Annotated in this window: 57 protein-coding genes (2 of these 57 only partly in view); 33 read left to right on the forward strand and 24 right to left on the reverse strand. The window is 67.8% G+C overall.

All coding sequences use genetic code 11. The features are described from left to right. Both glnT and ACFTWF_RS28930 read right to left on the reverse strand, forming a co-directional pair. Positions 1-576, reverse strand: partial view of a type III glutamate--ammonia ligase gene (glnT, locus tag ACFTWF_RS28925; RefSeq protein ID WP_378464559.1) — the 5' portion only. 786 nt of this gene lie to the left of the window's left edge; the window shows 576 of its 1,362 coding nt (coding positions 1-576); the start codon lies at positions 574-576; its stop codon lies beyond the left edge, outside the window. A 45-nt stretch (positions 577-621) separates the two neighbouring features. Continuing rightward, the gene (locus ACFTWF_RS28930) at positions 622-1,815 is read right to left on the reverse strand and encodes an NAD(P)/FAD-dependent oxidoreductase (RefSeq protein ID WP_378464560.1); all 1,194 of its coding nucleotides are present in this window, start codon (positions 1,813-1,815) and stop codon (positions 622-624) included. A gap of 327 nt (positions 1,816-2,142) precedes the next feature. Between ACFTWF_RS28930 and ACFTWF_RS28935 the strand changes: the two genes are divergently transcribed. From ACFTWF_RS28935 to ACFTWF_RS28970, 8 genes are all read left to right on the forward strand, one after another. After that, entirely contained in the window at positions 2,143-2,526 is a 384-nt protein-coding gene (locus ACFTWF_RS28935; RefSeq protein ID WP_073367719.1) for an ethanolamine utilization protein, read from the forward strand. An 18-nt stretch (positions 2,527-2,544) separates the two neighbouring features. Further along, positions 2,545-3,066, forward strand: coding sequence for a dimethylamine monooxygenase subunit DmmA family protein (locus tag ACFTWF_RS28940; protein WP_378464561.1), 522 nt, complete (start codon positions 2,545-2,547; stop codon positions 3,064-3,066). Beyond that, entirely contained in the window at positions 3,063-4,040 is a 978-nt protein-coding gene (locus tag ACFTWF_RS28945) for a PDR/VanB family oxidoreductase (RefSeq protein WP_378464562.1), read from the forward strand. The genes ACFTWF_RS28940 and ACFTWF_RS28945 overlap by 4 nt, the downstream gene beginning before the upstream one ends. Beyond that, the gene (locus ACFTWF_RS28950; protein WP_378464563.1) at positions 4,037-5,035 is read left to right on the forward strand and encodes a heme-dependent oxidative N-demethylase subunit alpha family protein; all 999 of its coding nucleotides are present in this window, start codon (positions 4,037-4,039) and stop codon (positions 5,033-5,035) included. Before ACFTWF_RS28945 ends, ACFTWF_RS28950 begins: the two co-directional genes overlap by 4 nt. Further along, positions 5,032-5,607 carry a TetR/AcrR family transcriptional regulator gene (locus tag ACFTWF_RS28955; RefSeq protein ID WP_378464564.1) on the forward strand — a complete coding sequence of 192 codons (576 nt, stop codon included), beginning with the start codon at positions 5,032-5,034 and terminating at the stop codon, positions 5,605-5,607. Before ACFTWF_RS28950 ends, ACFTWF_RS28955 begins: the two co-directional genes overlap by 4 nt. A gap of 449 nt (positions 5,608-6,056) precedes the next feature. After that, complete coding sequence (locus ACFTWF_RS28960) at positions 6,057-7,499, forward strand: flavin monoamine oxidase family protein (RefSeq protein WP_378464565.1); 1,443 nt, start codon at positions 6,057-6,059, stop codon at positions 7,497-7,499. 35 nt (positions 7,500-7,534) lie between these two features. After that, the gene (locus tag ACFTWF_RS28965) at positions 7,535-7,843 is read left to right on the forward strand and encodes a hypothetical protein (protein ID WP_378464566.1); all 309 of its coding nucleotides are present in this window, start codon (positions 7,535-7,537) and stop codon (positions 7,841-7,843) included. 26 nt (positions 7,844-7,869) lie between these two features. Beyond that, complete coding sequence (locus ACFTWF_RS28970; RefSeq protein WP_378464567.1) at positions 7,870-9,333, forward strand: APC family permease; 1,464 nt, start codon at positions 7,870-7,872, stop codon at positions 9,331-9,333. Here ACFTWF_RS28970 and ACFTWF_RS28975 read toward each other — a convergent pair. Continuing rightward, positions 9,292-9,873, reverse strand: a complete 582-nt coding sequence (locus tag ACFTWF_RS28975) for a TetR/AcrR family transcriptional regulator (protein ID WP_378464568.1) — start codon at positions 9,871-9,873, stop codon at positions 9,292-9,294. The two genes, ACFTWF_RS28970 and ACFTWF_RS28975, sit on opposite strands and share 42 nt — an antisense overlap. Before the next feature lie 75 nt (positions 9,874-9,948). Continuing rightward, positions 9,949-10,497, reverse strand: a complete 549-nt coding sequence (locus ACFTWF_RS28980) for a HutD family protein (protein ID WP_378464569.1) — start codon at positions 10,495-10,497, stop codon at positions 9,949-9,951. A gap of 204 nt (positions 10,498-10,701) precedes the next feature. Between ACFTWF_RS28980 and ACFTWF_RS28985 the strand changes: the two genes are divergently transcribed. Further along, a complete protein-coding gene (locus ACFTWF_RS28985) occupies positions 10,702-12,057 on the forward strand; it encodes an ammonium transporter (protein ID WP_378464570.1) in 1,356 nt (451 codons plus the stop codon). Between the two features lie 57 nt (positions 12,058-12,114). Here ACFTWF_RS28985 and ACFTWF_RS28990 read toward each other — a convergent pair whose 3' ends face one another. After that, positions 12,115-12,702 carry a transcriptional regulator gene (locus ACFTWF_RS28990; RefSeq protein ID WP_378464571.1) on the reverse strand — a complete coding sequence of 196 codons (588 nt, stop codon included), beginning with the start codon at positions 12,700-12,702 and terminating at the stop codon, positions 12,115-12,117. Between the two features lie 82 nt (positions 12,703-12,784). Continuing rightward, positions 12,785-13,450, reverse strand: coding sequence for a helix-turn-helix domain-containing protein (locus ACFTWF_RS28995; RefSeq protein ID WP_378464572.1), 666 nt, complete (start codon positions 13,448-13,450; stop codon positions 12,785-12,787). Between the two features lie 170 nt (positions 13,451-13,620). On the opposite strand from ACFTWF_RS28995, the gene styD reads away from it, so the two are divergent. From styD to ACFTWF_RS29035, 8 genes are all read left to right on the forward strand, one after another. Continuing rightward, the gene (gene styD, locus ACFTWF_RS29000) at positions 13,621-15,108 is read left to right on the forward strand and encodes a phenylacetaldehyde dehydrogenase StyD (protein ID WP_378464573.1); all 1,488 of its coding nucleotides are present in this window, start codon (positions 13,621-13,623) and stop codon (positions 15,106-15,108) included. Between the two features lie 40 nt (positions 15,109-15,148). Then, complete coding sequence (locus tag ACFTWF_RS29005; protein WP_378464574.1) at positions 15,149-16,264, forward strand: NDMA-dependent alcohol dehydrogenase; 1,116 nt, start codon at positions 15,149-15,151, stop codon at positions 16,262-16,264. Between the two features lie 29 nt (positions 16,265-16,293). Then, on the forward strand, positions 16,294-16,614 hold the full coding sequence (locus ACFTWF_RS29010; protein WP_378464575.1) for a DMT family transporter: 321 nt from the start codon (positions 16,294-16,296) through the stop codon (positions 16,612-16,614). A gap of 52 nt (positions 16,615-16,666) precedes the next feature. Beyond that, positions 16,667-17,236: a TetR/AcrR family transcriptional regulator gene (locus ACFTWF_RS29015; protein ID WP_378464674.1), complete on the forward strand. Its 570-nt coding sequence runs from the start codon at positions 16,667-16,669 to the stop codon at positions 17,234-17,236. 168 nt (positions 17,237-17,404) lie between these two features. Further along, positions 17,405-19,360 carry a primary-amine oxidase gene (locus ACFTWF_RS29020; protein ID WP_378464576.1) on the forward strand — a complete coding sequence of 652 codons (1,956 nt, stop codon included), beginning with the start codon at positions 17,405-17,407 and terminating at the stop codon, positions 19,358-19,360. Then, positions 19,353-20,789 carry an APC family permease gene (locus tag ACFTWF_RS29025; protein ID WP_378464577.1) on the forward strand — a complete coding sequence of 479 codons (1,437 nt, stop codon included), beginning with the start codon at positions 19,353-19,355 and terminating at the stop codon, positions 20,787-20,789. The genes ACFTWF_RS29020 and ACFTWF_RS29025 overlap by 8 nt, the downstream gene beginning before the upstream one ends. Before the next feature lie 8 nt (positions 20,790-20,797). After that, positions 20,798-21,319, forward strand: coding sequence for a DUF5134 domain-containing protein (locus ACFTWF_RS29030; protein WP_378464578.1), 522 nt, complete (start codon positions 20,798-20,800; stop codon positions 21,317-21,319). 34 nt (positions 21,320-21,353) lie between these two features. Next, the gene (locus ACFTWF_RS29035) at positions 21,354-23,063 is read left to right on the forward strand and encodes an amidohydrolase (protein WP_378464579.1); all 1,710 of its coding nucleotides are present in this window, start codon (positions 21,354-21,356) and stop codon (positions 23,061-23,063) included. A gap of 90 nt (positions 23,064-23,153) precedes the next feature. Here ACFTWF_RS29035 and ACFTWF_RS29040 read toward each other — a convergent pair whose 3' ends face one another. Continuing rightward, on the reverse strand, positions 23,154-23,423 hold the full coding sequence (locus ACFTWF_RS29040; protein WP_378464580.1) for a hypothetical protein: 270 nt from the start codon (positions 23,421-23,423) through the stop codon (positions 23,154-23,156). A 100-nt stretch (positions 23,424-23,523) separates the two neighbouring features. After that, complete coding sequence (locus tag ACFTWF_RS29045; protein WP_378464581.1) at positions 23,524-25,029, reverse strand: ATP-binding protein; 1,506 nt, start codon at positions 25,027-25,029, stop codon at positions 23,524-23,526. Between the two features lie 198 nt (positions 25,030-25,227). Between ACFTWF_RS29045 and ACFTWF_RS29050 the strand changes: the two genes are divergently transcribed. The 7 genes from ACFTWF_RS29050 to ACFTWF_RS29080 are packed head-to-tail and all read left to right on the forward strand — an operon-like array spanning position 25,228 to position 30,838. Then, the gene (locus tag ACFTWF_RS29050) at positions 25,228-26,391 is read left to right on the forward strand and encodes an acyl-CoA dehydrogenase family protein (protein ID WP_378464582.1); all 1,164 of its coding nucleotides are present in this window, start codon (positions 25,228-25,230) and stop codon (positions 26,389-26,391) included. A gap of 29 nt (positions 26,392-26,420) precedes the next feature. Further along, entirely contained in the window at positions 26,421-26,798 is a 378-nt protein-coding gene (locus ACFTWF_RS29055; protein WP_378464583.1) for a hypothetical protein, read from the forward strand. A gap of 5 nt (positions 26,799-26,803) precedes the next feature. Next, positions 26,804-27,292 carry a nuclear transport factor 2 family protein gene (locus tag ACFTWF_RS29060; RefSeq protein ID WP_378464584.1) on the forward strand — a complete coding sequence of 163 codons (489 nt, stop codon included), beginning with the start codon at positions 26,804-26,806 and terminating at the stop codon, positions 27,290-27,292. Positions 27,293-27,303: 11 nt separating this feature from the next. Next, on the forward strand, positions 27,304-28,590 hold the full coding sequence (locus tag ACFTWF_RS29065; RefSeq protein WP_378464585.1) for a Rieske 2Fe-2S domain-containing protein: 1,287 nt from the start codon (positions 27,304-27,306) through the stop codon (positions 28,588-28,590). Further along, positions 28,580-29,083 carry an aromatic-ring-hydroxylating dioxygenase subunit beta gene (locus ACFTWF_RS29070; RefSeq protein WP_378464586.1) on the forward strand — a complete coding sequence of 168 codons (504 nt, stop codon included), beginning with the start codon at positions 28,580-28,582 and terminating at the stop codon, positions 29,081-29,083. Before ACFTWF_RS29065 ends, ACFTWF_RS29070 begins: the two co-directional genes overlap by 11 nt. A 27-nt stretch (positions 29,084-29,110) precedes the next feature. After that, the gene (locus tag ACFTWF_RS29075; RefSeq protein ID WP_378464587.1) at positions 29,111-29,851 is read left to right on the forward strand and encodes an SDR family NAD(P)-dependent oxidoreductase; all 741 of its coding nucleotides are present in this window, start codon (positions 29,111-29,113) and stop codon (positions 29,849-29,851) included. A gap of 27 nt (positions 29,852-29,878) precedes the next feature. Then, positions 29,879-30,838, forward strand: a complete 960-nt coding sequence (locus ACFTWF_RS29080) for a PDR/VanB family oxidoreductase (RefSeq protein WP_378464588.1) — start codon at positions 29,879-29,881, stop codon at positions 30,836-30,838. Between the two features lie 30 nt (positions 30,839-30,868). Here ACFTWF_RS29080 and ACFTWF_RS29085 read toward each other — a convergent pair whose 3' ends face one another. After that, positions 30,869-31,492, reverse strand: coding sequence for a response regulator transcription factor (locus ACFTWF_RS29085; RefSeq protein WP_378464589.1), 624 nt, complete (start codon positions 31,490-31,492; stop codon positions 30,869-30,871). A 225-nt stretch (positions 31,493-31,717) separates the two neighbouring features. Between ACFTWF_RS29085 and hpaC the strand changes: the two genes are divergently transcribed. The 4 genes from hpaC to ACFTWF_RS29105 are packed head-to-tail and all read left to right on the forward strand — an operon-like array spanning position 31,718 to position 35,429. Beyond that, a complete protein-coding gene (hpaC, locus tag ACFTWF_RS29090) occupies positions 31,718-32,311 on the forward strand; it encodes a 4-hydroxyphenylacetate 3-monooxygenase, reductase component (RefSeq protein ID WP_378464590.1) in 594 nt (197 codons plus the stop codon). A gap of 2 nt (positions 32,312-32,313) precedes the next feature. Next, the gene (locus ACFTWF_RS29095) at positions 32,314-32,607 is read left to right on the forward strand and encodes a DUF485 domain-containing protein (RefSeq protein ID WP_378464591.1); all 294 of its coding nucleotides are present in this window, start codon (positions 32,314-32,316) and stop codon (positions 32,605-32,607) included. A 3-nt stretch (positions 32,608-32,610) separates the two neighbouring features. Next, the gene (locus ACFTWF_RS29100) at positions 32,611-34,161 is read left to right on the forward strand and encodes a cation acetate symporter (protein WP_378464592.1); all 1,551 of its coding nucleotides are present in this window, start codon (positions 32,611-32,613) and stop codon (positions 34,159-34,161) included. Beyond that, on the forward strand, positions 34,158-35,429 hold the full coding sequence (locus ACFTWF_RS29105) for an amidase (protein WP_378464593.1): 1,272 nt from the start codon (positions 34,158-34,160) through the stop codon (positions 35,427-35,429). Before ACFTWF_RS29100 ends, ACFTWF_RS29105 begins: the two co-directional genes overlap by 4 nt. A gap of 110 nt (positions 35,430-35,539) precedes the next feature. On the opposite strand, the gene ACFTWF_RS29110 is transcribed toward ACFTWF_RS29105, so the two are convergent. The 11 genes from ACFTWF_RS29110 to ACFTWF_RS29160 all read right to left on the reverse strand — a co-directional run bounded on the left by ACFTWF_RS29110 (position 35,540) and on the right by ACFTWF_RS29160 (position 45,381). Next, positions 35,540-36,502: a helix-turn-helix domain-containing protein gene (locus ACFTWF_RS29110; RefSeq protein ID WP_378464594.1), complete on the reverse strand. Its 963-nt coding sequence runs from the start codon at positions 36,500-36,502 to the stop codon at positions 35,540-35,542. Positions 36,503-36,508: 6 nt separating this feature from the next. Next, a complete protein-coding gene (gene paaK / locus ACFTWF_RS29115; protein WP_378464595.1) occupies positions 36,509-37,807 on the reverse strand; it encodes a phenylacetate--CoA ligase PaaK in 1,299 nt (432 codons plus the stop codon). Positions 37,808-37,839: 32 nt separating this feature from the next. Further along, positions 37,840-38,937, reverse strand: a complete 1,098-nt coding sequence (paaE, locus tag ACFTWF_RS29120; protein ID WP_378464596.1) for a 1,2-phenylacetyl-CoA epoxidase subunit PaaE — start codon at positions 38,935-38,937, stop codon at positions 37,840-37,842. A gap of 2 nt (positions 38,938-38,939) precedes the next feature. After that, complete coding sequence (gene paaD, locus ACFTWF_RS29125) at positions 38,940-39,449, reverse strand: 1,2-phenylacetyl-CoA epoxidase subunit PaaD (protein WP_378464597.1); 510 nt, start codon at positions 39,447-39,449, stop codon at positions 38,940-38,942. 1 nt (position 39,450) lies between these two features. Then, on the reverse strand, positions 39,451-40,368 hold the full coding sequence (gene paaC / locus ACFTWF_RS29130; protein ID WP_378464598.1) for a 1,2-phenylacetyl-CoA epoxidase subunit PaaC: 918 nt from the start codon (positions 40,366-40,368) through the stop codon (positions 39,451-39,453). Positions 40,369-40,417: 49 nt separating this feature from the next. After that, positions 40,418-40,723, reverse strand: coding sequence for a 1,2-phenylacetyl-CoA epoxidase subunit PaaB (gene paaB, locus ACFTWF_RS29135; protein ID WP_073362060.1), 306 nt, complete (start codon positions 40,721-40,723; stop codon positions 40,418-40,420). Then, positions 40,720-41,673 (reverse strand): 1,2-phenylacetyl-CoA epoxidase subunit PaaA, encoded by a 954-nt coding sequence (gene paaA, locus ACFTWF_RS29140; protein ID WP_073362062.1) that lies wholly within the window; start codon positions 41,671-41,673, stop codon positions 40,720-40,722. The genes paaB and paaA overlap by 4 nt, the downstream gene beginning before the upstream one ends. An 80-nt stretch (positions 41,674-41,753) precedes the next feature. Next, on the reverse strand, positions 41,754-42,545 hold the full coding sequence (locus ACFTWF_RS29145; protein WP_378464599.1) for an enoyl-CoA hydratase-related protein: 792 nt from the start codon (positions 42,543-42,545) through the stop codon (positions 41,754-41,756). A gap of 39 nt (positions 42,546-42,584) precedes the next feature. Next, a complete protein-coding gene (locus tag ACFTWF_RS29150; RefSeq protein ID WP_378464600.1) occupies positions 42,585-43,439 on the reverse strand; it encodes a 3-hydroxyacyl-CoA dehydrogenase family protein in 855 nt (284 codons plus the stop codon). Continuing rightward, entirely contained in the window at positions 43,436-44,164 is a 729-nt protein-coding gene (locus tag ACFTWF_RS29155; protein ID WP_378464601.1) for an enoyl-CoA hydratase/isomerase family protein, read from the reverse strand. The genes ACFTWF_RS29150 and ACFTWF_RS29155 overlap by 4 nt, the downstream gene beginning before the upstream one ends. Further along, positions 44,161-45,381, reverse strand: coding sequence for a thiolase family protein (locus ACFTWF_RS29160; protein WP_378464602.1), 1,221 nt, complete (start codon positions 45,379-45,381; stop codon positions 44,161-44,163). The genes ACFTWF_RS29155 and ACFTWF_RS29160 overlap by 4 nt, the downstream gene beginning before the upstream one ends. 159 nt (positions 45,382-45,540) lie before the next feature. Between ACFTWF_RS29160 and paaZ the strand changes: the two genes are divergently transcribed. From paaZ to paaI, 3 genes are read left to right on the forward strand one after another with little or no spacing between them, the layout of a single operon-like run. After that, the gene (gene paaZ / locus ACFTWF_RS29165) at positions 45,541-47,580 is read left to right on the forward strand and encodes a phenylacetic acid degradation bifunctional protein PaaZ (RefSeq protein WP_378464603.1); all 2,040 of its coding nucleotides are present in this window, start codon (positions 45,541-45,543) and stop codon (positions 47,578-47,580) included. Next, positions 47,577-47,894 carry an EthD family reductase gene (locus tag ACFTWF_RS29170; protein WP_378464604.1) on the forward strand — a complete coding sequence of 106 codons (318 nt, stop codon included), beginning with the start codon at positions 47,577-47,579 and terminating at the stop codon, positions 47,892-47,894. Before paaZ ends, ACFTWF_RS29170 begins: the two co-directional genes overlap by 4 nt. A gap of 7 nt (positions 47,895-47,901) precedes the next feature. Beyond that, positions 47,902-48,324 (forward strand): hydroxyphenylacetyl-CoA thioesterase PaaI, encoded by a 423-nt coding sequence (gene paaI, locus ACFTWF_RS29175; RefSeq protein WP_378464605.1) that lies wholly within the window; start codon positions 47,902-47,904, stop codon positions 48,322-48,324. A gap of 21 nt (positions 48,325-48,345) precedes the next feature. Here paaI and ACFTWF_RS29180 read toward each other — a convergent pair whose 3' ends face one another. Continuing rightward, on the reverse strand, positions 48,346-52,794 hold the full coding sequence (locus ACFTWF_RS29180) for an AAA domain-containing protein (protein WP_378464606.1): 4,449 nt from the start codon (positions 52,792-52,794) through the stop codon (positions 48,346-48,348). A gap of 169 nt (positions 52,795-52,963) precedes the next feature. On the opposite strand from ACFTWF_RS29180, the gene ACFTWF_RS29185 reads away from it, so the two are divergent. Then, on the forward strand, positions 52,964-54,103 hold the full coding sequence (locus tag ACFTWF_RS29185) for a beta-mannosidase (protein WP_378464607.1): 1,140 nt from the start codon (positions 52,964-52,966) through the stop codon (positions 54,101-54,103). 10 nt (positions 54,104-54,113) lie between these two features. Here ACFTWF_RS29185 and ACFTWF_RS29190 read toward each other — a convergent pair whose 3' ends face one another. After that, positions 54,114-54,725 carry a malonic semialdehyde reductase gene (locus ACFTWF_RS29190; RefSeq protein WP_378464608.1) on the reverse strand — a complete coding sequence of 204 codons (612 nt, stop codon included), beginning with the start codon at positions 54,723-54,725 and terminating at the stop codon, positions 54,114-54,116. Between the two features lie 75 nt (positions 54,726-54,800). On the opposite strand from ACFTWF_RS29190, the gene ACFTWF_RS29195 reads away from it, so the two are divergent. Beyond that, positions 54,801-55,157: a winged helix-turn-helix transcriptional regulator gene (locus ACFTWF_RS29195; protein WP_378464609.1), complete on the forward strand. Its 357-nt coding sequence runs from the start codon at positions 54,801-54,803 to the stop codon at positions 55,155-55,157. An 8-nt stretch (positions 55,158-55,165) separates the two neighbouring features. Here ACFTWF_RS29195 and ACFTWF_RS29200 read toward each other — a convergent pair whose 3' ends face one another. Together ACFTWF_RS29200 and ACFTWF_RS29205 are read right to left on the reverse strand one after the other, a co-directional pair. Then, entirely contained in the window at positions 55,166-55,918 is a 753-nt protein-coding gene (locus tag ACFTWF_RS29200) for a GntR family transcriptional regulator (RefSeq protein ID WP_378464610.1), read from the reverse strand. A 31-nt stretch (positions 55,919-55,949) separates the two neighbouring features. Then, a protein-coding gene (locus ACFTWF_RS29205; RefSeq protein WP_378464611.1) for an acyl-CoA dehydrogenase family protein crosses the window boundary here: on the reverse strand, positions 55,950-55,971 show its end. The gene runs 1,130 nt beyond the window's last position; the window shows 22 of its 1,152 coding nt (coding positions 1,131-1,152); the start codon falls outside the window, past its right edge; it ends in the stop codon at positions 55,950-55,952.

Consider the following 55,971-nt stretch of genomic DNA (forward strand, 5'->3'; position numbering starts at 1 on the left):
GAGCGCGTTCATCGCCGCGGACACCTCGGTCAGGTGGTCGTACATCCGGGTGACATCGCGGGCGTCGTAACACGGCTGCCTGCTGACGTCGGCGGTGTCGGCGGTGGTGAGGTCGCCGTCTCCGGCGCGGTGGACGAGGAAGTACTCGATCTCCGCGCCGACATTGACGGAGAGTCCGAGATCGGACGCCTTCTTCAGCGTCTCCTTCAGGATCACCCGCGGCGCATACGGCCAGGGCTTCCCCTCCACGTGCGGATCACAGTGCACGATCGCGAGCCCGGGCTTCACGAACGGGATCGGGGTGAACGACGAGACATCGGGCACGGCAACGAGATCGGAGTCCTTTGGCTCCTGACCCATGTGTCCCGCCGCGTAGCCGGCGAAGCCGACGCCGTCGTCCTGCAGCTGCTCGACGGCCTCGATCGGGACGAGTTTCGCGCACGGCTTGCCCGACAGCGTCACGAACAGGGCGAGGATGAAGGTGGTTTCGGTGGCCCGGGCCACCTCGGACAAGGTCTGCGGTGGGGATGTCACGATGTTCTGCGCGGTGAACGCGTCAGCTGTGTCGACAGCCATGGTGAGCTCCTGAACTGGTGGTCGGCGGGTGAGGTGGTGTGCGGGTCAGCGCATTTCGCCGGCGCCCTCGTAGGGGTGCAGGCTGAAGAGGAGGTCGCCCTCTCCGAAGCGCGAGTAGCGGAAGTCCGACGGTTCCACGTTGGGGAGGGTGGTCGTGCCGTCGTCCAGCAGCATGTCGGCGACCAGACGCCCGACCGCCGGGGAGATCTTGAACCCGTGACCGGAGAACCCGGTGGCCAGGAACAGACCGTCGACCGGGGCCGGTCCGATGATCGGGTTGTAGTCGGGGGTGACGTCGTACGCGCCGACGTAGCTCGAGGTGATCCGCGGGTCGGGCATGTCGGGCAGGCGGTTGCCGAGCTTGCCGATGTTCTTCTCGATGGTGCTGTCGTCCGCGCGGTTGCTGTACTTGTCGGGATCGATGTATTCGGGGGCGGCGTGGTCGCTGTTGCCGACGAGCAGTTCGCCGTTAGGTTCGCGGCAGATGTACTGCAGTCCGGCGAGGTCCGACAGCACCGGCACCTCCGGGGTGGGAACTCCCTGGTCGATCAGGACGAGCTGCGCCCGTTGCGCTTTCACCGGGATGTCGACACCGACACCGGCACCGAGTTCGGGTGCCCACGGTCCGGTCGCGAGGATCACGTGCTCGGCGTGCACCTCGTCGCCGTTCTCCAGGGTCACCCCGTATACGCGGCCGTCCGCGCTCTGCAGCAGCGACGTCACCGGCGTGCTCTGGCGGATCTTCACCCCCAGCTTGCGGGCGGACGCACCGAACGCCATGCCGGCCATGTACGCCTCACCGCGGCCGCCGAGGGGTTCGTACGCGAAAGCAGCGAAGTCGTCGAGGTGCAGGCCCGGCCACAGTTCGGCCATCTTGTCGTGGCCGATGTAGTCGACGTCGATGCCGAGACTCTGCATCATCGCGACGTTCGCCTTCAGCGGGTCGATGTTGTTCTCACCGACGCCGACGACGTACCCGCACTGACGGAACGCCATGTCGTCGCCGAAGATCTCGGTGGCGCGGGTGAAGATGTCGACGCCGTACCACGACATCGCCGCCAGCGACGGAGTGCCGTAGTGGCACCGGACCACGCCGCTGGACTTGCCGGTCATGCCCGAGCACAAGGTGCCACGCTCGAGGACCAGGACGTCGGTCTCTCCGCGGTCCGCGAGCGACCACGCGATGGCGAGACCTTCGAGTCCCCCACCGACGATCACGAACTTTGCTGTCTGGGTCACGTTGCTTCCTTCATTCGGCCGGATGTTCGGGCGCTGGCGGCTTGAGTAGCGGTTCGTTTCACCTCATGAATCGCTGTTGTTCACTATGAAACAGTTCTACTATGTCCAACGCGTTACGGCAATGTTGTTGATGCATCACCAATCCACGATGGACGATGGTCATTTCGGCCTCTATCGGCACTGTGATCTGCGTATTTACCGGACCGACCGATTGATTTACGTCGCGGAAATACGGGTTGTGGTTTCCTGTTGCTACCTCAGGTTTCACAACACGGGGTCCACTCATTCACACTCCGACGCTCATCACCGCGTCTCCAGGGAGAACCCATGACCACGACCGACAAGCCCACCGTCGCCGCGTTCCGCGTCACCGCCGGATTCCACGAGAACCTGCCGCAAATGCCGGTCTCGGAGTACCCGGGCACCGAGGGATACATCGACGACGTCTTCTCCAACCCGGACGGATCGGAGATGTCCGCCGGCTACTTCGAACTCCGGCGCACCGACGCCCCGCTCGACTACTACTACGCATACGACGAGATGAAGGTCGTCCTCGAAGGGGAGTTCACCCTCGAGAACCTCGACACCGGCCAGGTGGAGGTGGCGAAGGCGAAGGATGCGATCTTCTTCCCCAAGGGGTCGCGTATCCGCTTCACCACCCCCGACCGCGCGCTGGCCTACTTCGTCGGCCACCGCTCCTTCGCACCCTGATCTGCGATGGCGGTCTCGATGAGGTCGACGAGCGTCCCCCGGTGGCGGTCCGAATATCAGGCCGTCGACGACCTCGCGGCCGGTGCTCGCGTCACCTGCTATGCGCTGCTCGTCTCGGACAGCTCGGTCAGCGCCCGGGCGCTGAGTGAGCTGTCCGAGCGGGTCGCCCCGGTACCGACTCGCACGGTGACCGTGGACAACGCGGAGGGGTCCGGGCTCGCCGACCTGTTGCGCGAGGCGCGCATCGGATGGCGATTCGTCGTCGCGGGTTCGGAGCGGACGGTGGCGGCCGTACGCTCCCGCCTGATCTCCGGGGGCGCACTGCCCGCGGAGATCGCCGCCGTGATCGGTGCCCCCGATGCCCCGGTGCGCGACGTGTTCTGCGCGCACTGCCACACGACGTCGTCGAAGGTTCCGGTCGCCGTCGGAGGGACGACGCCGTGCGCGGGGTGTTCCGAGGAACTCACTGTCTACTACCACTTCTCCCGACGCCACAGCGCGTACCTGGGATACCGAGCCGACGCGGAGGAACTTCCATGACCCTGACGCTCGAAACGGTTGCGGGCGAGGGTGTCAGCAGTGGCCTGGCCCTCACGGTCCGCGAGGCGCGGACACTGTGCGCGGGCATCCGCCACGTCGCCCTCGCGGACCCGGACGGCCGCGCGCTGCCGTCGTTCACCCCGGGCAGTCACCTCGCTGTCGACTGGGCCGAGGGCAGACGCAATTCCTACTCGCTGACGGGGCCGTCGATCGAGCCGGACCACTATGCGATCTCGGTCCGGCTCGACGAGAACGGGCATGGCGGTTCACGCTGGATCCACGACCTCCAGCCGGGGCAGACCGTCCGCGTCAGCCGCCCGCGCAGCGCGTTCGCGCCGGTGCTCACTGCCCGGCACCACCTGCTGGTCGCGGGCGGAATCGGTGTCACCCCGATCCTGTCGCACGTCCGGGCCGCCCTCGAATGGGGGCGCTCGTTCGAGGTGTTCTATTCCTTCCGCGACCGGCAGGGGGCGCACGTCGACGAACTGGCGGCGCTGTGCGGCGACCGCCTCGTCACCGTCTCGACGCCCGACGCACTGCGCGAGACCCTGGTTCCCACACTGGCGGACCAACCACTCGGCGCCCACGTCTACACCTGCGGTCCGGCGCCGATGATCGCCGCGGTGGCGGACTGGACCCGCGACTGCGGTTGGCCCCCGGGCCGGGTCCATTCGGAGGCGTTCGGGTCGGGTCCACTCCCCGACGGCGCCCCGTTCGCCGCGACGCTCGGACGCACCGGCATGATCATCCCGGTCCCGTCGGGAACCAGTCTGCTCGAGGCGTTGCTGGACAAGGGAATCAACGTTCCGAACCTGTGCCGCCAAGGGGTGTGCGGCGAATGCCGGCTGTCGGTGCGCGGTGGCCGGATCGAACACCGCGACATGTTCCTCACCGAGGACGAGAAGGCGTCCGGAGACTCGATCATGCCGTGCGTCTCGCGGGCCGTCGGAGACCGATTGGAGCTGGACCTGTGACATCGACCGACTCACGCGCCAATCACATCGCGCGCTTCCCGTTCCCCTTTCCCAAGGACCAGTACCGCTACAGCACCAACGTCGAACCGGCAGGCAACCCCACCGACACCGTCGCCGGTAGCTGGGGTGCCACGCGTATCGCCATCGACTCCCATTACAGGCGGGAACTGGCCGAGCGCGAACGGATCCTGGCCGCGGACCCGTCGCGGCACCAGTGCCTGCCGCACATGGTCCCGGCCGCCTGGGACGCGATGCTCACACTGATGTGCACCCTCGCCGCCGAATACCCCGGCACCATGACTCTCGAACACCGCGGTGACACCTGGTTCTGGAAGAACGACCTCCTCGACATCGAGCACAGCTTCACTTTCGGTGACCCCGCCACATTGCCGGCACCGCCGTTGGTCTACATCTGCGGCCAGATCCAGGAAGACGTCGTGCTGCTCGATCAGCGCGAGGGCGAACTGTGGGGCGACGCCGGGCTGGTGACGTTCGCGGCCGACTGGTCCTTCGGGTTCGACGTGGGCATGAGCTTCCTCGAGATCCACGGCCCAGTCCCGCGCATCCACAGCGAGAAGATCATCACGCGCGCACACAACTTCCTGATGCGCCTCGAACCCGGCCAGAGTTACCGGCGCACCAACTGGACGCTGACCGTCGACGGCAAACTCGACACCTCCACCGAAACCTATCCTCGGTGGGGGAAGGACCGGCGCACCCTCGCCGAGGGCCCCCTCGACGACGTCGGCGACCGGCTGTTCCTGAGAACCGAAGTACAGCATCTGATCCGGCTCCCCCACACCGGCGCCGTCATGTTCCTGATCCGGTCGTACCTGCTGTCGCTCCGGGATGTCGCGTCCGTTCCGGAGTGGGGTGATCGGCTGTACAAGGTCCTCGAGGACCTGCCGGTCGACATGGCCGAATACAAGGGCATCAGCCGCACACGGGAGCCCGGGATGAGATGGCTCGCGGCCCACGGGAAGGTCGAGCCGTGACAGTCGCCGACAGGCGGCCACGGCGTGCGGTTCCCCCGACCGACCAGGGCCACGACCTCGTCCGCGCAACGGTCGCCGTGATCGCCCGCGACGGGTTGCGCGGTCTGACGGTCCGGGCCGTCGCCCGCGAGGCCGGCCTTTCCGAGGAGGCCGTGCTGCGCAGCGTCGGGTCGACGGACGCCCTCGTCGACGCCGCGCTCCGCTACGCGCTGGACAAGAGCGCCGGCGTCTTCGCCGACCTCGCCGCCGGATCCTCACTCGACAACTTCGTCGAGCACCTCACCGACCTCGTCGCCCGCGACCCCGACCTCCAGGTGTTCCAGTACGAACTGATGCTCGAATCCCGGCGGACCCCGCGCCTCGACCCACACGTGAAACTGTTGTACGCCACGTACATCGAGGCGACGTCCCAGGCCCTGACCCGGTTGGGCATCACCGCCGACGACGACCTGACCCTGCTGGTCTACTCCGCGATCGAGGGATTCATCATGCACCAACTCATCGCCAAGGACCGTCCCGCGACAGAGCGCGCCATCGAGCGCCTGCGCCGGATCCTGTCGACAGCGAGGTAATCCCCAGGTGAGTGGCGATGTGCGCCCCGGCACGCTTTGCCACTCACCTGCATGGGGGTTCGGTGACCAGCAGGTGTTGGCGGACCGAATCGGCGCCCGCGGCCCCCCTTACGACGACGAACAGCAACCTGCGGACGAACAGCATGGTGATGCACCGTGCATCACCCGACGCAGCAACAACTAAGCGTGGCCGTCGAAGTCCCCGAACACCACGATCCCCCCCCAGGTGAGTGGCAAGGCGTGCCCCCGCACGCTTTGCCACTCACCTGTGTTCGTGGATTGCCTGCCGCCGCTTCGCGTGGTCAGGACGTCCGACATGCGAAGAATCTAGCTCGCAATCACGATGTTGTCCAGATGGTCAAGCGAACCTCGAACCAATACACGAGAACACACGCGTCCTATCTGCATAATCCACTTTAGATATTTCTTGTTTAATTAGAGTAGACAAAATGGGTCTATACAAACCGAATCAAGGCCATTACTGTGCATCCGTACAGGTGACGTGGAGCACAGCCCCTCGGGATCTTTCCGAGCCACGGTTGCCTCGGCCTGGCCGACATCTCCCGAAAAAATTCGAAAGGGCGGAAGCCATGACTCAGTACGACACCGACGTCATCGTCGTCGGCGGAGGGTTCGCGGGCGTCACCGCGGCGCGGGAACTCACCCAGCAGGGCGCCGCGGTGATCCTCCTCGAAGCGCGCGACCGCCTCGGTGGACGGACGTGGACACGCGAGAGTGGCCTGGGAAAATCTCTGGACTTCGGCGGCACGTGGGTGCACTGGACGCAGCCGCACGTCTGGGCGGAGATCGGCCGGTACGATCTGCCCCTGATCAGCAGTCCCGTCGCCGAACACGCGCTGTGGAAGGTCGGCGACGAGATCCGCCACGGGTCACCCGACGTCATGTTCGACCTCCTCGACACCGGGATGACCTCGGTACTCGACGGATCAGCGAGGTTGCTGCCCAACCCTTTCCACTTCCGACCGGTGAGCGACGAACTGAAAGCGCTCGACCACATCACGGTCGCGGAGAAGATCGCAGAGCTGAATTTGGACGATGAGCAGCATGCCCTGGTCGAGGGCATGTGGGCGCTGAACTTCAGCGGCAGGCCCGAGGTATCCGCCTACACGCAGGGCCTGCGGTGGTGTGCGCTGACGGGCGGCAACTGGCATCTCCTGTTCGAAGCCTGCGCCACCTTCAAGCTGGCCGGCGGCACCAAGGCCCTGCTCGACGCCATCGCCGCTCAGTCCTCCGCGGATGTCCGCCTCGGCGCGCGCGTGCAGCGGATCGAGCAGGATGCGGACGGCGCCACCGTCACCCTCACCGACGGCCGGACGTTCACCGCCCGGGAGGTGGTCGTCACCCTCCCACTGAACGTCCTGAACACGATCGACTTCGCACCTGCGCTTCCCGCCGACATCCGCTCGGTCGCCGACGAGGGTCAGGCGTCGACCGGCTGCAAGGTGTGGGTGCGCGTTCGGGGTGACGTCGGCAAGGTTGCCGGTCTGGGTCCCAGCTCGTGCGCGCTGAACTTCTTCCAGTACGAGTACGACATCGACGGGGACAGCCTCATCGTCGCCTTCGGCCGCGACGCGACGCGCATCGACATCACGGATCGAGACGCCGTCGAATCCGCTCTGCGCGAATGGATTCCCGACATCGAGGCGGTCGCGGTCGACGGTCACGACTGGGTTGCCGACGACCTGTCGCAGCAGACCTGGGCCATGCTGCGACCCAACCAACTCGTCGCGGTGCAGAACGCGGCGTCGGAACCGCACGGGCATGTCCGCCTCGCCGGCAGCGACTACGCCGAGGGATGGGCCGGGTTCATCGACGGCGCCATCGAGAGCGGCAAGACGGCCGCGGCCCGAATTCTGCAGTCGCTCCGCTGATCACCCACCCCACCGAAACCGAAGGAACCATCACAATGTCGTATTGCGCCGAGCTCGTTACCTTCACCTTGACGTCGGATGCGGAGGAATACTGCCGCCTCCGCAAGGCCGCCATCACCGAGGTGAAGGCCGCCCACCCGAAATTGCTTGCCGTGCCGTTCTGTGGGCAGCGGTCGGACGGAACGTGGGTCGACCTGTGGATCTACGAAACCCGGGAAGCGGCGGACGCCGCGAATGCGGACGCCGCGAATCTCCCCGAGTTCCTGAAGATGTTCGCCCTCCTCGAGGACGTCGAGATCGAGGTCACCGAGTTCCCCGAGTCCGCCGTCAGCCCGATCGCCTGATCACCCCGCCCGAGGAGAGAACAGTCATGAACGAGACAGCTTCGCCGGCGCCGGATCATCAACTACACAAAACTTTGCGGTGGTATCACGGGTTCATGCTCGCGCTGCCGATCGCCTCGGGGCTCTTCGTCTCGGTGGGGTACGTCATCGGATCGATCGGAGCAATCCCCGCGGCGGTGATCTGTGTGGTCCTGTCCGTCGTCGCACTTCTGCAGAACACCTTGTTCTCGGAGATGGCGGCGATGTTCCCGGACAAGGCCGGCGGCGTCGCGACCTTCGCGACCGAGGCCTGGAAACGGTACTTCGCCCCACTCGGACCCCTCGCCGCGTTCGGCTACTGGTGCGGGTGGTCACTGGTGCTCTCCCTCGTCGGACTCACGATCGGGTCTCTCGTCCAGGCGCAGTGGTTCCCGGACGCCACCTGGACCCTGTTCTCGCTCGCCGGGGTCGATTTCGGTCTCCCCCATGTCATTTCCGCGGTCACGATCGTGCTGTGCACGGCACTGAACGTCGCCGGGATCACGGTCGCGGTGAAGTTCAACCAGGTGATCGGTGCCGCGTTCATCGTCGTGCTCGCCGCGCTGGCGGTCGGCCCGTTCGTCTCCGGCGAATGGCACGCCGTGAACCTCACGTCCCATGTGGACGGCGGCTGGAAGACGTTCGTGGTGTGGCTGTACGTGTCGGCGTGGGCGATCTACGGCAGTGAACTGTGCGCCGTTTTCGCACCCGAATACAAGGACACCAGCCGTGACACCTCCCGCGCCCTCACGTCGATCGCACTGTTCATGGTCGGCGTCTACACCGTCGTCCCGATCGCGACCACCGGCCAGCTCGGCGAGGCCGTCATCGCGGAGAACCCGATCACGTACGGTGTCGCCAGCATCGGGGAGATCTCCGGCGGCCTGTCCGGGATCATCACCGCCATCCTCTGCGGCGCACTGTTCCTCAGTATGATCTCCTCGTCCGCGGACGCCGGTCGTGCCCTGTTCGGCATCGCCTCCGAGGGCATGTCCGTGACCCAGCTCGATCAGCTCAACCGCAATGGAGTCCCCAGCCGCGCGCTGTGGATCACCATGACCGTCAACCTGCTGATCCTGGTGTTCATCGGCAACCCCGTCGCCATCCTCATCGCCAGCAATCTCGGGTACATCCTGGCGATCACCCTCGCCGTGATCGGGTTTCTGCTCCTCCGCAAGGACCGCCCGCACTGGCCGCGTCCGATCCGGCTCTCGAAGGGCTGGATCCCGGTTGCCGCAGTGGTCGCGGTGCTCAACACCGTCATGCTCGTCGTCGGAGTCCTCAACCCCGGCCTCAGTCATGCCGGTGGACCGAAGGAAGTTCTGCTGGGTGTCGCGCTTCTGCTCGTCGGCGTCGCACTCTTCTTCTACCGCAGAAAGATTCAGGACCGAGCGCCCCTGACGTGGCGGGACACCTCCGGGACCGAGGCGTCAGCGCGCCGATGCGAGGAACTGCCGCAGTTTCGCGAGTGAGGCCTCGGTCCGCGCGGAGTTCCCCATGGTCAATTGCTGAAACACCAAACCGTCGAGGGCGGCGAACACCAGATGGGTCAAGGCATCGTCCCGGGTGATACCGACCCGTTCGAGAGCGTCTGCGGTGGCGTCGCGATAGGCCGCGTAGAGGTTCTCCACGAGCGGCGCGAGTTCCGGGTTGCGCCGGGACTCCAGGATCAACTCGTATTGGAAGGCTTGCAGATCGGGTTCACGCGAGACCAGTTCGGCGAGGTGACTGACGAAGTCGTCCAGGCTGGATCCCTCGGTCACGTCGGTGAGCACTTCTGCGCTCGAGTCGAGCGTGTACCGCAGCGCCTCTTCGATGAGGGCGTCTCGGCTGCCGAAATGATGGGCGACGAGACCGTGCGCGACACCTGCTTCGCGGGCGACTGCGCGATAGGTGAAATTGCGGAGACCGCCCCGTGCGACCAGCGTGATCGTGGCGTCGATCAGGGCCTGTCGTTTACTGCCGTGCGCCGGGGCAGGTCGGGTGACGGTGTCGGGGTCCACGCACACCATCTTCGCATCGCCACTGCCCGCGGACCACGACACCCGCAGGTGAGTGGCAATGTGTGCCCCGGCACCCTTTGCCACTCACCTGGGGGAGATCTCCGCGACCACGACCGACGCCGGTCCCGACAGGTGCACCGCCCCCCGCTCGACGAGGAGGCAGTCGCCGGGTCCGACGGGCCCGAGGTCCGTCGTCAGCCGTCCGTCCAGAACCAGGACGAGGACGGCCACTCGATCCTCGGCGGCCACCTCGTGGGCGATCCCGACGTCGACGATGTCCACCGAGGCGGCGGTCGTGGACCGATCGATCATGACGTTGAACGCCTCGGTCGGCCCGGCGGCCGCACACGTAGGGCCGGTCTCACCCGCGAACGGCGTCGGGCGGAGGCGCGGAATCACGGTCGGCGCGCCGCCGAAGTCGAGCGAGACCGGATGGTCGCCGATCACCGTGAAGATGCGGTCCACCCCGGGGAACGAGGAGAAGGCCGAACTCCCGTCGAGTGTCGCGACGCTGACCCGCCACCGGGTGGCGGCACCGGTGGCGATCTCCGCGGTCGTCCCCGCACCGTTGGCCCACCGGGTGGCGCGGCGATCTGCACGACGGATGATCCGGGCCTCACGCACTGTGTTCACAGCCTTTCCCTCAGCCAAATTTGTCAACTGTCACGATACGGTGTTCATTCCTCAAGGACACAACCCGCGGGCACCGATCCGTAACGCATTCGTCACGCAGCGCACTATTATCGAAATCTCCACTTTGGTTCACTGTCGATAGACACTGATTCCCATTGGCGGACACTGCGAGTGCCCCGCCATCCTCGATCAAGGTGGACGACTATGAACGAAGCAGTCGCTGCGGCCGACACCGCCTGGATTCTGGCGGCATTCACGGCGGTGAGCCTCATGGTGCCGGGCCTGGCCATGTTCTACGGCGGGATGGTCAGCGTGCGCAACACGCTCAACATGGCCATGATGACGTTCGGCGCGTTCGCCGTCGTCGGGGTGCTGTGGATCGTGTTCGGTTACTCGGCCGTGCTCGGCAATTCCCTCGGCGGCCTCGGCATCCTGGGCGACCCGCTCGAGTTCTTCGGCTCCAGCTCGCTGCTGGAGGCCCCGGCCGAACCCGGACTGCCGCCCGCGCTGGTCTCCGGATTCCAGCTGTTGTTCGCCGGCATCACCGTCGCACTCATCTCGGGTGCGCTGGCCGACCGGATGAAGTTCGGTGCGTGGATGCTGTTCGCCGGACTGTGGGCGACGTTCGTCTACTTCCCCGTCGCCCACTGGGTGTTCGCATTCGACTCCGAGGACGGCTCGGTGGTCGGCGGATGGATCGCCAACACCCTCGGTGCCATCGACTTCGCGGGCGGCACGGCGGTGCACATCAACGCCGGCGTCGCCGCGCTCGCCGTCGTCCTGGTTCTCGGCGCCCGCAAGACGTTCCCCGTCGCGCCGCGCCCGCACAGCCTCCCCCTGACGATGCTCGGGGCCGGCATCCTGCTCTTCGGCTGGTTCGGGTTCAACGGCGGCTCGGCGCTGTCCGCCGGCAACAGCGCGTCCGTCGTCATCCTCAACACCGTCGCCGCGGCGTGCGCCGGCATCTGCGCCTGGCTGGTGGTCGAGAAACTGCGTGAAGGCCACGCCACGTCGCTGGGCGCCGCGTCGGGTCTCATCGCGGCGCTGGTCGCCATCACACCCGCTTGCGGTGCCGTCTCACCCCTCGGCGCACTGGTCGTCGGGGGCGCCGCGGGCGCGGTCTGCTGCTTCGCGGTCTCCTGGAAGTACCGGCTCGGCTACGACGACGCGCTCGACGTCGTCGGCGTGCACCTGGTCGGCGGCATCCTCGGCACCGTACTGATCGGATTCCTCGCAGATCCGGCCGCTCCCAACGGCGCCGCGGGGCTCCTCTACGGCGGCGGATTCGACGTCTTGTGGCGCCAATGTGTCGCGGTGGCAGCCGTTCTCGCGTACTGCTTCGTCGTCACCCTGGTCATCGCCGCGGCGCTGAAGAAGTTCATGGGCATCCGGGCCGACCAGGAAAGCGAATACGACGGCCTCGACGTGTCCGTCCACGGCGAGACGGCGTACGTGCTCGACGCCGTCGGACTCACCGGCGCATCCAAGCACGGATCCGACGCGGTGCTCGGGGCAGAAGCGATCGCGGCCGGAGCGGCGGGAGATCCCGCGAAGGCCTGAGCACCAACGGACATCGACGCCCCCGCCCGCGGACTCCGTGGGCGGGGGCGTCGCCGACTACGTCAGACTCTGAGCCAGACTACGTAGCCTGTCGCTGTAGTTGCTCGGCTGGGCGGACAAGAACTGACTCAACACGATTCGGTCGAATTCCGCCATCGCGGCCGAATCGGCGGTGATGGCTGCATGATTCGCGACTTTGTGTTCGAGCAGTTCCACCGCCTCACGCCACCCGCGCACAGCGGGGCTTGCGAGTTCCATCTGCTGCTCGAATCGAAGGGGTTGATCGAGTGGACTCCCGAGAATCTCCTGCAACTGTTCCTCGAGGGTTCGGCGCGCCAGTCGGACGATCAGCTGAGATTGCCCCTCGTGCCACTCCATGCTCGCGGGGCGCCCCGGGGACAGAATCGACGCAACCGTCATGGTCGAGTCGAACTCCTCTGCGCCAGAGGTAATCCGGGCCGTTCCCGACAGCGGGATCTGAACAACGTAGAAGTCGCCGAGATCATCCGTATTCATTCGCGCATCGGTGCCGTAATCGAAATAGTAGAGACCGATCGCGCCCGCGGTGGCCAGGTGGACCGGCTCGGCGGGATCGAAGGGCAGCGCCGCTTTTCCGCCGGACGCTATCTGAACTGTCGCCAACATTGCTACCACGACCTTTCGAACCACCCGCCACTCTACGCCCGGCACACGGCATGGAGGAAGGACGAAATCGCGGTGGGCGGAGTCAGTCCTCGTGATGGTCCGGGTACGCCGTGACGGCGAGGAACCGGATGGGCAACCGCACGAGGTCGTTGGGACCGTGGAGGCCTTCGCCGTCGAGGAGCAGTGAATCACCCGGCCGCAGTGTGTACTCGGCTTCGCCGTGCCCGTAGACCATGACGCCCTCGAGCATGTACAGCAGTTCGGTGCCGGCGTGCTGGAACAGCGGAAACGTCTCACTGGAGTCGGTGAGCGTGACCAGCACGGGTTCGAGCCGCTTGTGCTGCCCGCGCAGTGCGCCGAGGAGTTCGTAGTGGTGCCCCACCCGGGTGCCGCGCCCGACGATGACCGCACCGTGGCCCGCCTCCACGTACACGGCGTCGCGTGCGGTGTCGGCACCCCGGAAAAGGGAGGTCACGGGCACGTCGAGGCCCGCCGCGAGCCGCGCCAGCGTCGACAGGCTGCACGAGGTCTGCGAGTTCTCGATCTTCGACAACATGGCCTTCGAGATACCGACCTTGGCCGCCATGTCGCCCACGGACAGACCGCTGGCCTTGCGGAGCGACCGGACCTGCCGGGCGATGACCTTCTCCAGATCGGGGCCGGTCGGCGTATCGGACGGCACCTCCCGATCGACGGGCGCGGGGTCTCCCGTGTCGCGGTGGATCCCGGTCTCGGGTCGAGTCGTCACGTCCGCATCGTAACAGCGCTGTTTACTGTCAGGAAACTGCGACTCGACGGCCCGGGCGGCAAATCGGTGCGCATACGAGCAACAAGCGTGCGCGCTCGTGCAAGACGACGCCGCCCCCACGCCCCCATGCTTGTGACAGCCATCACAACATCACCGGGAGAGTTGACGCCATGACCGCAGTACACGAGAACGTCAGTGCCACAGGGCTTCCCGACGCCACCGCGACCGAGCTGTTCATCGGCGGGCAGTGGCGTCCGGCCTCGGACGGCGGAACGTTCACGGATCTGAGCCCGGCCACCGGCCGGCCCCTCGCGCAGATCGCCTCGGGCACCGCCCAGGACATCGACGACGCGGTCCGAGCCGCCCGCACCCAGCTGAACGGTGAATGGGGCTCGCTGCCCGGCGCCGCCCGCGGACGCATCCTGAACAAGATCGCCGACCTCATCGAACGCGACGGCGCGCTCCTGGCCCGGCTCGAGGCCCTCGACGTCGGCAAGCCCGTCGGCCAGCCCACCATGCTCGACATCCCGATGGCCGCGGGCACGTTCCGCCACTTCGCCGGCTGGGCCGACAAGATCACCGGCCAGACCATCCCGACCGCCGGCTACTTCGGTCAGCCCACCCACTCGTACACCGTCCGCGAACCGGTCGGCGTGATCGGCGCGATCGTCCCGTGGAACACCCCGCTGATGATCTCGGCATGGAAGATCGCCCCCGCCCTGGCCGCGGGGAACACCCTGGTGGTGAAGCCGCCGGAGGATGCACCGCTGTCGATCCTGCACCTCGCGACGCTCCTGAAAGAGGCCGGACTGCCCGCGGGCACCGTCAACATCGTGCCCGGACTCGGTGAGGTCGCGGGCGACGCGCTCGCCGGCCACCCCGACATCGACAAGATCAGCTTCACCGGCAGCCCCCGCGTCGGCCGGATCATCGCCAAGCGCGCCGCCGACACGTTCAAGCGCACCACCCTCGAACTCGGCGGCAAGTCCCCGCAGATTATCCTCCCCGACGCCGACCTCGAGGCCGCCATCAACGGCACCGCGATGGGACTGTTCTTCAACCAGGGCGAGGTCTGCGCCGCGGGCACCCGCATCCTGGTGCACCGGTCGCTGTACTCGCAGGTCGTCGACGGTCTCGCCGCCGCCGCGTCCGCTCAGGTCCTCGGCGACCCGCTCGATCCGGCCACCACCATGGGCGCCCTCGTCAACGCGAAGCAGCGCGATACCGTCCTCGGCTACATCGAGGCCGGACGCAGTGAGGGCGCACGCGTCGCCGCCGGCGGCGGCCGCCCCGACCGGGACGGGTTCTTCGTCCAGCCGACCATCTTCGCCGATGCCACCAACGACATGAAGATCGCGCAGGAAGAGATCTTCGGCCCCGTCGGCACCGTCATCCCGTTCGACACCACCGACGAGGCGATCGCGATCGCCAACGCCACCGACTACGGCCTGGCCGCCACCATCTGGACCCGCGACATCTCGCACGCCCACACCCTCGCCGGGAAGGTCCGCGCGGGCGCCGTCGGTGTGAACGGCTGGGCTCCGATCGACCCCGCCCTGCCCTGGGGCGGCATGAAGACGAGCGGCACCGGCCGCGAACTCGGCTGGGCCGGAATCGAAGCCAACACCGAGGAGAAGGTCGTCACGATCATCCTCTGATCCCGTACAGCATCGACGTCACCGGACAGGAGCAGAAGACATGAAGACTCAGGCCGCTGTGTTGTGGGAGCCCGGTCAGCCGTGGCAGATCGAAGAACTGGAACTCGATCCGCCGAAGCACGGGGAGGTGCTGCTGCAGTTGGCGGCGTCGGGCATGTGTCATTCGGACGAGCACGTCCGGGACGGCAGCCTTCCGCTCGAGTACTACCCGTTCATCGGCGGTCACGAGGGCGCGGGAGTCGTGCTCGAGGTCGGGCCGGGTGTCACCAGCGTGGAGAAGGGCGATCACGTCGCGCTCGGATTCATCCCCGCGTGCGGCCGGTGCCGGCAGTGCGCGACCGGGCAGTCCAGCATCTGCGATCTGGGAGCTCACCTGCTCGAGGGGTGGCAGATCTCGGACGGCACGGCGCGGCATCACGTGCGCGGGAAGGACGCCGCCATCCAGTGCCTGATCGGGACGTTCTCGCCGTACACGGTGGTCAACGAGGCGTCGTGCGTCAAGATCACGAAGGACATCCCGCTCGACAAGGCCGCGCTGGTCGGCTGCGGTGTCACCACCGGCTGGGGATCGTCCGTGTACGCGGCCGGTGTCCAGGCCGGTGAGACCGTCGTCGTGATCGGCATGGGCGGCGTCGGATGCGGGGCGGTGCAGGGCGCGGCGCTGGCCGGGGCCCGGCACGTCGTGGTCGTCGACCCGTCGGAGTTCAAGCGGGAGCAGGCCAAGATCTTCGGCGCGACCCACACGGCGGCGAGTATCGACGAGGCGCTCCCCCTCCTCCAGGATCTGACGTGGGGCCAACTCGCCGACAAGGTGCTCATCACCGTCGCGAACGCGAGCGGCCGCATCATCGCGCCCGCGATGAGCCTGGTGGCCAAGGGCGGCACGTGCGTCCACGTGTCGGTCGGCGACGTCACGCAGAACGACGTCGATCTGAATCTGTTCGATCTGACGGCGATGCGCAAGACCCTCAAGGGTGCCTGGTTCGGCAACGCGAACATCCGGTTCGACATCCCGCATCTGCTCCGCCTGTACATGGAGGGTCAGCTGAAGCTCGACGAGATGATCACGAGGACGTACACACTCGATCAGATCAACGACGGCTACGAGGCCATGCGGAACGCCGAGAACGTCCGCGGCGTCATCATGTATTCGTAGATGACGGCACGGCATGGTTCCCTGTCACCATGCCGTACGTGTTCCTGCTTGCCGCGATCTTCGCCGAGGTCATCGGAACGAGCCTGCTGAAGTCCACCGAGGGCTTCAGCAGGCTCTGGCCGACGGTCGGGTGCCTCTCCGGGTACGTCCTGGCGTTCGTGTTCCTGTCGCAGGCGGTCAAGACGGTGCCGGTCGGCATCGCCTACGCCCTGTGGTCGGGGCTCGGGACGGCGGCGATCGTCGCGATCGGGGCCGCGTTCCTCGGCGAGCCGCTCACCGCGACGAAGGTGTTCGGACTCGGTCTCGTCGTGTCGGGCGTGGTCGTTCTCAATCTCGACGGAGCGCATTGATACCGTGGTCGCATGATCGCTGGTGGGGCAGGTACGCGTCGTGCCTAAGCTCGTGGATCACGACGAACGTCGGCGAAGCATCACCGCCGCTGCCTGGCGGCTGATCGCCGCGCGCGGTATCGACGCGGCCAACATGCGCGACATCGCGACCGAGGCCGGGTACACCAACGGCGCCCTGAGCCACTACTTCGCCGGCAAGGACGAGATTCTCCGGACGTCGTACGAGCACATCTCCGAGGCCACCGATCGCCGTATCGCGGCGGCGGTCGGCGACGCGACCGGGCTCGACGCGCTGCGGATTCTCTGCCGCGAAGTGATGCCGATCAACGAGGAGCAACTCCTCGAGGCCAGGATCGCCGCCTCGTTGTGGCCGCGGGCGATGTACGACGAGCAGATGGCCGCGACCAACCGCCGGACGATGGACAGCTGGCGCGAGCAGATGGCCGTCTTCCTCGAGCAGGCTCGCACGGAGGGCACCGTGGGCGACATCGACGTCACCATCGTGGTGGAGCAACTCCTGAACATGATGATGGGCATGCAGATTCTCGGTGTCCTCACACCGGGTGAGACGTCGGCGACGCGTCAGCTCGAAATGCTCGAGCAGTTTCTCGCCGCACTCTGAGCCTCCGGCTCCACCAAAACCGTTGTCCCGGATTCTGATAGAACGCCGTCTTTGACCGAACGGTCAGTTTGTCCGGTTTCGAAATTCACTGTTTACACGAGGGCACCTCGGCTGTAACGTACGTCACTAAGCTTTTTATTCAACACCCGTAGAACCAAAGGACGCGACATGCCCACCCTTTCCCCCGCGCGTATCGACCACCCGCTGTCGCTGCCGACCGTCGAAGAAATCGCATCCCTCCGCGAGATCCTCGAGGCCGCCGACGCGCTGACCGAGCAGACGCGATTCGTCTACGTCGGTCTCGAGGAACCGGACAAGTCGACGCTGTACACGGGCGAGGCACCCGAGACCGATCGCCGGTTCCGCGTTCTACTGCACGACATTTCGTCGCCCAACGCGGTGGACGTCGTCGTGTCCGTGACCCAGCGTTCCGTGATCAGCTCGGTGACCCTCGACGCCACCCGCGACGGTCAGATGCCGGTCCTGGACGAGGAGTTCGAACTCGTCGAGCAGGTGCTGTCCGGCGACGACCGCTGGCTCGCCGCGCTCGCCGCCCGCGGACTCGACGTCGCCGACGTCCGGGTCGCCCCACTCTCGGCCGGCGTCTTCGACTACCCGGGTGAGACGGGCAAGCGGATCCTCCGGGGGCTCGCGTTCCGCCAGGACCACCCCAAGGACCACGCCTGGGCCCACCCGATCGACGGGCTCGTCGGATTCGTCGACGTCATGAACCGGACCGTCACCGATGTCCTCGACCTCGGCGCCGTCCCGATTCCCGAGGAATCCGGCAACTTCGACGACCTCGCCGTCACCGGCCCCCTGCGCACCACCCAGAAGCCCATCGAGATCACCCAGCCCGAGGGCCCCAGCTTCGTCGTCGACGGCAACCGCGTCGACTGGGAGAAGTGGTCGTTCCGCGTCGGCTTCGACGCCCGCGAGGGACTCGTCCTCCATCAGCTCGGATTCGCCGACGGCGACCGGGTCCGCCCCATCATCCACCGCGCGTCCATCGCCGAGATGGTGGTGCCCTACGGCGACCCGTCTCCGGTGCGGTCGTGGCAGAACTACTTCGACACAGGCGAGTACATGGTGGGCCGTTACGCCAACGCCCTCGAACTCGGCTGCGACTGCGTCGGTGACATCACCTACTTCGACGCCGTCATCGCCGACGAGTTCGGCAGCCCCAAGACGCTGAAGAACGCGGTGTGCATGCACGAGGAGGACTTCGGCGTGCTGTGGAAGCACACCGACCTGTGGGCCGGCTCCGCCGAGACCCGCCGCCAGCGCCGCCTCGTCATCTCCTTCTTCACCACGATCGGCAACTACGACTACGGTTTCTTCTGGTACCTGTACCTCGACGGCACCATCGAGTTCGAGGTGAAGGCCACCGGCATCGTCTTCACGTCCGGTCACCCGGGCGGCGACTACCCGTACGCCTCGGAGATCGCCCCCGGCCTCGGCGCCCCGTACCACCAGCACCTGTTCAGCGCCCGCCTCGACATGATGATCGACGGCGACCGCAACTCGGTGGAGGAGGTGCAGACCAAGCGGGTGAAGATGGGGCCCGGCAACCTGCACGGCAATGCCTTCACGTTCGAGCGCACTCCCCTGACGAAGGAATCGGAGGCGCAGCGACTCGCGGACAACAGCGTCGGACGCGTGTGGCACATCAGCAACCCGAACCGGCTGAACCGGCTGGGCAAGCCGGTGGCGTACGCACTGCATCCAGAGGGGCAGCCGATCCTGCTCGCCGACGACGATTCGTCGATCGCGGCGCGGGCGACGTTCGCCACCAAGCACCTGTGGGTGACGCAGTTCGACGCCGCCGAACGGTACGCGGCAGGCGATTTCGTGAACCAGCATTCCGGCGGCGCCGGTCTGCCGAGCTTCGTCGCCGGCGACCGCGATCTCGAGAACGAGGACGTCGTCGTGTGGCACACGTTCGGACTCACACACTTCCCGCGCCCGGAGGACTGGCCGATCATGCCCGTCGACTACACCGGATTCATGTTGAAGCCCAACGGCTTCTTCGACCGCAACCCCGCCCTCGACGTCCCCCGCACCGCATCGAAGCATTGCTCCACCGGCAGCAGCTGCCACTCCGACGGGGGATCCCATGTCTGACACCACCACCGGCGGGGCCGGTAAGTTACGTGGATCCATCGGCGTCGTCGGGATCGTCTTCCTCGTCATCGCCGCCGCCGCACCACTGACCGCGATCGGCGGCGCCCTGCCCGTCATGATCGCGATCGGCAACGGCGCAGGCGCCCCCACCGCGTATCTCATTGCCGCACTGGTCCTGCTCGTCTTCAGCGTCGGATACGCGGCGATGAGCAGCCACATGGTCGACACCGGCGCGTTCTACGCCTACGTCGCCAAGGGCCTCGGGGAATCCTGCGGGCTCGGCGCCGCCGGCCTCGCACTCCTGACGTACACCGCGATCCAGGCCGCCGTCTACGGACTGGCCGCCTCGACCATTAAAGGGCTGGTCGTCCAGTACGGCGGACCCGACCTGCCCTGGTGGTTCTGGGCACTGGTGCTCATCGCACTCGTGGCCGTACTCGGCTATCGCAGCATCGACCTCGGCGCGAAGGTCCTCGGGGTTCTCCTCGTACTCGAGATCGGCATCATCCTCGCGCTGTCGTTCGGCGTGCTCGTGAAGGGTGGCTCCGCCGGTATCGACTTCGCGTCGTTCACCCCGACGTCGTTCTTCAGCGGATCACCCGGTGTCGCACTGATGTTCGCGATCGCATCTTTCATCGGATTCGAGGCGACCGCGATCTACGGTGAGGAGGCCCGCAACCCCCGGCGCACGATCCCGATCGCGACGTACGCCGCCGTCATCGTCATCGGACTGGTCTACGCCCTCGCCAGCTGGGCCGTCGTCCTCGCGTTCGGCAGCGACGATGTCTCCGCCGCGGCCGCTGCAGACCCCGCCGGGCTGACGTTCGCCGCGGCCGCGCACTTCCTCGGCGGTCCCGCCGCCGACGTCATGGCCATCATGCTCGTCACGAGCCTGTTCGCCGCGCTGCTGGCCTTCCACAACGCCATCTCCCGGTACGTGTTCGCCCTGGCCCGCAAGGGCGCGGCGCCGCGGGCCCTGTCCCGGACGCACACCAAGCACGGTTCCCCGCACGTCGGCTCGATCGCCCAGACGATCTCCGCGATCGTGGTCGTGGGGGTGTTCGCAGTGGTCGGCGCGGATCCGGTGCTGGAACTGTTCACCTGGATGGCGGGTCTGGCCACCGTGAGCATCCTGGTCCTGATGGTGCTCACCAGCGTCGCGATCATCGTGTTCTTCGCCCGCACCCGGCTCGATACCCGGCTCTGGCACACCCGCATCGCCCCGGTACTCGGTTGCATTGGCCTGGTGGCCGTCACCGGGTTGGTGCTCGACAACTTCACCACGCTGATCGGCGGGTCGGAACTGCTCGCGAACATCCTGCTGGTCGTCATCGCCCTGTTCTTCGCGGCCGGACTGGTCGTCGCCCGGTTCACCCGGCAGAGCCGGGCGGACGTCGAGCAGCATCGCGAACTCACCCCCACGATCTGAGTCCGACGATGTTCGAGATCCCGGCCGTGCACGCGGCGATGTTCGTCGGAGCCGTCGGGGCCGTCATGCCGATGTGGCGGTCCCACGGAACGGACTGCAGGGTCCGGATCGCGCACGGCGCGATGGCGGCGTCCATGGTGGCCATGATGATTCCCGGTGTGCCCGACTGGATTCATCTGCTGGAGGGCGGACTCCTCGTCGCCCTCGCCCTGTTCGTCACCGGCGAGACGATGCACCGACGGACCGCCATTCCCTGCGCGGTGGATCTCACGGCCATGGGAGTACTGCTGCTGCTCGCTCCGACGGCGGCACCGATGCCGGCAACACCGGCATCGGTGCCCCAGGGCCACCATCACGGCGGCGCCGGACTGTCGACGGGCTGGTTGCCCGTCGTCATCCTCGCCTGCTGGGCCCTGATCGCTCTGCACCTGTTCCGCTCCACCCCTCGTCCCGAGCGCCGTTCCGGCGTCACCACCGCGGCGGCGGGATCCGCACTGATGATCCTGGGCATGGCCCCGATGGCCGTCTGACCGCCCTCCCACCGACAGCACCCTGGAGGAACCGATGAGTTACGCCGATGCCGTCTACACCCACGGCAAGGTCTTCACCGTCGACGACGACTTCACGATCGCCACCGCCCTCGCGGTCCGTGACGGACTGGTCCAGGCGGTGGGCACCGACGCCGAGATCGACGCCCTGATCGGACCGGACACCGTGGTCACGGACCTCGGTGGGAAGACCGTCCTCCCGGGAATCAACGATTCGCATCTGCATGCCATCGCGTTCGGACTCGACACGCCGCCGCTGTCGCTCGACGTCTCGTTCCCGACGGTCCGGTCGATCGCCGACGTCCGCGAACTCGTGCGGGAGGCCGCTGCGGCCGCCCCGGACAGTCAGTGGATCATCGGGACCGGCTGGGACGACGGCTATCTCGACGAATGCCGCGGAGACACCACGCGGACGCCGACCCGCCAGGACCTCGACGACGTGTCGCCGAACAACCCCGTGTTCCTGCAGGACTTCTCCCGGCACACGTCCTGGGTGAACAGCGCGGCGCTCGCGCTCGCCGGTGTGGACGAGACGACCCCGCTGCCGCCCGGCAGTCTCATGCCCGTCGGCGACGACGGCCTGCTGACCGGGATCGTCATGGAGGGTGCGCAGGCCCTCGTGCAGCGTGTGCTCCCCGCCCTCACCCGGGAGCGCCGGGAAGAGGCGCTGCGTTCGGCCATCTCGATCCTGCAGAGCGAGGGCATCACCAGCTTCACCGACCCCGCGATCGGACCCGGCGGCGAGGCCCTCGCGGGCGGCGCGATGGGCGCCGAAGGCCTCGAGGTGTATGCCGACCTCGCCCGCCGCGGAGAACTCGGCGCCCGGGTCAACCTGCTCCTCCTGCCCACCGGAATGTCCGGGTCGGCGGAGGATTTCGGACGGAACCTCGCCGAGATCGACGTTCCGGAGACCACCGATCCGCGGATGTTCCGGGTACTCGGAGTGAAGGTGTTCGCCGACGGGATCCCGCCCAGCAAGACCGCCTGGATGCACGAGGAGTACGTCGGCGGCGGCTGCGGCTCCCTCTGCGTCGGCGGCGACACCGACGAACGCCAGGTGTACGAGGTGACCGAGATGGTCCGCATCGGCCACGAGGCCGGCTACCAGATCGGTGTACACGTCACCGGTGATCGTGCCATCGACACCGTCGCCGACGCGATCATCGCCGCACAGAACGCACACCCCCGCGCGGACGCCCGGCACTACCTCATCCACGGCGACTTCATCAGCGAAGCCACCCTGAAGCGCCTGGCCGAGAACGGCATCGGCGTCAATATGAACCCGACGATCAAGTGGACGATCGCCGACCTCGAGGTCGGAGTGGTCGGAACCGAACGGGCCGCCTACGAATGGCCGTACCGCAGTGCCGTCGAATCCGGAGTGCACTTGATGAGCAGTTCCGACGCACCGGTCACACCGCCCGACTGGCGCCAGGGCATCTCGACGATGATCCTGCGCGAGAGCAAGGCCAGCGGCGCGGTGAGCGGCCCCGACCAGCGCATCGGACTCGCGGACGCCGTCCGCACCTACACCGCCAACGCGGCCTGGCAGGACTTCGCCGAGGACTGGAAGGGATCACTCGAGCCCGGCAAGGTGGCCGATTTGTGCATCCTCGACGGCGACCTCGAAACCATCGACCCGCACGACATCCCGGGCATGCAGGTGGTCACCACCGTGCTGGGCGGGAAGGTCGTGTTCGAGCGCGTCACCGAGGGTGTCGCGTAGTCCGGAGACCTACGAACTCCGAACGGCCGGTTCACCACTTCTCGGTGAACCGGCCGTTCGCCGTCCTGGCCGCGCCGGCGGCGAAGCACATCACTGCGCCCAGGCAGCCTCCGCGATCCAGTATTCGCTGCCGTCGGCGCTGATTCCGCGTTTCCAGTCGGTGGTCCGCCGCAGGTTCGGCTCGACGCGCGCGGTGGCGGCGTCGGCGCCGGCCGGTCCGTCGTCCCGCACCTGCCAGTGCACCCAGTTCACCTCGTTTCCGTGCTCGTCGTGGACGAAGAGGTCGACGTGGTGCCACCCGTAGCGGTGGGTGTCGGCGTAACAGGTCAGGAATGTCCGATGGTGATGCGAGTAGTCCACGAGATACCTCCGGGGCCGCGGCGATCTTTCGTACCACGCTAGAACCGGGTGGTGCCCGGCGGAAGGCGAGAAACCTTTACCCGCAGGGCCACCGGTCCGCTCAGCGGTTCGGGTCGATCGGCACCGTGAACGTGAAGACGGCCCCGTGCGGGTCGTTCTCCCGCGCGTCGAGTGTGCCGCCCTGACGGGTGATGATGCGATGGCTCAGCGCCAGCCCGATACCGTGGCCCGTGGACTTGGATGTGAACGCGCCGTCGAAGATTCGCCCGTCCGGAATGTGCGAGAGGCCCTTGCCGTGGTCCTCGACGCTCACGACGCCCGCTGACTCCGTGGCCTCGGTCCGGACGGTCACGACACGATCGGCCTCCGGCCATTCGGCCATTTCGTCGATCGCGTTGAAACACAGGTTGAGGATGACCTGCCCGGTGAGCACACGTTCGCACACGACGTCGACCGCGCCGTGCGCGCGGAGGTACTCGACGCGAACCCCCTTCTGCCGCGCGCGGATGTCGATGAAATAGGCGCATTCGTCCACGATGTCGTTGAGGTCGACGATCTGCTGGGACTCCTCGAGTTGCGTCACGTATTCGCGCAGGCTCCGGACGATTTGATTGGCCCGGTCGATCTGCTTGCGCGCCTCGCCGAGACCCCAGCTCACCTCGTCGCGACCGCTCTGCCCGTCACCGAGGCGGCTCTGCGTTCCCGCGATGAAATTGGTGGCGGCCGCGAGGGGCTGGGCCAACTCGTGCGCGATGGCCATGGCCATGTCGCCCATCGCGTTGTAGCGGGCCAGATAGTTGAGGTACTGCGAGTCCCGTTCGTGCTCTTGTTCGGTGCGCACGTGTTCGGTCACGTCGTGGAAGAGCAGCAGGTGGCCACTCAGGTCGTTCTCGATGGCAATGTGCTGACAGCTGCCCGCATGCCAACGGCGCTGCTCGGACGGCAGTTCGACCTCGTACCGCAGACCCTGCGAACCGCCGTCGACGGTCGTCAGCTCGAGAGCGCGCCGCACACTCTCCCGCGACTGCCCGGCCCTGCAGAACTCCGTGAACCGTTCGCCGACAAGCGAAGCCACCGGGATCTCGAGGAGCTGCGACGCCGCCTCGCTCGCATAGGTGATCCGGCTGTCGTCGTCGAGCACGAGAATTCCCTCGGCCATGTTCCGCAGGAAGGCCGACAGCCGGGCCTCCGTCCGGGTGAGGTCGGCCTCGGTGCGGGTGAGGTCGCGGCGCATCGACGCTTCCTGCTCGATGTCGCGGAACTGCACCATGACCACGGTCCGGTCGTTCAATTCGACCCGTACGGCGATCGCTTCGGTCAGGACTTCTCTGCCGCTCTTCGCGCGATACGCCCATTCCGTGACGGCGACTCCCCGGTCGACCGCCTCCTGGAGCCATCGCCGTCCCACCGATCGCCGGTAGCGTTTCGCGCGTGAACTCATGTCCGGGGCCTTGAGGGGTTTGAGTTCCTCGACCGTGAACTCGAGCAGTTCCGACGCGGCCCGGTTGGCCCAGAGGATGTCCTTGGACGCCGCGTCGTGGACCAGGACGCAGTAACGAAGAGACTCGACGAGTCGCTCGTAGTCGGACGGCGCGAGATCGGACACGGCAGCCTCCTTCGGCTCGATCCGAGTCTACTGAGCGATCCGACGCCGAATGCGATAGGGAATTCCTTCAGTCCGGCGCGACATCTCTGCACGGCCGCGGGGGGAAGCACCGATTGAGCGACACGGGCCCGCTCAATAGCGTGGAACTCACACGAAACACGCCTCACCCCTTCTACTTCGCGTCGATCGGAGTATTCGATGACCACCACCGCACCGCCCCTCGAAACGACGGACAACGCCTCGAACGGGACGCTGTCGTTCGAGGACGTCCTCGAACACGTCGCTGTGCGGCGCGAGGAATTCGCCACACAGAAGTTCGTGCCCCGCGACATGATCGACGAATTCAAGGCGATCGGCATCTACCGCGCGGCGACACCCCGCCAGTTCGGCGGCGACGCACTGCCACCGAGCGAATTCCTACGGATGATCGAACGGATCTCCGCGGTGGATGCGTCCGCCGGGTGGGTCGCGAGCTTCGGCTCCGCCCTCGTCTATCTGGCCGCGCTGCCGCTCGCGACGCAGGCGGAGTTGTACAAGGACAGCCCCGACCTCGTGTTCGCCGGCGGATTGTTCCCGGTCCAGCCCGCCGAGCAGGTGCCGGGCGGTCTGAAGATCACCGGTCAGTGGAAATTCGCCAGCGGCTGCAAGGGCGCCGACATCCTCGGCGTCGGAATCCGCGGCGGCGACTCCACCGCGGGAAAACCGCGCACCGCGCTCCTGTGGCCGGAGGACGTCGAGATCGTCGAGAACTGGGACGTCGTCGGACTGTCCGGAACCGGAAGCCACGAACTGAAGGTCGACGGGGTCGTCGTCCCCGAGGACTGGACCTTCATCCGGGGCGGAACCCCGACCGTCGACGAACCCCTGTACCGCTATCCGTCCATCGCCTACGCCGCGCAGGTGCTGGCCGTCGTCAATCTCGGCGTGGGACGTGCCGCCCTGGACCACGCGCTGGAGGTCGGCGCGGGTCGAACGGGAATCACCGGGGCTCCCAAACTCGCCGACCGGGCCTACTACCGCATCGACCTGGCGAAGGCGGAGGCGACGCTGCGCTCGGCGCGCGCCTTCTTCTACGAGGTCACCGACGAGGCGTACGCCACGGTGGTCGCCGGCGATCCGGTCCCGGACAAGCTCGCGGCGCTGCTCCGGCTGTCCTCGACGCACGTGGCCAAGGCGGGAGCGTCCGCCGTGCACACCGCCTTCCAACTGTCGGGCACCGGCGCGATCTACGACGGCAACGCGATGCAGCGCTACATGCGCGAGGCCCTGGTTCCGCCGCAGCACGCATTCCTCGGGGACGGCATCTACGACAGCGCCGGCGCCGTGCTCATGAACATCCCGCCCTTCCCCGGCTTCATCTGACCACCCCACTTCGACTCGAGGAGACGATCATGACCGACACCCAGACCGCGCCGTTGCGGGTCCTGTTCTGCATCGGCATCAACCAGAACTTCTTCGACCTGCCTACCGGTCAGGGCGGACTGGTGTGGAAGGCCTTCTCCGGGATGATGGACGCGGTGGCCGACACACCCGGCGTCCGGGTGATCGGGGACATCGACGACGACAGCCACATGGTCGGGCCGTCGGAAGGCTGGCCGTGGACGTGCTACATCCTCGCGGACGTGGACACCCAGGAGACGGTCAAGTCCGTCTGCAACCTCTTCCGCACCACCACGGTGGGCGAGTACACGCTGTGGCGGTACGCGAAGATCGAGGCCCGCATCGGCCGTGCGCTCACGGTCCGTGACGACGTCGATCTGGACGTGTGACAGGAATGGACTCCGCGGAAGCGATCGAGCGCATCGAGAAGCGCGAGGCCGTGCACCGCGTGATGTGCCGGTACATGGAATTGTGCGACGTTCCGTCCGTGAACTTTTCTCTCGAGGAGCTCGCGTCCCTCTTCACCCACGACGCGGTCTGGGAGGGAATCGGCGCCGCCTACTCCGGCAAGTTCGGTAAGCGGGAAGGCCGCCGCGCGGTGGTCGGGATGCTCGCCGAATATCTCCCCCCGAGCACGCATTTCCACAGCAACGTGCACCTCCTCGGAAGCGAGCAGATCGACGTCGACGACGCCACGGCGCGGGGGCGATGGATCATGCAGCAGCTGTCGCGCTACGACGACGGATCGGCCGAACTGCTCGTCGCCCGTGTCGCCGCCGACTGTGAAGTCCGGGGCGGCACCGCCCGAATCAAGCACTTCACGACCGAGAAGCTGTTCGTGACCCGCCTCGACGAGGCGACGCGACTGCTCGAATCGAATTGAGAGAGAACGTGATGACCACTTCACTGGACCCCACCGCGACCGACACCCGGTTCGCGGATCTCGCCGACGACGACCGGGTCGCCGGGTCGCTGTACACCGACCCGGAGATCTTCGAGGTCGAGCTCGAGAAGATCTTCTACCGCACCTGGGTGTGGGTGGCGCACGAGAGCGAGATCCCGGAGGCGGGCAGCTTCAAGCAGGCGACCATCGGCCGGCAGCCGGTGATCGTCAACCGCGACCGCAAGGGGAACTTCAACGTCCTGCTCAACCGGTGCCGGCACCGCGGAGCCAGCGTGTGCGAGGTTCCCAAGGGCAAGGCCAACGGGTTCACCTGCCCGTATCACAGCTGGTCGTACGCTCTCGACGGTCGGCTCCGCGGGATCCCCTACCCCGACGGCTACGACGAGGACCTCGACAAGAAGGACCTGCCGCTGCAGAGCCTGCGGGTGGAGTCGTACGCCGGGATGATCTTCGCCAGCTTCAACCCCGACGTCGAGCCCCTCGACGAGTTCCTCGGCGACGCGAAGGTGTGGATCGACCTGTTCATGAAGCAGGGTGCCGGCTACCCGATCAAGACCCAGGGCGAACACTGCTTCCGGTTCCGCGGCAACTGGAAGATCCAGCTGGAGAACACCACCGACGGCTACCACTTTCCCATCGTGCACCGGTCGTGGATGTCGTCCGTGGACGCCGAGACGGCGGACATGCTCTCCTTCATGACCGACGACAACGCCGTGACGCATGCGCTCGGCAACGGCCACAGCGTCGCGATCATGGTCCCCGAACACGTCGACCTGGATCACGACGACGGCAGTGAGAAGATTCAGGCGCGGTTCGACCACATCGTCGAGGAACTGTCGAAGACGATGCCCGCCGACCAGGTCCGCCGCATCGTCCGCTCGATGCACGGAGCCGGCTTCAACCTCAACATCTTCCCCAACGTCGCGATGTCGATGTCGTTCTTCCGCGTCCTGCGGCCCATCTCCGTCGACGAGACCGAGATCCGGCACATCGCCCTCGGCATGGACGGCGGGCCGGAGATCGTCAACCGGGAACGCCTCCGGATCCACGAACACTTCCAGGGCCCGTTCGGGTTCGGCAGCCCCGACGACTCCGAGGCCTGGGACCGGGTCCAGCGCGGATCCCGCGGCGCCCCGGGAATGCCGATCATGGTGAACCGCGGCCTGAACCGCGAAGGGCTCGACAGTAACGGACACCGCACGTCGCACGTCACCGACGAGACCGGCATGCGCGAGGCATACGCAATGTGGAAGAAGATGATGAACGATGAGCACTGATCTCATGTCCGCCCAGTTGTCCGACACACGGGTGCTCCAGGCGATCGAACTCGTCTGGCAGGAAGCGGCACTCCTCGATGCCAAGGACTACCAGAGCTGGGACGCCCTGTGGACCGACAGCGGCCGGTACGTCATTCCCATCGATCCGGACACCGACGACTTCGACGGTTCCCTGAACATGGTCAACGACGACACCCGCATGCGCCGCATGCGCATCGAACGGTTGACGTCCGGCTACTCCATGTCGGCGCTGGCCGCGGCCCGCACCGTCCGCACGCTGTCGCGCTTCACGGTCGAGGAACGGACCGACGACTCGGTCACGCTGCGGTCCGCGCAGATCCTCGTCGGATTCAAGCGCGACGAACAGCAGACCCTCGCCGCCGACGTCACCCACCGCATTCGCTACACCGAATCCGGGCCGCGACTCGACCTGAAGGTGATCCGGCTCGTCAACTCGCAGGGTGCGGTCAACGCCTCCGGCTACCTCCTCTGACCTTCCCACCCAGAATTGGAGTTCGACATGGATCACGTCGCAGTAGTCACGGGCGCCGGACGCGGCCTCGGCGCCGTCATCGCCCGGCAGTTGCATGACCGCGGATATCGAGTGGTGGTCGCGGACCTCGACGAGGCCGCGGCGAAAGAGACTGCCGCAGAACTCGATGCCTCCGGGACCACCGCCGTGGCCGCAGCCCTCGACGTCCGGAAGAAGGCCGACTTCGAGTCCGTGCGCGACCTGGTCGTCGGCCTCTGGGGCGGGGCGGACGTTCTCGTCAACAACGCGGGCCGGTCGCAGACCGGGTCGCTGATGGACATTGCACCCGAGGAATTCTCGGATATCGTCGAGATCAACCTCAACGGGGCGTTCCTCGGTTGTCAGGTGTTCGGCAGCCATTTCGCCGAACGCGGCTACGGGCGAATCGTCAACGTCGCGTCGCTCGCCGGCCAGAACGGCGGCACCGCGACCGGCGCACACTACGCGGCAGCGAAGGGCGGCGTCGGCACGCTGACCAAGGTGTTCGCACGCGAACTCGCGCCGTCCGGTGTCACGGTCAACGCCGTCTCCCCCGGTCCGCTGGACCTCCCGGTGGTGCGGGAGACGGTGCCCGCGGACAAACTGGCCGCGATTGTCACCACGATTCCGGTGGGCACTCTGGGCTCACCCGACTTCATCGCCGAGACGGTTGCCCTGCTCGCGTCGCCGACGGCCGCCTCGGTCACGGGCGCCTGCTGGGACGTCAACGGCGGCCTGTATATGCGGTAACCCGTCCGCGCGAGGAGAAGGATCACCATGAGCATGTTCACTGTCACCGTCGCGGACATCGTCGACGAAGCACCGGATATCAAGTCCTTCCGGCTGGTTCGCACGGACGGTTCCCCGTTCGACCCCTATCCGGCGGGCGCCCACATCGACATCCTCGGACCGACGGACGTCCTCGCGCAATACTCACTGTGCAGCCCGCCGCACGAACCCGAATCCTACGTTGTCGCAGTCAAACGCGAGACCGGCCCGCGCGGTGGCTCGGCGGCGCTGCACGACCGGGTGTCGCTCGGCAGCGAGTTGCGGATCAGCCGGCCGCGCACGCTGCTCGACGTCGCCGAGGACGCGGATCGGCACATCCTGGTCGCCGCGGGCATCGGCCTCACCCCGATGCTGAGCCTGGCGTTCGCACTACACCGGGACGGACGTCCGTTCGACCTGCACTACTTCGCCCGAACCAGGGAGCAGGCGGCGTTCGTCGAACTGCTGGAGGCCTCGGACTTCCGCCGTGCCGTGCACCTGCATTTCGGTCTGACGCGCGACGACCAGTTCTCGGCCCTGGAGAAGATCCTGGCGGACGCCTCCGCCGCGACGCACGTCTACACTTGCGGCCCCGAGGGTTTCATGGCCCGGGTCCGCGAGTTGGCGGAAGCGGCGGTCGGCGAGGACTCGGTGCACTTCGAGCATTTCGAGGCCGCGGCGCCCGTCTCGACCGGGGAAGACACGGCGTTCGAACTGGAACTCGACACGGGCGAGGTGTTCGACGTGCCGGCCGGGAAGTCGATCGCCGAGGTACTCGAGGAGAACGACATCGAGATCGACACGTCCTGCAGGGAGGGCATCTGCGGCACCTGCGTCCTCGATGTGCTGGAGGGCGAGCCGGACCATCGGGACAACTGCCTCACCAAGAGCGAACGGAAGGCCGGCGACAGAATCGCGGCGTGTGTGTCGCGCGCTCGATCCGGGCGTCTCGTCGTCGAACTTCCGTGAGTGTCTTTCCCGTCACTTGACGACGAGAAGCTATCGTGGAATGGCAATTCCGGCCTGCAAGATGTCGCGCACCAGGACGGCGATGCTGTCGGCCCCGGTCTTCTCCTTGATTCGGGTGCGATGCACGTCGACCGTTTTCACGCTGATGCCCAGCTCCTTGGCGATGTTCTTGCTCGGCAATCCGTCGAGTACGAGCGCCAGAATTTCGCGTTCCCGTGCTGTGAGTGCGTCGATCCGGGCCTGCAATTCGGTTCTCGTGCGGGTTTCGCCGAATCGCTGGCGCGCGACCCGGAGCGCGTCCTGGATGACGTCGAGCATGTGCTGCGGATCGTAGGGCTTCTCGATGAACGTGAGCGCGCCCCGCTGCAGCGCCCGCACCGACATCTTGATGTCGCCGTGCGCCGACACGAAGATGATCGGTATCGGTGATTCGTCGGCGAGGAGCACCTCCTGGAGTTGGAATCCCCCGACCTCCGGCATCCGGACGTCCAGGACGAGGCAGGCCGGGACGTCGCGCCGGTAGCCCTCCAGGAACGAGTGCACCGAGAAGTAGGACTCCGCCTTGATGTCGACCGAATCGAGAAGCCACGCAAGCGATGCGCACAACTCCTGATCGTCGTCGACGATGTAGACCCGCGTTTCCTGCTGCTCCATTGCATCCTGCCTCGAGACGACTGCCTGCTTCTTCCGTCCAGTGAACACCGACGGTGTCGGAAGCGATAGGCAACTGAAGAAATCCCCTACGCGGATAGGCGACTTACTGCGAGAAAGTAGCGTCGCCGCCACTGTTCCAGCGCATGACGTGCGTCATATTCTTCTCGGGGGAAGACGGACGCACTGCGAAGACACACTTCCTGTTCCGACTCATGGAGGCTGAAAATGCCCGAACTCTCTGCCATGCAATTGGCCTTCCGCGCGGCGATGGCGAATCTGCCGGCCGCGGTCAACATCGTGACCACCGACGGGGTGGCCGGACGCTGCGGGATGACGGTGACCGCCGTCTGCTCGGTGTCCGACTCCCCGCCCACCGCGCTCGTCTGCGTCAATCGGAACAGCGCGATGCACAACGTGTTCCGGGAGAACGGCAGGGTGTGCATCAACGTGCTCTCCGGCGACGACGAGGAACTGGCCATGCACTTCGCGGGGGCGACGAAAGTCGCAATGGCGGACCGCTTCGCCTGGGACATCTGGGAGGACGACACCGGCGACGGAGTGCCGATTCTGCGCGCCGCCCACGTCGTGCTCGCCGGCCGGATCGCATGCAGCAAGACCGTCGGATCGCATTCGGTGATGTTCGTCGAACTGGATCGCGTGCAGACCCGCGACCAGGGCGACAGCCTCGTCTACTTCCAGCGCAAATTCCATCGGTTGTCGGTCCCCGTCGAGTCACCCGACTGGCTGTTCTACGACGAATGGTCCGATCCGATCACCGTCACGCCCGCCCTCGTTCCCGTCCCAGCCGGAGGAAAATAGACATGGTCACCTCGTCGCCGCCCGACCCCCACGCGCCCGACTCTGAGCTACGAATGCTCGCCGATACCCGTGCCGCCCTCGCCTTCCGGCTCAGCGCCCTGGTGCTCGCACTGTTCCTGCCGCTGCCGGTCCTCGGCGGATTCACCTCGGCTCTCGACGGTGTCGTCTTCAGCGGTGTGACGGTGGCGTGGCTCTACGCGGTCGCGCAATTCGCCGTCGCCATCGTCGTGGCCCGGTACTACATGACGCGGGCCGCCGACCTCGACTCGCGCATCGCTGTCCGGGCGGAGGGATAACACATGAACCTCGTCTCAGCGTCACTCTTCGCCGCACTTGTCGCGGTCACCCTGATGATCACCGCGTGGGCATCGCGGCGAAACAAGTCCGCCGCCGATCACTACGTCGCGGGCGGAAGTCTCACCGGTCGGCAGAACGGCGTCGCGATCGCGGGCGACTTCATCTCGGCCGCCTCGTTTCTCGGTGTCACCGGCGCGATCGCGCTCACCGGTTTCAACGGCTTCTACCTCGCGGTCTTCGTGCCGGTCGCGTTCGTGCTCGCGATGCTGCTGATCGCGGAACCCCTGCGCAACCTCGGCCGGTTCACGCTGGCGGATGTCCTGGCCACCCGGTTCCCCGGCAAGGACGTGCGGTCGATGATGGCGATCAGCACCGTCGTGATCAGCGTGGTCTATCTCGTGTCGCAACTGGTCGGGGCCGCACTTCTCGTGTCGCTGCTGTTCGACCTCGACTACGCCGTGGCCGTCCTGATCATCGGAACGCTCACCACCGCGTACACACTCGTGGGTGGGATGCTCGCCACCAGCTGGATCCAGATCATCAAGACCGGTCTCCTGATGGTGTGCGCCGTGGTGCTGTTCGTTCTCGTGTTGGTGCGATTCGACTTCAACCCGTTCGGGCCGTTCAGCACCGCCCTGGCGGAGTTCGGCCAGTCCTTCGTCGCACCGCAGCGCACCTCGGGCGCAGCGTCGTTCGACCAGCTGTCGCAGACCGTCGGACTCGTCCTGGGCGTGCTCGGCCTTCCGCACGTGATGATCCGGTTCCTCACCGTTCCGGACGCGAAGCAGGCGCGGACGTCGGCGTACACGGCCATCTGGATCTTCTTCGCCTTCTACCTCCTGGTTCCCGTGCTCGGATACGGCGCCGCGAAGCTCGTCGGCATCGACGTGATCAAATCCGAGAATCGGGGCGGCAACCTCGCGGTCGCGCAGCTCGCCGAAACCGTCGGTGGCGGTGTGCTCCTGGCGTTCGTCGCGGCCGTCGCGTTCGTGACGATCCTGGCCGCACTGTCCGGGCTGGTGATCGCCACCTCGGGTGCGATCGCGCACGACCTCTACGGGCAGGTGATCCGGAACGGGACGGTGTCGGCGAAGGCTCAGCACCGCGCGGCCCGCGTCGCGACCGTGGCGACCTGCGTCATCGGCGTCGCCATCGCCTTCGCGGCGCAGAAGCAGAACGTCGCGTTCCTCGCGTCGCTGGGCATGTCCATCGCGGCGTGCGCGAACCTGCCTGCCCTGCTGCTGACCATGTACTGGAAGCGCATGACGGCGCGTGCGGTCATCTCCGGCATCGTGGTCGGTCTGGTGCTGTCGGTCACCGTGATCCTGCTCAGCCCGGTGGTGCAGGGGCCGGACTCCGTTCTCGGGTTCTCCAACCCGGCACTCGCGGTGGCACCCCTGTCGCTGGCGGTGTCCGTCGTCGTCGCGCTGTTGTCGGCGCCGTCCGGGGAGACGAAGGCACGAGCCGATCGCCTCTTCACCGTGATGCGCACCCGAGCGCTCACCGGACAGGTCGAGTCGACCAGCGACGACACGATGGCGGTGACGCGATGAAGACGGAACTACGGTCACCACTGCGGGACCTTGCCGAGCAGCTGTCGGCCGGTTCGACGACGCCGATCGACGTGGCGGAGGCGGCACTCGCGCGGATCACGGACCTGGATCCGACGATCCACGCCTGGGCTCACCTCGATCCCGACGCGGTACGGTCTGCGGCAGCCCGCATCCAGGAGGGCGGCCCCGGCGGCGCGCTCTGGGGCGTTCCCGTCGGCGTCAAGGACCTCATCGACGTCGCCGGGATGCCGACGCGCTGCGGCAGCGACCTGCGCAGTACGGCACCGGCGACGACGGACGCGGACTGTGTGGCACGGTCGCGGGCCCTCGGGGCACTCCCGGTCGGCAAGACGGTGACTACCGAATTCGGGTACTTCCGGCCCGGTCCGACCCGCAATCCCCGCGCCGTCGAGCACACGCCCGGTGGGTCGTCGAGCGGCTCGGCGGCCGCAGTCGCCGCGGGCATGGTGCCGCTGGCGTTCGGAACCCAGACCGCGGGGTCGCTGACCCGGCCGGCATCGTTCTGCGGGGTCGCCGGATTCGTGACCGCGCGCGGCGAGTTCTCGACCGACGGCATCACCGGGTTGAGCCCCAGTCTCGACTCGCTGGGCCTGTTGGCGCGCACCGTGTCCGACCTCCACTTCGCGTGGACGGCGCTGCGCGACGGCACCCGTGCGCCCGCGCTCGTGCCTTCCGCACCGGGCCGGCTTCGCCTGTGGAGTGGCGTCGAACTCGGCGAGGTGTCCCCGGAGATGACCGCGGCACTCGTGGAGACCGCCGACTCTGCCGCGGCGGCAGGCGTGCAGTGCCGGGAACTTGATGCCGCCCCGACCATCGTCGCGCTGACGGAACACCATCACACGGTGATGGCGTACGAGGCCGCCCGGGAACGCGCGGCCGAGGCGGCGCGGCCCGAGGAGATCAGCACACCCCTCGCCGAGCTGTTCGCGACGGGGGCACAGACCGCCGGCGCGGAGTACCAAGCCGCCCTGGCCGGAATAGCCGAAATGCGGCAGTTGCTGCTCGCGGCGCTGGACGAAGACGAGGCCATCCTCGGACCCGCCGCACTCGGCGCCGCTCCCCGTGGTCACGACGCGACGGGTACGCCCGTGCTGAGCCGACCGTGGCAGGCAATGGGTCTGCCGGTGGTCACCATCCCCGGAAAGCGCGACAACACAGGGCTTCCCCTCGGGTTGCAGCTGATCGGACGTCCCGGCGCCGAGCAGCGCCTGTTCGAGATCGCGGTGTGGCTGGAATCCGTGCTCTGACACCGCTCACAGGCGGTAGCCGCCCCGAAAAAGACCCACCCCACGTGAGTGGGAAAGCGTGCCGGAGCACACTTTCCCACTCACGTGGGGTGCGGCCTATTCTGCCCGCGTTACACGCTGACCGACAGCGGTTCCTGTTCGCGGAAGGCGCGCGGCGACACCCCGTACGTGTCCTTGAAGAGCCGGGAGAAGTGTGACGAGTTGACGAGTCCGTGACGGGCGCAGATGGTTCCGATGCTCTCGGCCCGGAATCGGTCGTCTCTCAGGTCCCGCCGGCACAGTTCGAGCCTGCGGTGCCGGATCCACCCGGCGACCGTGTGTCCGTCTGCCTCGAACATCTTCTGCAGGTGCCGCGTCGACACGTGGTGGTGGGACGCGACGGTGGTGGTGTCGAGCGCGGGGTCGTGGAGGCGTGCGTCGATGAACGACTTCACGCGCAGCAGCAGCGTCGCGCCGGGCGCCGCGGCGTCGGCGGGCGCCTCCGATTGCACGGCCGCGCTGAGCAGGTCGACCACCGCGTCCTCGACGAGGGGGGTCGTCGGCATCGTGCCGGTCACGACGGAGTGGTGGAGATTTTTCAGGAACGGTGAGACGAGCGCACCCATGCCGGTGCTGCCGGGGATGCGGCGCGCCGACACGGTGCCGAGTTCGCGTGAGGCGATGCGCAGCAGTTCGCGGGGAAACATCAGCACGAACATGCTGAAGTCGTCGGCGAAGTGCAGATCGTACGGTTTGCTGGTGTCGTAGACGGCGAAGTCGCCGGGGCCGAGGACGGCCTCCCGATCGTCCTGGACGATGACGCCGCGACCCGACAACTGCAGGCCCACCTTCACGAGACCGGGGTCGGACCGCTTGATCGACGTGCGGGTGCGCCGCACGTCTACCGCACGTCCCCCGACCTCGCTGAGCTGCAACCCGCCCAGCGCGGTGGTGCGTAGGGTTCCGGTGAACCTCGCCGCCCCGTCCTCGGCCGTGGACACCACGGCGAGCGGGACGAAGGCCGTGGAGACGGCCTGCCGCCAGTGTTCGAACTGCCCGTCGTCGGGACGCGCGTGTTCACCACCGGGACGCACCTTCGATCACCTCACAGAGCGGTTGTCGATCAGTCGCCGTGCCTTGCCGATCGAACGCTCCAGTGCGCCGGGCGCCACCACATCCACCTTCACGCTGACTCCGATGCGGTTCTTGACCAGCTTCTGGAGTTCGGCGGCGGCACGCGGATGGTCGGTGGCGGACGCGTCGGGACGGGCTTCGACTCGTACGGTCAGTTCGTCCATCCTACCGGGACGGTCGAGGATGCACTGGAACTGCGGGGCCAGCGCCGACACGGTGAGGATCAGTTCCTCGATCTGGGTGGGGAACAGATTCACTCCGCGCAGGATGATCATGTCGTCGGTGCGCCCGGTGACCTTCTGCATCCGCCGCACCGACCGCGCCGTCCCCGGCAGCAACCGGGTCAGGTCGCGGGTGCGGTACCGGATGATCGGCATCGCTTCCTTGGTGAGCGAGGTGAAGACGAGTTCGCCCTCCGCGCCGTCGGGTAGCACCTCCCCGGTGACCGGGTCGATGATCTCCGGGTAGAAGTGGTCCTCCCAGATGTGCAGGCCGTCCTTCGTCTCGACGCATTCCATCGCCACGCCCGGACCCATCACCTCGGACAGTCCGTAGATGTCGACGGCGTCCATGTTCAACTGCTTCTCGAGTTCGGTGCGCATCTCCTCCGTCCACGGTTCTGCGCCGAACACACCGGTCCGCAGCGACGTCGTCGACGGATCGATGCCCTTCTTGACCATCGCGTCGACAATCGTGAGCATGTACGACGGCGTCACCATGATCGCGTCCGGCTCGAAGTCCTCGATCAGCTGGATCTGCCGGTCGGTCATGCCACCCGACATCGGGATCACCGTGCAGCCGAGCCGTTCCGCACCGTAGTGCGCGCCGAGGCCACCGGTGAACAGGCCGTACCCGTACGCGACGTGCACCTTGTCCGTCGGCTTCACCCCGCCCGCCCGCAGACTCCGCGCGATCAGGTCGGCCCAGTTGCTGATGTCGTTCGCCGTGTACCCGACCACCGTCGGGCGCCCGGTGGTCCCCGACGAGGCGTGGATGCGCGAGACCTTCTCCTGCGGCACCGCGAACATCCCGAACGGGTAGTTGGCCCTCAGGTCCGCCTTCGCAGTGAACGGGAACTTCGCCAGATCCGACAGGTCCTTCAGATCGCTCGGGTGCACACCGGCGTCGTCGAACGCCTTCCGGTAATGCGGAACATTGGTGTACGCGTGGAGAAGTGACCACTGCAGGCGTTCGAGTTGCAGCGTCGAGATCCGGTCGCGCGTGGCGAACTCGATGTCCTGCGAGGGGGTGGCGATACTGGTCATTCTAGTCTCCGGGGTGGGCGGGCTGGGTATGGTCAGGCGTCGAAATCGACGGTCACGGTGTCGCTGACCGGGAAGGTCTGGCACGTCAGCACGAAGCCGGAGTCGACCTCGTAGTCCTCGAGCGCATAGTTGCGGCGCATGTCCACGTCACCGCAGGTGATCTTGGCGCGGCAGGTGCCGCAGACGCCGCCCTTGCAGGCGAACGGGAGGTCGGAGCGGTACTTCTCGGCGGCGTCGAGGATCGACTCGTCCCGCGGCAGCGTCGCGGTGGTCGAGCGGCCGTCGAGGACCAGGGTGACCTCGCTGCTCGGCCCGGTGACGCCGGGTTCGCGGTGCGTTTCCATCGGCGGGGGGACGTCGTCGACGAAGAACAGCTCGTGATGGACGCGCTTCTTGTCGATCTGCAGTTCACCGAGAACCGTTTCGGCGTCGGTGACCATGCCGAACGGTCCGCACAGCCAGAAGTGGTCGATGTCGGCGAGCGGCACGATCGACGTGAAAATGGCCCGCAACCGGTCGGCGTCGAGGCGGCCGGTGAAAAGTTCGACCTCACGCGGCTCGCGGGAGAGCACGTGGATGACGTCGAATCGCGACCCGTACATGTCCTTGAGGTCGGCGATCTCCTCGGCGAACATCACCGACCGGGTTCGCCGATTGCCGTACAGCAGAACGACTTCGGCCTCGGGGTTGGCGAGGACGGACGCGGCGATCGACAGCATCGGCGTGATGCCCGACCCGGCGGCGATCAGCACGTGGCGGCCACCGGCGACGGGGTCGGCGACGAACGTTCCGCTCGGGCCCTGCACGTCGATCCGGTCGCCGGGGCGCACCTGGTTCACGAGCCAGGTGGAGAACAGCCCGTCGGACACCTCCCGCACCCCCACCCGCGGCGCGGATCCGGCCGGCGCGCAGATGGAGTAGGAGCGGCGGTGTTCGACGCCGTCGACGGTGCGCCGCAACGTGAGCGACTGTCCGGGGCCGAACGCGAATTCGTCGGCGAGTTCGGCCGGGACGTCGAACGTGACCGCGACCGCGTCGTCGCACAGGGATTCGACATCGGCGACGGTGAGAGTGTGGAACGCCCTGTTGCGTGACGCCGCACCGGGTTTCGGGGAGACCGCTGTGGTCATGATCAGATTTCCTTCACGTGATCGAAGGGTTCGAGGCAGTCGAGGCACCGGTACAGCGCCTTGCAGAGGGTGGGCCCGAATTCCGAGTCGAGACGGGTGTTCGCCGACTGGCACACCGGGCACGTGACCGCCCGCGGCCGGACGGTCAGCGTCAGCGGAACGGGACCGGACGTGCGCAGCGGGGCGGGCCCGGGGGTCGAGTAGCCGCTCTCCCGAAGTTTGCGTAGCCCGTTCTCGCTGATCCAGTCGGTGCTCCACGGCGGCGACAGGACGGTCTTGACCTCGACAGCCGGGTAGCCGGCGTCCTGAAGTTTGTGTTGGATGTCGTCGCGCATGGTGGCCATCGCGGGGCACCCGGAGTAGGTGGGGGTGATCGTCACGACCACCGACCCGTCGGCGTTCTCCTCGACATCGCGCAGCACGCCCAGGTCGGCGAGCGTGAGCATCGGCATCTCGGGGTCCAGCACGGCCTCGGCGAGGCGGCGGGCGTCGCTGCGCACTGCGGTGGTCATGTCACCACACTCCTTCCGGATGAGCCCGCGCGACGCTCTGCATCTCGGCGAGCAAGAGTCCGAGGGCCTCGGTGTGCAGCCCCTGACGTCCGGCCCGGCCACCGACGGTGCCGACGGTCCGGCCGGTGGGGGCGGTCAGTTCCGCCGCCTTCAGCACCTGCTCGAGCACGCCGTCGAACTCGGCGCGCACGTCCCGCGGGTCGACACCGACACCGACCGCAGCGAGCGCGAGTTCCTCGGCGGTCGGGGTGAACAGTTCCTCGACGTACGGCCACACGTGGGTCAGCGCAGTCTCCATCCGGGACTTCGACTCCGCCGTTCCGCACCCGAGGGTGACCGCCCACCGGGCGGCGTAGTCGCGGTGGTACGTCAGTTCCTTGACGCCCTTCACCGCGACGGCCGCGAGCACCGGGTCACGGGAGGTGCGCAACCGGTCGAACAGGGCCAGCCGCCACGTGGAGAACACCAGCAGCCGGGTGATCGACTGCGCGAAGTCGCCGTTGCCGAGTTCGGCCAGCCGGGTGTTGCGGAACTGGTTCTCGTCGCGGAAGAACGCGAGCGCGTCCTCGGCGGGAATCGGGCTCGTGTCCGAGATGTGAGGCACCACGGACTCGTCGGCGGCCGCGGCGCGGGCGAGCAGCAGTCGCGCCTGCCCGAGCAGGTCGAGTCCGACGTTCGCGAGCGCCACCTCCTCCTCGAGTTCCGGTGCGCGGGTGCTCCATTCGGCGAGACGCTGCGAACTGATCAGCGCGTCGTCGCCGAGCATCAGGCAGTAGGCGGCCAGGGCGCCGAGGTCGACGTCACCCGGAACCGTGGTGTCGACGCCGGCCAGGGGGTCGTCGAAGCTGGTGCCGAACGCCCACTGGCCGTGGCTGTCTTCGTCGACGAGGCCTTCGTAGGCATTGTCGTGGTCGGTCATCGGTACATCCTCGGAAGTCTCGTCGTCCTGCGAAAAGGTTTGGGCCGGATCACATGTGGGGAACGTTGTCGGGGATCTCGTAGAACGTGGGGTGCCGGTACACCTTGTCGCCGCTGGGCGCGAAGAAGGGGTCCTTCTCGGACGGGCTCGACGCCACGATCGCGGACGAGCGCACCACCCAGATGCTCACACCCTCGTTGCGGCGGGTGTAGACGTCGCGGGCGTGCCGGACGGCCATCTCGTCGTCGGCGGCGTGCAGGGATCCGACGTGGACGTGGTTGAGTCCCCGCTTGCCCCGCAGGAACACCTCGTACAGTGGCCAGTCCGCGCGCACCGCGGTGTCGTCCGTGCTCATCGTGCGTTCTCCTTGTTGCTCTCGCGGCGGGCGAAGGCCGTCGCGGCCTCCCGCACCCACGCCCCGTTCTCGTGTGCCGCGCGCCGGTTGGCGACGCGCTCGACGCTCGACGCGCCATTGCCCTTGATCACCTGCATGAATTCGCTCCAGTCGGGCTCACCGAAATCGTGGGCGCCGCGCTCGGCGTTCCACTTCAGGTCGGGATCCGGGAACGTCACGCCGAGGACCTCGGCCTGCGGGATGGACATGTCGACGAACCGCTGACGGAGTTCGTCGTTGGTGTGCCGCTTGATGCCCCACTTCATCGACTGCTCGGAGTTCGGCGACTGGTCGTCCGGCGGTCCGAACATCATCAGCGCCGGCCACCACCAGCGGTTCACCGACTCCTGCACCATCTCGCGCTGGGCGTCGGTGCCGCGCATCATCGTCATCAGCAGCTCGAAACCCTGGCGCTGGTGGAACGACTCCTCCTTGCACACCCGGATCATCGCCCGCGCGTAGGGCCCGAAGGAGCTGCGGCACAACGGCACCTGGTTGCAGATCGCGGCGCCGTCGACGAGCCAGCCGATGACTCCGACGTCGGCGTAGGTGAGCGTCGGGTAGTTGAAGATCGAGGAGTACTTCTGCCGGCCTTCGATCAGCTTCTCGGTGAGGTCGGCGCGGTCGGCGCCGAGCGTCTCGGCGGCCGAGTACAGGTACAGGCCGTGCCCGGCCTCGTCCTGCACCTTCGCCATGAGGATCGCCTTGCGACGCAGCGACGGCGCGCGGGTGAGCCAGTTTCCTTCCGGCTGCATACCGATGATCTCCGAGTGCGCGTGCTGCGCGATCTGCCGGATCAGCGTCTTGCGGTAGCCGTCGGGCATCCAGTCCCGGGGCTCGACCCTCTGTTCGGCGGCAATGGTGTCATCGAACAATGTTTGGAGGTCATCCGAAGCGTGTGACGTGGTCATATGTCCTACCTCTATTACCGAATGATCGGTTGGTCCAAGTATGCATGGTTGTGGCACGCGGCACAAGTGCGGAGGGCGGATCAGCGCCCTTCGAAGGTGGGCGTGCGCTTGGCCAGGAACGCGTCGACGGCGGCCCGGTGGTCGCGCGACCGCCCCAGCTCCTCCGCCGCCACCCGCTCGCGCTCGAGCGCGTCGGACAGCCCGGTGGACGCGGCCGAGACCAACGCCTTGACCTGCGCATAGGCAGCGGTGGGTCCGTCCGCGAGCTGTCGTCCCAGCGCGGCGGCCGCCTCCCCGAGTTCGGCGTCGGGCACCACCCGGTGCACCATGCCCCAGTCGAGCGCCTGCGCGGCCGTGAACCGGTCGCCGAGCATCATCAGACCCGTCGCGCGGCTCGCGCCCAGCGCCTCGACGAGCGTGTGACTCAGCCCGGAATCGCCGGCCAGGGCGATCCCGGTGAACGCGGTCGCGAACTTCGCGCCCTCGCCGGCGATCCGAATGTCCCCGGCCAGGGCGATGCCGAGACCCGCCCCGACGCACGCCCCGTTGATCGCGACGATCACCGGCACGCGGATCCCGGCCAGAGCGCGCAGCAGCGGGTTGTAGTGCTCGGCGACGGTGTCCATCGCGTGTGCAGGGTCGGCCTCGAGCCCGGCCACGTGCTCGGCGAGGTCCTGGCCGACGCAGAAGTTCTTCCCCTCCGCCCGCAGCAGCACGGCACGCACGGCGTCGTCGGCGGCCACCTTCTCCACCGCGGCCAGCAGTTGTTCCTTCACCGCCCGGTCGAGGGCGTTGGACGCGCCCGCACGGCTCAGGGTGAGGGTGGCCAGTCCCGCGTCCACGGAAAGTCCGACCACGTCGTCAGTGCTCATGAGAATGTGCCTCCTGCTGGTTGTGGTGTGCGTGGCCGCTCAGGACCAGGTGTAGAAGCCTTGGCCGCTCTTGCGGCCGAGTTCGCCGTTCGCGACCTTCTCCCGCAGCAGCGCGGGCGGCGCGAACCGGTCGCCGAGCGTCTTCGCGAGGTGCTCGGCGATCGCGAGCCGGACGTCCAGTCCGACCAGGTCGGTGGACCGCAACGGACCCATCGGGTGCCGGTAGCCCAGTTCCATGGCCCGGTCGATCGATTCGGCGTCCGCGACGCCCTCCTCGAGCATCCGGATGGCCTCGAGCCCGAGACACACCCCGAGCCGGCTGGTCGCGAAACCCGGGGAGTCGTTGACCAGCACCTCGGTCTTGCCGAGCAGGGACACCCACTCGCGTACCTTCTCGACCACCGCGGTGTCGGTGGCGGGGGCGCGCACGATCTCGACGAGCGTCGACGCCGGGACCGGGTTGAAGAAGTGCATCCCGATCAGCCGGGCCGGGTCGCTGAGCGCGGCACCGAGCTCGGCGATGGAGATCGAGCTGGTGTTGGTAGCTATCACGGTGGCCGGCGACACGGTCTTCTCGACCACCGACAGCACCGCCAGCTTCAGGTCGACCAGTTCCGGGACGGCCTCGACGACGAGGTCGAGGTCCGACGGCAGCGCATCAGGCGCGTCCACCGTCGACACCCGGCCGAGGATGGTCGCGGGGTCGGCGTCGCCGAGCTTGCCGCGTTCGTGCGCCCGGTCGAGTCCGTCGGACACCCGCTGCCGGGCCGCCTCCCGGTCGCCGCTCTCCGCGATGGTGACGGTGGATCCGAGGGTGGCGAAGACCTGCGCGATGCCCGCGCCCATCCGGCCGCCGCCGACGACCCCGACGTTCTTCGGTGCTGTGCTCGTCATTTCTTCTTCTCCAGAAAGGCAGTCATGCGGTCGTGTTTGTCACTGCTCTCGAACAGCACCGCCTGGGCGATGTCGTCGGCGAACGGGTGCGAGCCCGGGGCGTCGACGATGATCTTGGTCAGCTTCAGCGCCAGCGGCGCCGAGCGGGTGATGCGGTCGATCACCTTGTGGGCCGCGGCGACGTGCTCGCCGGGGGCGACGACGTTCATCACGAGCCCGCAGCGCAGTGCCGTGGCGGCGTCGAGGTTCCGCCCGCCGAGCAGCACCTGCTTGGCGACGGACGTGCCGACGAGGTCCGGCAGCCGGTAGCTCGCGCCCGCCGCCGCCATGATGCCCAGGCCCGGCTCGGGGTTCCCGAACACCGCGGTTTCGGTGGCGATGCGCAGGTCGCAGGCGTAGGACAGTTCGGCGCCGCCGCCGAGCGCGTACCCGCTCACCGCGGCGACGGTGGGCAGCGGCAGCTTCGCGATGCGGTCGAACAGGGTGCGGTTGATGCCGGCGAACGCCTCGTCGCGGCCGCGCTCGCGCAGTTCGCCGATGTCGGCGCCGCCCGCGAAGTGCTCGCCCTCACCGGTCAGCAGCAGCGGCTTGGGCGTGGCCTCGAGCGCCGCGCACACCTCGTGCAGTTCGGCGATCATCTCCGCGTTGATCGCGTTGCGCTGCGCGGGCCGGTGCAGGGTGACGACCATCCGGTCGTCGCGGTCCTCGATCTTCAGGGTGTTCACGGCGCCTCGATCAGCATCGCGACGCCCTGGCCGACACCCACGCACAGCGTGGCCAGCCCGCGGCGGGCGCCTTCGCGTTCCATCCGGCCGAGCAGCGTCAGCAGGATCCGCGCACCCGAGCAGCCCAGCGGATGGCCGAGGGCGATAGCGCCGCCGTCCGCGTTGACGATCGACTCGTCGAGTTTGAGCTGCCGGATGACGCCGAGCGACTGCGCGGCGAAGGCCTCGTTGAGTTCGGCGGCGCCGAGGTCGGAGACGGACCAGTTGGCCCGGGCCAGCGCCTTGCGGGTGGCCGGGACCGGGCCCAGGCCCATGACGTTCGGGGCGATGCCCGCGCTGGCGCTGGTGACGATGCGGCCGCGCACGGTCAATCCGTACCGCTCCACCGCCGCCTCGCTCGCGACGACCAGGGCCGCGGCACCGTCCGACAGCGACGAGGACGAACCGGCGGTCACGATGCCGCCGGCGCGGAACACCGGCTTCAGCTTGCCCAGCTTCTCCAGAGTGGTTCCCCGACGCGGGGTCTCGTCGGCGGTCAGCTCCCCGTCCTTCAGCGGCACGGCGACGATCTCACGCTCGAAGCGGCCCGCGTCGATCGCCGCGATCGCCCGTTCCTGGCTGCGCAGCGCGAACGCGTCGCTCTCGGCGCGGGTGATGCCCTCGAGCGCGGCGACCTCCTCGGCCGTCTCGCCCATCGACAGCGTCACCTTGCGCACGTCGGGTCCGGCGCCGGCCGGAACGTCGCGGTCGGCGGCGGTGAACCGCGGGTTGGTGAAGCGCCACCCGAGCGAGGTGTCGGCCACCTCCCCCGGGCGCGCCCACGGGGTTCCGGGCTTCGCCATCACCCACGGCGCGCGGGTCATCGACTCGACGCCGCCGGCGATCACGATGTCGGCCTCGCCGCTGCGGATGGTGTGCGCGGCGGATGCGACCGCGGTCAGACCGCTCGCGCACAGCCGGTTCACGGTGTAGCCGGGCACGCTGTCGGGCAGCCCCGCGAGCAGTACGGCCATGCGGGCGACGTCACGGTTGTCCTCACCGGCCTGGTTGGCGGCGCCGAGGATCACCTCGTCGACGGCCTCGCCCGGGATGCCGGCCCGGCGGGCGGCCTCGGCCACGACGAGACCCGCGAGGTCGTCGGGGCGCACTCCTGCGAGCGCTCCGCCGTACCGACCCTGCGGGGTACGGGCTCCGTCCACCAGAAACACTTCGGCCACAGTCTTCTCCTTCACGGGGGTACCGTCTATTAATAACCGAATCTTCGGTCGGTACGCAAGGGGAGGTCGAGGCCGGGTTTCTCCATTCCGACCTTGACAACCAGCGACTACTACGACGATTCTGTTAACCGACCGAACGTACGGTGAAATGGAGTTGTCGTGAGCAAGTTACTGGAAAGCTACGCTGCCGGACGCTGGTACACCGCGTCCGACGAGGGAACGCCGCTGCTGAGCGCCGTCGACGGCTCCGAGGTGGCGCGGATCTCCGCGACCGGACTCGACCTCGGCGAGATGGTGACCTACGCCCGCGAGGTGGGCGGACCGGCGCTGGCGAAGCTGACCTTCCACGAGCGCGCCGCCGCGCTCAAGGCGCTCGCGCTGACGCTCATGGCCGGCAAGGACGAGTTCTACGCCCTGTCCACGTCGACCGGCGCCACCACGCGTGACTCCGGCGTCGACATCGACGGCGGCTTCGGCACCCTCCTCAGCTACGCGAGCAAGGCCCGGCGCGAACTGCCCAACGACACCGTCTACCTCGACGGCGCGCTCGAGCAGCTGGGCAAGAGGGGCACCTTCCTCGGCCAGCACGTCTACACGTCCCGCCGCGGCGTGGCCGTCCAGATCAACGCGTTCAACTTTCCCGTATGGGGCTTCCTGGAGAAGCTCGCGCCTGCGTTCATCGCCGGCGTCCCATCGATCGTGAAGCCCGCGAGCCAGTCGGCGTACCTCGCCGAACTCGTGTTCCGTCGCATCATCGAGTCCGGGCTGCTCCCCGAGGGGTCGGTCCAGTTGCTGTCCGGCAGTGCCCGCGGGCTGCTCGACCACCTCGGCGGGCAGGACTCCGTGGCGTTCACCGGCTCCGCCGACACCGCCGCCACCCTGCGGGCGCATCCGAACGTCGTCGGCGAGGGCGTGCACTTCAACGCCGAGGCCGACTCGCTCAACGCGTCCATCCTCGGCTCCGACGTCGAACCCGGCAGCGACGAATTCGACCTCTACGTCAAGCAACTCGTCACCGAGATGACGGTGAAGGCCGGTCAGAAGTGCACCGCCATCCGCCGCGCCTTCGTGCCCACCGCGATGATGGACGACGTCATCGCCGCCGTCGAAACCCGGCTGTCGCGCGTCGTCGTCGGCGCCCCCGACGCCGATGGCGTGACGATGGGTGCGCTCGCCAGCCTCGAACAGCGCGACGAGGTGCTGAAATCGCTTCGCGGACTCACCAAGTCGGCGAAGATCGTCGTCGGCGACCCCGACAACTTCGAGGTCGTCGGCGCCGACAAGGCCACCGGTGCGTTCCTGCCGCCGATCCTGCTGCGCTCCGACGACAAGGATGCCACCGAACCCCACGACATCGAGGCCTTCGGCCCCGTCAGCACCGTGATCGGATACGACGGCACCGACGAGGTGATCGAACTCGCCGCCCGCGGCAAGGGCAGCCTCGTCGCCTCCCTCGTCACCCGCGATCCCGCACTCGCCCGCGCCGTCGTCCTCGGTCTGGCCCCGTTCCACGGCCGCGTCCTCGTCCTCAACCGCGACGACGCGAAGGAATCCACCGGCCACGGTTCACCGCTGCCCGTCCTCGTGCACGGCGGACCCGGACGCGCGGGCGGCGGTGAGGAACTCGGCGGCATCCGCGGCATCCTGCACCACATGCAGCGCACCGCGGTCCAGGCCACCCCCGACATCCTGACCGCGGTCGGGAACAAGTGGGTCACCGGGGCGCAGCGCCACGACGACGGCGTCCACCCGTTCCGGAAGAACCTCGCCGAGTTGCGGATCGGCGACACCATCGTCGGCGGACCGCGTCAGGTGACGCTCGCGGACATCGACCACTTCGCCGAGTTCACCGGCGACACGTTCTACGCCCACACCGACCCCGAGGCGGCCGCCGCCAACCCGCTGTTCGGTGGCATCGTCGCGCACGGATACCTGGTGGTCTCGCTCGCGGCCGGCCTGTTCGTCGACCCCGCACCCGGTCCGGTGCTCGCCAACTTCGGCGTCGACAACCTGCGGTTCCTCACCCCGGTGAAGGCCGACGACAGCCTCACCGTCACCCTCACCGCCAAGCTCATCACCCCGCGCAGCAGCGCGGACTACGGTGAGGTGCGCTGGGACGCAGTCGTGGTCAACCAGGACGGCGATCCCGTCGCCACGTACGACGTCCTCACCCTCGTCGCCAAAGGAGACAACGCATGAGTTTCAAGGTCGCCGTCTGTTACGGCCAGCCCGATGACACCGAGGCGTTCGACGCCTACTACCGCGACACCCACGTGCCGCTGGCACGGAAGGTCCCCGGCCTGTCCGACTTCACCTGGGGCAAGTGCAGCGCACTCGACGGTGGAACGCCGCCGTACTACGCCGTCGCGAGCCTGTACTTCCCCGACGCCGACACCATGAAGTCCGGGCTGCAGTCCGAGGAGATGAAGCAGGCCGGAAAGGACGTCCGCAACTTCGCCACCGGCGGTGTCACCATGTACGTCCAAGAAGAAGAATCCGTCTACAACCAGTAGGAGAACCATGACTGTCGACGCGTCCGCAGAGTGCCGTATCGCACGGGAGATGTTCGAGGCCGACACCGCATCACAGGCGCTGGGCATCCAGATCCTCGAACTCAGCCCCGGCCACGCGGTCGCGTCGATGGTCGTCGGTGAGACGATGGTCAACGGGCACGGCATCACCCACGGCGGTTTCGTCTTCACCCTCGCCGACACGGCATTCGCCATGGCGTGCAACGGATACGACCTGCCCGCCGTCGCCGCCCGCGCCGACATCCGGTTCCTCGCGTCCACCCGCCTCGGCGACACCCTCGTCGCCGAGGCGGTGGAACGGGCCCGCTACGGGCGCAACGGCCTCTACGACGTGACCGTCCGGCGCGGCGACGACGTGATCGCGGAGTTCCGTGGCGACAGTCGATGCCTTCGGCCCGTGAGTACTTGTTAACGTCCGGCGGTTAACAAGTACTCACGGGTGCGCAGCACTCACGGGGGCGGCGTGCTTCCCGCGCTCGGACGCGGCGGCCTCGATGGCCATGGCGTGGTCGACCGCGTGCGGCGCGATTCCCAGGTTGTCCAACGTGTCCCACAGACTCGACAGCGCGACCTTCGGGTCGAGGTAGTACTCCGATTCGCGGACCCGCCAGAACGTCCAGCCGCAGCGCTTGAGTTCCTGCTCGCGTTCGAGGTCCGCGATCCGCTGCTCCGGGGTGGTCGAGAAGGCGTCGCCGTCACATTCGACCGCGAGTCGCATGGTGCCGCCGGTGACGACGAGGTCGATGCGCCGATTGTTCACCTCGACCTGCGAATTGACGTGATAGCCGCGTTCGGCGATGTCGTTGAACACCCGCTGCTCGAGCAGGTTGTCGAACGGCGGGATCCGCACGTCGCGGTCGACGTCCTGCGGCATCGGGTCGGCCGGGGCCGGCGACGTCGACATCATGTAACCGAGCAGGGAGTTGCGTAGGTCGGCCCGCTTCAGTTCGTCGACGGTGACGGAGTGGAACAGCCACAGCTGATCCTGCGCCCGCGACGCCGCGACGTTGAACCGCCGCTTGTACTGGTTCGCCGTCAGCGGTGCGAAGTTCTGCTCGGGTGCCACGACCATCGACAGGAAGACGACGCTCCGTTCGTCGCCCTGGAAGTCCGGCGGCGTCCCGACCCGCAGTCGCCGCTGCTCCCACTGCTCGATGCCGATGCGCTTGACGAGTTCGGTGCGGATGGCGTCGACCTGGGACTGCCCCTGCAGCACGACGATTCCGAACGTCTTGCCGTCGTAGCGGGGGTCGACGAGGCATTCGATGAGCTGGTCGACGAGGGCGGCGGCCTCGACGTGGTTGGTGAGGGCCGCGTCCTTACCTGACACGGTGGCGTCGGATACGTACGTATGTTTCAGCGGCGGAAGCCGGTCCGCGCCGAACTGCCGCACCGGGACCAGCGGCAGTTCGCCGTAGAACTGGGTGCTCGACCAGTTGATGATCTCGGGCATCGAGCGGAAGTGTTCCCGCAGCCGGACCACCTGACCGAAGCTGGTGCGCAGGATCGAGAACAGGCTCGACCGCGGCGTGAGCGTGGCCTGGACGTATTCGGGAAGGTCCGGCAGGTAGGCGTCCAGCCGGGTGAACACGTCGTCGAGGGTGCCGTTGGTGGGGATGTCGGCGGGTGCGCACTGTTTGTCGTCGCCGACGACGATCACGCGCGGCGCCAGCCACAGCAGGAACAGGTTGGTGATGTCGGCCTGGCTGGCCTCGTCGACGATGACGACGTCGAAGCTGCCCGGCACCGGCGGGATGGACGCGAGCACCTGCTGCAGCGGCATCACCCACGCGGGAACGGCGCCCTGCGCCTCCCCCATCGCGGAACGTGCTGCGCTGCGGTACTTCTCGGCGTACTTGCCGGCGCCCGCGCCGATGCTCGAGATGTGCTCACGGTACGTCTGCAGCGCCCGGACCTGATCTGCCGTCAGCTGCTCGAGGCAGTCGCGCCAGGCGGTGGCCGCGGCGAGCCGTGCCGTGAGGTGCGCGAGATCCGCTTCGACGGCGTTGAGTTCGGCTTCGAGTTCCTGCTCGCGGCCCGCCCGGTGCTGCTCGGTGACCCATTGGCGGGCGCGGCGCCACGCCCAGGCCTCCGACATCTGCCAGCTCATCTCGTCCCACTCGGTGAGCGCGGCCGTCCTGCGCACCAACTCGTACAGGGCGGGGGCGACCGGTGAGAGTCGTTCGGACAGTTCGTCGAAGAGCCGCTGATCCTGTTGCTCGACCCGCGCGACCGAGTAGCGGGCGAGGGCGTCCGAGAGGGCCGCGTTGTCGGCCTGGTCGAGCGCCGCCACCAGCGCGGTGCCTTCCGGCGACGGTCCCGCGTCGACCTCGGTGGACACGGCGGACACGATGGCGTCGAGTGCGGCCCGCGCATCGTCCACGTCGGCGCGGGTGGTGATGGCCTCCGCCGCCCCGGCCACCGCGGTGGCGTCGGCGAGGGTGCGGATCCGCGGCGCGTTCGGTGACAGCGCGAACAGTGCACGGGCGAGGGCGTCGCGCGCGACGAGGAGGGCGCGTACGCGGGCGACCCGGCCGACGATCATATTGAGGCTGTCGACCTGCACGGCGCGAGAACCGTTCATGTCCACCGGAATCCGGAGATCGGACAGCAGCGTGGCGGCGGTCTGCGCTGCGTCGTGGGCACGCAGGTGCTCGGTCACGAGCCGCACCGTGGCGGCGGTCGTGGCGGGTACGCCGTCGACGACGGCGTCGAGGCCGAGTTCCTCGACGGCCTTCTGCTCCTCGCTGCGACGGAACCGCGTCTTCCACTCGACTGCACCGGATTCCATGGCGACGGCGAGAGCACCCACCGCCTGCAGGGCGGGCCGGGTCATGACGGAGCACTGGACGTCGTGCGCGCCGATGTAGCGGTCGGCGGCCGCGGCGGCCTCGACGATCGCGGGCAGGGCGTCGAGCCGGCCCCACAGGTGGGTCGCGCGGCCGGAGAGGACCGTGTCGGCGAGGGTCTGGAACTGGCCGTCCAGGTCGAGGACGTCGTGCGCGCGGGCCTGCAGTTCCTTGCAGTGCCGGCGCACGGTGTACGCGGTCTCGGGGTCGACGCCGCCGAGGACCTCCAGCAGATGCGCCGACTGCGGGGTGTCGATGGGAACACTGGTCGACGCCCGCGAGCAGAGCCGTTCGAGTTCGGCGCGGTTGGGCAGCAGCGCGTCCAGCGCGGGAAGCGTCTGGTGCGACCGCTGCGCGCGCTCGGGCGACGCCGTCACGCACAGCCGGCGCAGCGTCTCGACCTCGGTGCCGACGAGGGGCGGCTGCTCGCACAGCAGCGGCCCGGGGAGCCATTCGTAGGCGTCCTGCAGACCCATGACCTTGCGGACGATGGTGGCGGCCGTGCCCTCGTAGCCGTCCGCGACGGTGTCGTGGTGGTACGTCTCGGATTCGCGCAGCGCCTTCACCTGCTCGAGCACGACGGCCCGCTTCTGCACGGCCTCGTCGCGCTGGGCCCGCAGGTCGGCGATCTTCTGGCCCTCGCTGTGCGGATTGAACGACGACTTCCGCTCGGCGATCGTCGCGACGCTGCGGGTGAGCTCGTCGGATCCGCCGCGGGACAGGTCGGTGATGGAGACGCACAGTTCCTGCATCTCCGGCGGGAGCTTGTCCCTCAGCACCCGGAGCGCCTGCGCCTTCTCGCTCGTCACGAGCACCCGCTGGCCCCGTGCGAGCAGCGCCGATACCAGGTTGGCGATCGTGTGGGTCTTGCCCGTCCCGGGCGGGCCTTCGACCACCACTCCGCTGTCGCCGCCGAGCCGCTCGATGATCTGCGACTGTTCGGCGTTGGCCGGAAGCGGGAACAGCGGATCCTCGGCGAGCGACGACGAGGTGGCGGCGCCGGTGCGCTCGAGCCAGGCCAGCCGGTCGGCCGGTTCGATCGCCTCCACCAGTTGCGCGAGCCCGAGCGGGACGGTCGCGCCGTCGCGTTCGAGGTGGGCGATCATCTGCTCGTAATACTCGACCAGGGCGAACGCATTGCGCTTGCGCAGAACCAGCGCGGGCGACAGCGTGACGGTGCCGTCGACGTCGGTGTCGGGGGGCCGGATGTCGTCCCGAATCGTGACAGGAGTCATCAGCGACTTCGGTGCCCACTCCGCGAGCAGTGCGCGAACGCCGTCGCCGAGCGGCGACGCGGCGGTGTCCTGCAGTTGTTTTTGCAGCGGCATCGCGTGCGCGCTGTCGTAGACGCCGAGTCCGGTGAACAGTTGGGAGTCTTCGAGCCGGGGCTGGGAGCCGGCGATCAGCCGCACCAGCAGGTCGCCGGTCCGCGGGTCGCGGTGGATACTCGCGGACTGCGTGACCAGATGGGTGTGCACACCGTCGTCGCCGGCGTCCGACAGGGTCAGCAGACCGGACGCGAGGACGAGTTCGATTGTCTCGGGGCGCGCATTCAGTTCCTGCAGCATCAACTGCAACGACTGGTACAGATCGGCGTGCGGGCGGCGCTCGCGGTCGGACTTCGCCCACGCCTGCCACCGCTTCACGTAGGCATCGAACGCCTGCCGGACGTCGTAGGCGCGGCGCACGTCGTATTCCTCGTCGGAGTCCTCGGCGTAGGCGTCGGACGCGTTCAGCTCGAGGTCGGTGCGGGAGCTGTCGGCGCGGGCCGACGCGTCCACCCAACCAGCGAGGACGGCGGGCAGTTCCGGCGGATCGTCGACGCCGATGAGGGGCACCCGCAGGACGATGTCGCCTTGCGCGGCGTCGGGATCGAGTTGGATCGTCCGGCCGTCCTGGTGCAGCCACTCGACCTGTTCGTGCTGGTCGACGCGGAGAACCGGCTTCGTACGAGCCCTGACGATCTCGCGCAGGAACTGCAGCAGGCGCTGGACGCGGCCTGCGAGCTCGGCGTCGGTTTCGGGACTCGACAATGTAAACCTCTGCGAATTCTCGGTGGTGAAGTGCGCTTGCCCCCGCCGTGCACACTATCGGGTCGAGGGGGTGAAGTTCGAGGCGTCGCCCCCTGGCCGGGGGACTGGACGGTCGCTCGAGGGTCCGAATGAGCCGTCGTTCGTACCGGCCGGTCTCTACTATCGATCCATGAGGAAATCGCGCATCACGACGCTGGCAGCGGTGATCGCGACTGTCGCCGTCACCGTGTTGGGGGGTGCCACCGTGTCGACTGCCGCGCCGGCGCCGGGCGCCCGGGTCACCGCGTCCTCCGACGGGTTCGCGCTCGACGGACAACCGTGGTGGCCGACCGGGTTCAACGCCTATCAACTGGCCACCAACTGGTCGGTGAACTGGGGATGCGGCGCGATGGTCGACCTCGACTCGTACTTCTCCGCGTTGCCACCGCACTCGCTGACCCGGTTCAACCTCTTTCAGACGCTGGCGATCAACCGGTTCACCGGGCAGCTGGACTTCGGGCCGATGGACGCCGTGTTCGCGGTCGCCGAGGCGCACGACCAGATGCTCGTTCCGGTCCTGGCTCCGCAGGACGGAGCGTGCGAGGACGGGGTGTTCAAGGGCCGGCAGTGGTACGCGGACGGCTGGACGACGATGACGCCGGGGCCCCGCACGCTGATGAGCTTTCAGGACTGGATGCGCACCGCCGTCGACCGGTTCAAGGGTTCGCCGTCGCTCGCGGCGTGGGAGCTCGTCGGGGAGCCGGAGACGAGCACGTGCACCGACGCCGAGTGCTCGTGGTGGACGCGCACGTGTGAGCCGGACGCGGCGCAGGTGCTGCGCGACTTCTTCGACACGGCCGGCGCCGACGTGCGGGCGCGCGACCCGCGGACGCTGATCACGGCGGGATTCACCGGCGGTGGCCAGTGCGGAACGCAGGGCGACGAGTACCAATTCGTCTCGGCGTCAACGTATGTCGACGTCGTGCAGTATCACGACTACGGCGCCGACGGCGTTCCTCTGCCCGGCGATCAGTGGAACGGTCTCGCGCGACGCCTCGAACAGGCTGCGGCGCTGGGCAAGCCGCTCCTGATGGGCGAGATCGGCGAGCTCGCCGGATCGTGCGCCACGCTCGCGGACCGGGCGACGCACATCGGCACCAAGATCCAGGGGCAGAGGGACGCGGGTGCGGCCGGGGCCCTCCTGTGGGCGTTCGTCCCGGACCCCCGGCCCACCGACTGCACCTACGACATCGGTCCCACCGACCCGCTGTGGGACGTGGTGGAGCAGTTCGGAAGCTGGGGGCCGGGTACCACGCCCGGAGACACGTAGAGCCCCGTCGTCACGCCCAGGAGACGGATTCCTCCGGATCGAGCCTGGGGAGTCGGTCGAACCAGGGGTTCTCGCCCGGGTGGCCGATGTTGACGACGAGGGTCGATCGCCAGCGTCCGTCCGGGAAGAATTCCTGGTCGACCCCGTCTGCGTCGAATCCGGCCATCGGTCCGGCCGCGAGGCCCAGCGAGCGCACGGCGAGAATGAAGTACCCGGCCTGCAGGGCGGCGTTGAAATCGCCGGTGTGCTTGCGCATCGGCTCGTTCGCCTCGAACACGTCGCGGAGTCCGGGCCGGAACGGCAGCAGCGTCGGGATGTGGTCGTGGAATCGCGGGTCGACGGCGAGGACGGCGACGGCCGGCGCCGAGGCGGTCTTCTCCTTGTTCCCGTCGCTCATGTGCTCGACGAGGCGGGCCCGGCCCTCGTCGGTGCGCACGAACAACACCCGGAGCGGCTGGGTGTTCGCCGCGGTGGGCGCCCAGCGTGCGAGTTCCCAGATCTGCGCGAGTTCGTCGTCGCTCACCGGCGTCGGAGCGAAGCTGTTGGCGGTGCGCGCCTCCGTGTAGAGCAGCGCCCGCGCCGCGTCGTCGAGGCCTCTACCTGCTGTGAGTGCGTGGGTCATCGGCTCCCTTTCTGCTTGTTACTTCTAAAATACTAGTTGCAGAGCCGATGCTAGCACCATTGCTAGGGTGGAGGTGTGACTGACGACGGCGAAGTGACGCACGAACCCCGTGCCTGCGACGCGGCCCTCGCACGCGCCTTCACGTTTCTCGGCAAACGCTGGAACGGCGTGATCCTCGGCGTGCTGATGGAGGGATCGTCCACGTTCTCCGAGCTGCGCCGCGGCGTCGGCGGCATCAGCGACTCGGTGTTGTCCGACCGCCTCGCCGAACTGGCCGCGGCCCGGCTCGTCCTGCGCACCGTCGAGGAGGGCCCGCCGGTCTCGGTCGCCTACGAACTCACGCCGGCCGGCCGGGCACTCCTGCCGTCACTCAATGCCCTGACGGACTGGGCGCGGGAAAACCTTCCGGCGCAGCCGGTTTCAGGACAGTAGGTGGACGGTCAGCGACCGCCGCGCCGCAGCGTCACGCGATAGGTGTAGTGCTCGGGCAGGAAGTAGCTGACCGCCAACTCGACGGTCCGCCCCTCCGAGTCCGAGTAGAGACGATCCACCCGCAGCATCGAATGCCCCTCGTCACACCCGAGTTCGCGGGCCACGTCCGCGGGAGCCGCCGCGACCGTGATCGATTGCGCCGCCTCCACGATGGGGCTCCGCAGGTGCGGCTCCAGCAGACCGATGATCGTGTACGAACTGACGGCGCCTGCCGACATCTCGGGTGCGTCGGCGACGAGCCGGGCGATCTCGTCGGGAAGGTAGACGGTGGTCAACACGAACGGGGTGTCGTCGTGGCGCCGCCGGAACGCGACCGTGTGGACGAGGTCCGTGTCGAGCCGGAGCCTGCTGGCCGCCTCGATGTCGACCCGCCGGCGCAGCGGTGAGACCACCTCCATGGTGGTGTCCGTGGACAGGTTCATCAGATCCTCGATCGACCCCAGCTGACGCAGGTATCGGCCGTCGGACTCGGCGGCGAACGTCCCGCGGCCCGGCACCCGGTAGACGATGCCCTCGGCGACCAGGTCCTGGAACGCGCGGCGGACGGTCTGCCTGCTGACGCCGTGCTGCTCCGCGAGCTCGAATTCGGTGGGCAGCTTGATACCGCCGCGGTACTTGCCCGCCGCAATGTGCTCGCGGAGCTGCCGCGACACCAGCTGGTACGCCGGCTCCGTCTCTCGTTCTCGTTCCCTACCGTTCATCGCGCACCGATCCTACGTGCAGGTCGCTGGACTACAGCCCGCCTCGCGACACC

The organism is Rhodococcus sp. NPDC056960, from assembly GCF_042674125.1.
Lineage (GTDB): Bacteria > Actinomycetota > Actinomycetes > Mycobacteriales > Mycobacteriaceae > Rhodococcus_F.

Bases quoted from the DNA above. Each gene is read 5' to 3' on its own strand.
- paaA (WP_073362062.1), bottom strand. From the start codon at position 41,673: ATGACCACGTCACACGCTTCGGATGACCTCCAAACATTGTTCGATGAC.
- ACFTWF_RS28985 (WP_378464570.1), top strand. From the start codon at position 10,702: ATGAACGAAGCAGTCGCTGCGGCCGACACCGCCTGGATTCTGGCGGCA.
- hpaC (WP_378464590.1), top strand. From the start codon at position 31,718: ATGCCCGAACTCTCTGCCATGCAATTGGCCTTCCGCGCGGCGATGGCG.
- ACFTWF_RS28970 (WP_378464567.1), top strand. From the start codon at position 7,870: ATGAACGAGACAGCTTCGCCGGCGCCGGATCATCAACTACACAAAACT.
- ACFTWF_RS29030 (WP_378464578.1), top strand. From the start codon at position 20,798: ATGTTCGAGATCCCGGCCGTGCACGCGGCGATGTTCGTCGGAGCCGTC.
- paaD (WP_378464597.1), bottom strand. From the start codon at position 39,449: ATGACCACCGCAGTGCGCAGCGACGCCCGCCGCCTCGCCGAGGCCGTG.
- ACFTWF_RS29200 (WP_378464610.1), bottom strand. From the start codon at position 55,918: ATGAACGGTAGGGAACGAGAACGAGAGACGGAGCCGGCGTACCAGCTG.
- ACFTWF_RS29150 (WP_378464600.1), bottom strand. From the start codon at position 43,439: ATGACGAGCACAGCACCGAAGAACGTCGGGGTCGTCGGCGGCGGCCGG.
- ACFTWF_RS28965 (WP_378464566.1), top strand. From the start codon at position 7,535: ATGTCGTATTGCGCCGAGCTCGTTACCTTCACCTTGACGTCGGATGCG.
- ACFTWF_RS28945 (WP_378464562.1), top strand. From the start codon at position 3,063: ATGACCCTGACGCTCGAAACGGTTGCGGGCGAGGGTGTCAGCAGTGGC.
- paaC (WP_378464598.1), bottom strand. From the start codon at position 40,368: ATGACCGACCACGACAATGCCTACGAAGGCCTCGTCGACGAAGACAGC.
- ACFTWF_RS29080 (WP_378464588.1), top strand. From the start codon at position 29,879: ATGAGCATGTTCACTGTCACCGTCGCGGACATCGTCGACGAAGCACCG.
- ACFTWF_RS29105 (WP_378464593.1), top strand. From the start codon at position 34,158: ATGAAGACGGAACTACGGTCACCACTGCGGGACCTTGCCGAGCAGCTG.
- paaK (WP_378464595.1), bottom strand. From the start codon at position 37,807: ATGACCAGTATCGCCACCCCCTCGCAGGACATCGAGTTCGCCACGCGC.
- ACFTWF_RS29190 (WP_378464608.1), bottom strand. From the start codon at position 54,725: ATGACCCACGCACTCACAGCAGGTAGAGGCCTCGACGACGCGGCGCGG.
- ACFTWF_RS28935 (WP_073367719.1), top strand. From the start codon at position 2,143: ATGACCACGACCGACAAGCCCACCGTCGCCGCGTTCCGCGTCACCGCC.
- ACFTWF_RS29010 (WP_378464575.1), top strand. From the start codon at position 16,294: ATGCCGTACGTGTTCCTGCTTGCCGCGATCTTCGCCGAGGTCATCGGA.
- ACFTWF_RS29005 (WP_378464574.1), top strand. From the start codon at position 15,149: ATGAAGACTCAGGCCGCTGTGTTGTGGGAGCCCGGTCAGCCGTGGCAG.
- ACFTWF_RS29020 (WP_378464576.1), top strand. From the start codon at position 17,405: ATGCCCACCCTTTCCCCCGCGCGTATCGACCACCCGCTGTCGCTGCCG.
- paaE (WP_378464596.1), bottom strand. From the start codon at position 38,937: ATGACCACAGCGGTCTCCCCGAAACCCGGTGCGGCGTCACGCAACAGG.
- ACFTWF_RS29085 (WP_378464589.1), bottom strand. From the start codon at position 31,492: ATGGAGCAGCAGGAAACGCGGGTCTACATCGTCGACGACGATCAGGAG.
- ACFTWF_RS28960 (WP_378464565.1), top strand. From the start codon at position 6,057: ATGGGTCTATACAAACCGAATCAAGGCCATTACTGTGCATCCGTACAG.
- ACFTWF_RS29035 (WP_378464579.1), top strand. From the start codon at position 21,354: ATGAGTTACGCCGATGCCGTCTACACCCACGGCAAGGTCTTCACCGTC.
- paaI (WP_378464605.1), top strand. From the start codon at position 47,902: ATGACTGTCGACGCGTCCGCAGAGTGCCGTATCGCACGGGAGATGTTC.
- ACFTWF_RS28990 (WP_378464571.1), bottom strand. From the start codon at position 12,702: ATGTTGGCGACAGTTCAGATAGCGTCCGGCGGAAAAGCGGCGCTGCCC.
- ACFTWF_RS29055 (WP_378464583.1), top strand. From the start codon at position 26,421: ATGACCGACACCCAGACCGCGCCGTTGCGGGTCCTGTTCTGCATCGGC.
- ACFTWF_RS29075 (WP_378464587.1), top strand. From the start codon at position 29,111: ATGGATCACGTCGCAGTAGTCACGGGCGCCGGACGCGGCCTCGGCGCC.
- styD (WP_378464573.1), top strand. From the start codon at position 13,621: ATGACCGCAGTACACGAGAACGTCAGTGCCACAGGGCTTCCCGACGCC.
- ACFTWF_RS29025 (WP_378464577.1), top strand. From the start codon at position 19,353: ATGTCTGACACCACCACCGGCGGGGCCGGTAAGTTACGTGGATCCATC.
- ACFTWF_RS29070 (WP_378464586.1), top strand. From the start codon at position 28,580: ATGAGCACTGATCTCATGTCCGCCCAGTTGTCCGACACACGGGTGCTC.
- ACFTWF_RS28940 (WP_378464561.1), top strand. From the start codon at position 2,545: ATGAGGTCGACGAGCGTCCCCCGGTGGCGGTCCGAATATCAGGCCGTC.
- ACFTWF_RS29100 (WP_378464592.1), top strand. From the start codon at position 32,611: ATGAACCTCGTCTCAGCGTCACTCTTCGCCGCACTTGTCGCGGTCACC.
- ACFTWF_RS29095 (WP_378464591.1), top strand. From the start codon at position 32,314: ATGGTCACCTCGTCGCCGCCCGACCCCCACGCGCCCGACTCTGAGCTA.
- ACFTWF_RS29170 (WP_378464604.1), top strand. From the start codon at position 47,577: ATGAGTTTCAAGGTCGCCGTCTGTTACGGCCAGCCCGATGACACCGAG.
- ACFTWF_RS28975 (WP_378464568.1), bottom strand. From the start codon at position 9,873: ATGGTGTGCGTGGACCCCGACACCGTCACCCGACCTGCCCCGGCGCAC.
- ACFTWF_RS29060 (WP_378464584.1), top strand. From the start codon at position 26,804: ATGGACTCCGCGGAAGCGATCGAGCGCATCGAGAAGCGCGAGGCCGTG.
- ACFTWF_RS29145 (WP_378464599.1), bottom strand. From the start codon at position 42,545: ATGAGCACTGACGACGTGGTCGGACTTTCCGTGGACGCGGGACTGGCC.
- ACFTWF_RS29185 (WP_378464607.1), top strand. From the start codon at position 52,964: ATGAGGAAATCGCGCATCACGACGCTGGCAGCGGTGATCGCGACTGTC.
- ACFTWF_RS29065 (WP_378464585.1), top strand. From the start codon at position 27,304: ATGACCACTTCACTGGACCCCACCGCGACCGACACCCGGTTCGCGGAT.
- ACFTWF_RS29050 (WP_378464582.1), top strand. From the start codon at position 25,228: ATGACCACCACCGCACCGCCCCTCGAAACGACGGACAACGCCTCGAAC.
- paaB (WP_073362060.1), bottom strand. From the start codon at position 40,723: ATGAGCACGGACGACACCGCGGTGCGCGCGGACTGGCCACTGTACGAG.